This window comes from Hungatella hathewayi WAL-18680 (assembly GCF_000235505.1).
Taxonomy (GTDB): Bacteria; Bacillota; Clostridia; order Lachnospirales; family Lachnospiraceae; genus Hungatella_A; species Hungatella_A hathewayi_A.
In genome coordinates, this window is sequence record NZ_JH379027.1 from 1357181 (window position 1) to 1414165 (window position 56985).

Below are 56985 nucleotides of genomic sequence, written 5' to 3' on the forward strand. Positions count from 1 at the left end.
AATTCTCACCCACGGAACATATTTTCCACATAATTGCGCATCTCGTCCCGGCTTTCCACTTCTCTGGCTCCGTTCACAATCTGCTCCTGCTCTGGTTTCGGAAGCGTGGCGAAGCGGTTTAAAATATCGGAATGCTGGGCCAGTTCCATGGTAAATCCGATGGGAAGTTCATGGTTATCTATCATATTCATCACCTCAATCATAGGGTGCGTGAATGGTCTTATTTTTATACTCTCCAAAATAATCCTTGACATTCCAATTGTAACTGTTATAATTACAGTATTAACTGCAACAAAAATTATTACAGTTGTGTAATAATTCCATTCTCGAAAGGAGAAACCACATGAATACAAAAGAGCATGAAGTCATGAAGATGAGAGGAAGCGCGGACGTTTCTTATCTGAATCATTCCGTGGATGAGATGATATGGGAATTTATGAAGGAGCAGGAGATTCCGGGTATGACGCTCGCCATCGTGCAGGCACCCTATATTCCCAGAGTCGTGGGATACGGTCTTTCTGACGTGGGCCAGCGCCGGCTGGCCACCGCCAACACCATGTGGCCGGTGGGTCCCATCTCCCAGGCATTCACAGCCGTGGCCGTGATACAGCTGTATGAGAGAGGCATGCTGGATTTGGACAAAGCCGCCGGAGACTACGTGCCGTCTCTGCCGGAGTCCTGGAAACCTGTCACCGTAAGGCAGCTACTCCACCACAGCACCGGACTTCCGGACTATCGGAACCAGCCGGACTGGAGCCCGGCCCGTGAATGGACCGTTCAGGAATTAATCGGCCTGGTAAAAGACATCCCAAACCGCTTTGTGCCGGACACCAGTGTGGAACTGAGTGCCACCAACTTTTTAGTTCTGACCGAAGTGATAGAAGCTGTCAGCGGACAGAGCTACCATGCATTTGTGAAGGAACACCAGATTAATTATCTGGGACTCCGCCACACAGCATTTTCCGAGGATTTGGATCAGTTTGATAAAGAAGATGTGAGTCTGACAGAAAATGTCCACCAGCTGTTCAAGAAAGATGGGCGCTACATCGACCCAATCGAGACGGCCGCTGGGGACAGTGAGATACATTCTTCCGCCCTGAAAGGATTTGGCGATATCTGGGCGTCCGCCCAGGATATTTCCTTCTGGGATATCGGATTGGCCGGGGCGGTTCTCATCAAAGAGCCGGAAAACCGGAGTCTGGTGTACGCCCCGTGGAGTCTTCCGGATGGAACTAAAGTGCCCGCCTGTGCCGGCTGGCAGTTCTACCACCACAGAGGACTGATGGATATCAAGGGCTCCGTGCCAGGATTTTCCGCCTTCCTAAGCCGTTTCACTCACCCGGAGGAACTGGTCTGCGTGACCCTCCTTGCCAACAAGGAGGGCGTGGATTTGACAAATCTGGGCCGCCGGATTGCGGGGGCGTTTGGAGATTTGCTCTCCACTAACTATGATGACAACAAGCTGTTTCTGACGGAAGGCCAGTTCCCGGTGAAGGAGAGCGTGGCCCGTCTGGAGAGGGAACTGGCAGAGCGGAACATCCCCCTGTTTGCCAAATTCGACCACGCGAAGAATGCCGAAGAAGTTGGACTCCAATTACGCCCCACTACCGTTCTGGTCTTCGGCTCTCCAAGCGTAGGCACCGGCCTGATGGAAGCGGACCAGAGCGTGTCCCTGGAGCTCCCGCTGAAGATATCCATCTGGGAGGACGAAGCCGGAAGCACCTGGCTGGCATTCCCGCGTCTGGAACGCCTGTTGGATGATTACGACCTGGCCCATCATCCGGCGGTGGAAAAGATGGAGAAACTGATGGAAGCCCTTGTGAGAAAGGCCGCCAATCTTTATTAAGAATCTCATGATACACAGGAGATTCCCTTCGTCATCTCCATCACGCAGATAAATTTAGCTGAAGCTCTTTCCTGGTAGTCACCTGGTACAGACAGGCCATCAAAAGCGCCACCAGAGACAGGGCAGCCAAAACCAGATAAGGCACCAGATAGTTGTGGTAAACCGTCTGTAAGGAGCCAATCAGCGCCGGCACGCTGGACAATATCATAGTACCGATATTGGTCACCGCAAAGTTCATGGAGAAATACCGGTTGCCAAACAGCGCCCGCACGATAATCGGCGCCAGGCTGGAGCTTCCGCCGTAGATAAACAGGATCAGAGCCATCCCGATGACAGAGCCTGCGGAATTTTTAAACAGCAGGGCACCCAGGGAAACGGCCATCCCCGCCACCAGCAGCCCTCCCAGATAGCGGAGCGACCGCGCACCCCCAATTTTATCATAGATGATTCCCCACAGAACCCGTCCAATCCCATTGAACAGGCAGATAAATCCCACCAGCACGGCGCTGACGCTGGCGGACAGCGCAAAATCCTCCTGCAGAATCATGGCGCCGTGATTGATAAAGGACATCCCCACACCGCCGATGGTAATATAGATGGTGAGAAATACAAAATAAGTTTTCGTATGCAGCATGCCGGAGGGCGGCAGTTCCAGACCGCCGCTTCCGGCATCTTCTGATTTGGGAAGATATGGTTCCTGTTCCTTCGTAGGCACGTGAATCATCACGCTCCCCAAAGCCAGAACGATAGCCCCGCAGATCCCCAGCGCCACAAAACAGAATCTCCACCCGTAGGCGGACATCAGAGACTGGCAGGGGGGTCCCAATACCGTGGTGCTCATGGCGTATCCCATCAGCAGTGTGCCGGTGGCAATGCCAATCCTATCGTGGAAATACAGTGGCAGCAGGCTTATCATAATATTGTATGCAATCCCAATGGCATACCCGCAGCAGATGCTGTATGTCACGTAGAGCTGCCACAGCTTCGTCACCCGGGCAGACAGCAGAAAGCCGGCGAATATCATACAGGCGCCGGCCCGCAGCAGATATCTGGGAGGAATTTTCTGTACCATGAATCCGGTCACCAGAGAGCCCAGGGCAAAGCAGATAAAACAGAGTGTAAACACGAAGGAAGTGTCCGCCCGGGTCAGCCCCAAATCCTGCTCAATGGGCACGACAAACAGCGAAAACGCGTAGCCGATCCCCATAAAGAGCAGGACAAGAACAGCCATGGCCAGATACCCCCATCGCTTTTTCAAGACATTCATATTGTTTATTCCCCTCAATTTATTTTAAAATATCGCAGTATCTCACTGAGCCGCTCCGCCTTCAAAATCTGCTCCACCGCCGGCAAATCCTTGGTCAAATCAGCCAGCTGGGAGAAGATAATCTTAAACGCGTCACTGCTCTTCACATCAATCGAAAGCATTAACACAATCTGCACCTTTTCCCCGTTATCCCACGGAATGGGATGCTTCAGCGTCATCAGTCCGATCCCCTGTTTCTTGATATGTCCCATATAGGCGTGGGGAATGGCAAAGGTATACCCGATGGAGGTGGGCGCCAGATTCTCCCGGACGAACACCGATTCCACAAATCCCTCGTCCACGAATCCCTCCCGGTAAAGGCGGCCGCCCAGAAGCTCGATGACCTCCTCCTTGGAACGGCAGTCGCATTTGAGAATGGTAATCCGCTCACTCATCAGCTGGAACAGGTGGTGATAATCCCCGGTTGTCACCGGCGGCGCCGTCTCCGGGGCGGAGTAGCCCTCCTGCTTGATTTTGTGGATGTCATCGTCATTTAACAGCGGCGACACACAGATCACCTTGACCTTCTCGTAGGTCAGTGGCACCGTGGAAATGATAAAGTCAACCGGGCTGTTGTCCATCACCCGCTCCACCTTGGAGACCGGCAGAATTTTGTCGATCACCATATCCGGGAAACAGGATTTGAGCCGCGCCTCCACAAACTGGGAAGTCCCCATGCCGGTGCTGCACACGATAGCAACCCTGGGCCTGGTGACCTGCCGCTGGGCTTTTTCCCGCTCCAGACTGGCCCCCACATAGAGGGCGATATCACACAGCTCATTCTCCCCCAGCGTGACTTGAAACTGCTCCTCAAAAAGTCCGGCCATGTAAGCCGCCACCTCAAACTCATAGGCCAAATCCTTTTTGACCATGGCTTTTAGCGGATTTTCCATGTGAATCTTGTTGCGCAGCCGGTTAAACATGGCGGTCAGATGGACGAAGAGGGCGGTGGTAAACATATTGTCCGCCAGCAGATGCTCCCCATAACGCTCATCCACCTGCCCAATGATGTGCTCCAGAGCCGCCAGTGTCTGAGGCGACGCGTCCTGGCTGTCGTCGAAATCTTTCGGCAGTGTCATGGCCTCCCTCAAAAGCCTGGCCGCCGTCAGATTCATATAAATATAGGTAATGTCGCCGTTGGACAGCTCGATGTCAAAGGCCTCCTGCAGTTTTCTCCCCATAAACTCACAGACAGGCCACTCCTCCTTCCGGCGGTATTCCACCAGATGCTCTTCATCAATGGTGCAGAACTTCTTTCTCCGAAGACGTTTTACAATGATGGAGAGATGAGTCAGCATTTCCGAGTAGGAGGCATCGGTCAGCACGAAATTGAATGTTTCCTCGCTCTCCTGCAGTATCTCGTTGATCCGGTTGACGTCAATCCCGTCAAAAAACGGCTGCAGCCGCTCCGAGGCAGAGCTTCCCTGGGCGGCGATGATGGAGCGCAGCACGTTGGCCTTGGCGATGCGGAGCTGCTTCTCCTCCCCGCGTATCCGGACGCCGTATTTGGCCTTCTTTTCCAGAACCAGCCCCTGCTTTAAAAAGAATTCCTCCAGCCTGGCGATATCGTTCATGACCGTACCCTTGCTCACATACAGAGACAGGGAAATAGATTCCATGGAAATGAAGTCGTCACTGTCCAAAAGCTGGGCCGCGATAAAATATTTCCTGGCCTCCGGGGCGTAGGAACAGGGGCTGTCCGCATGTAACAACAGATTGTTCAAAAAAGCGCGCCCGTCCCTGTCACAGGAAAGCCACAACCCTTTTCCCGTCTTCGTCTCAAGCATACAGCCGGTGTCCTTTAACTCCTCCTTGATTCGGCGCACGTCCGTCTTCACCGTCCGCGGACTGATGTGCAGGGAATTTGCCAGCTCGGCAGTGGTCCATTCACGTTTGCTCTTATATAGTAATTCCAGTATCTTTTTCTCTCTCGGCAGCAACATTGCAAACATCTTCTCCTACTATTTGATTCATCGTCGGTTTAAAACTGATCTAACTCTATCTTACAATGCTTTTTTATAAATAGCTATCAAATCCTGCTTGTCCAGCCGGTGGAACAGGCCGATAACCCCTCCGCCTGTAGCCGCCGCCTTCTCGGCCATCTCGTCAATCTGGGCCTCCGTCGGTGTGAAGCCCAGCAGGTCAGTGATGGTGATGGGCATGCCGATTTTCACGCACCAGTCGTCCCAGGCGTCAATGCCGGTCAGGGCGGTCTCCTCCAAATCATCGTAATTGAGTTCCACCCCGAATACCTCCACAGCAAACCTTGCAAACCGAGCCGGGTTGCTCTTGTATACCGTTCTGGCCCAGCTGCCCCAGGTGGCGGTAAGGCTGGCGCCGTGGGTGGCGTCAAACATGGCGCTCAGCTCGTGCCCCAGCTTGTGAACCGGGAAATCGTTGATTCGGCCGGTTCCCGTCAATCCGTTGTGGGATAAGCTGCCTGCCCACATCAGGTTAGCCCTTGCCTCATAATCCTGTGGATTTTTGAGGACCTTGAAGGCGGCATCCCGCACGGTTATCAGAAGTCCCTCGGAAATGCGGTCGCTTAACTCCACATTTTTGGCCTGGGTGATGTAGCGTTCCATGGTGTGCATCATAATATCGGCGGCCCCGCTGGACGTCTGATAGGTGGGCAGCGTGTAGGTGAGCTCCGGATTCATCACCGCGAAGAGCGGTCTGGCACAGTCGTGGTTGTAGGAACGTTTTAAAATCCCCTGCTCTTTGGTCTCAATGGTGACCACCGTGGAGTTGCTGGTCTCGGAGCCTGTGGCGGCGATGGTGGTGATACAGCCGATGGGGGCAATCTTGTCTGTTTTTACTTTTCCAAGAAAGAGGTCCTCCAAATCGAACTCATTTGCCAGGCCGTAGGCGATGGCTTTGGCGGAATCGATGGCGCTGCCGCCGCCCACGCCTAAAATAAAATCAACCCCTTCTTTTTTACAGAGGGCAACGCCTTCCTTGGCGTGGGACAGTCTTGGGTTGGGAACGACGCCCCCCAAATCCAGATAGGAAAGACCGGCGTCGGTTAAACTCTGATGGATTCTGTCAAGCACCCCGGTTTCCGCCAGGTAGGTGCCTCCAAAATGAACCAGAACCCGGTGGAATCCTCTGGAGGCGATTTCAGCCCCCACCCTGGTTTCCGCGCCTTTTCCGAATAGTACTTTTGTTGGGCTGTGAAATTCAAAATCTTCCATAATGCATTCTCCTTTGCTTGTTAGTTGCTTGTTAGATATCTTTGTTAGCCTTATTATAATTGTTCTTTTACACAAACAAAAAGCATTAAATTGCACTATCCTGGTGCAAGAAGTTGTAAAAAACACAAATAAACATTATATAAATGGCAAAAAGGTGTATAACATGCATAAATACTGAGAATTTCCGAAGGAATACGGAATCAACAGGCAATAAAACAATCATTTCCCCAATTCAGTGCAAGAAAATGATTTGTGATTGGGGACAGTTTCTGATATTCTGGTCACATAAGGCAGACGGACAAGCCAAATTACAGGAAAAACCGGAGGTAATGATAGATGGATTTAAGTACCATGATTGACGAACGGCTGATACGGTTCGGACTGGAAGTCGATTCAAAGGATGACGCTATCTTAAAGGTAGCGAATCTCCTCGATGACGCCGACAGACTCAGCGACAAGGACGCCTACATCCGCGGGGTGTATGAGCGGGAAAAAGAATTTGCGACGGGAATCGGAATGCATATTGCCATTCCCCACTGTAAGAGCAGCGCCGTGAAGCAGGCGGCATTTACCCTGGTTCGATTAAACGGGGAGATAGACTGGGGCTCCTTTGACGGGCTTCCGGTGAACTACATTATCATGCTGGCAGCGCCGGATGACGGCGACAACACCCATCTGACCATGCTGTCAACACTGGCAAGGAACTTAATGGACGACGACTTCAGAACAGGCCTGTTGGAGGCGGAGTCCGTTAATGATATCAAAAAGGTATTTAAGGAGAAAGGGGAATAGGTTATGTTTATTGTATGTGTAACGGCTTGCCCGGTGGGAATCGCCCATACGTATATGGCGGCGGCAAACCTGGAGAAGGCAGTCAAAAAGGCAGGACACGAGGTAAAGGTGGAGACCCAGGGGGCACAGGGGTTGGAAAATGAGATTACCCCGGAGGATTTGGAGCGGGCGGACGCGGCGATTATTGCCAGTGACATCCGCATTAAAAATGGAAACCGGTTTGACGACGTACCGACACTGACCGTAGGCGTGCAGGAAGCGGTGAAGGACCCTGATGGCATTGTAAAAGAATTGATGGAGGCGTTGGAATAATTATGGCAGAACTGAAGAGAAAAAATGCAAAGAAGAAAAGTACGGGTGCGTTTATCAAAGATTCCTTTATGACCGGCATTTCCTATATGATTCCTGTGATTGTGGGCGGCGGAGTCCTGCAGGCGATTGCGAAAATGCTGGGCGGTTACAATATCGGCGCGGAGATGGCCAACATTGACACCTTCGCCAAGGTTATTTATCTGATTGGTTCCAGTTTGTGGCAGTTTACGGTTCCGGCGGTGGCGGCCTTCACGGCTTACGCTATGGCGGACAAGCCGGGTATCGCTCCCGGTCTTGCCATGGGCGCTCTGGCCAACTCTATCAACACCGGGTTTGTCGGCGGATTGATTGGCGGTATTCTGGTGGGCTACGTGGTCCTGGCGTTCAAAAAGATTAATGTGCCGAAGAGCCTTCAGGGCATTATGCCGATTCTGGTGATTCCGGTATTTACGACTCTGATTTGCGGCCTCGTCATGTATTATATTCTGGGACGTCCGATCAGCTGGGGAATGACAACGCTTCAAAACTGGCTGATGGGTCTGAACAACGGCTCCAAATTTGTGCTGGGCGCTGTGATTGGCGCCATGATGTGCTTCGACATGGGCGGTCCTATCGGTAAGGCCGCAGCCATGTTTACAAACGGATTAAATGCGGACGGTTTCTTTATCCCGACCTCCGCCAAAATGTGCTCCGGTATGACTGCTCCCATGGGAATTGCTCTGGCGACGTTCCTGGGCGGAAAAAAGAAATTTGACGCTATCGACAGAGAGAATGCAAAATCGGCCTTTCTGTTGTCCTTCTGCTACATCGAGGAGGCGGTTATCCCCTTCCTGGTCAACGATCCGATTCGAGTCATCGCTTCCTGTATGATTGGAGGCGCTGTGACAGGCGGTCTCTGTATGGTGACCATGCTGGAATCCCCGGCGGTCCACGGCGGCGCCTTTGTCATCGCCATGACGTCCAACCCGCTGCTGTTTGTGGGTCTGTGGATGCTTGGAAGCTGTATCACGGGAGTTCTGTATGCATTACTGAAAAAACCACTGGCAGTCCAGGAAGAAAACGAGTAAGGAGCGATTATGTACGCATCAATGAAGGACATGCTCTGGCATGCACATGAAAATCATTATGCCGTTATGGCAATCAATGTGGTCAATATGGAGCAGGTGAAGGCCTGCATCGAGAGCGCCGAGGAGGAAGCATCCGCCGTGATTCTGAATATATCACCCAGGCAGATGAAGGCCCACGCCTATCCCTATATCATGGCTCCGATGATTAAGAATCTGGCTGAGACGGTACGGGTTCCGGTGGCCTTAAACATTGACCACGGCGTCAATATGGAGGATATCGAGACGGCGATTCACTGCGGTTATTCCAGCGTGATGGTGGATGCCTCCAGCTATGAGCTGGAGGAGAATATCCGCCGCGTGCGGGCCGTGGCAGCTCTGGCCCATGACAGAGGCATTTCCGTGGAAGCAGAACTGGGACATGTGGGCGTGGCCGCCAATGCGGACGGCCAGAATGAGGATTACTACACGAATGTGGCGCAGGCGGAGGAGTTTGTGAAGCGGACCGGGTGCGACTGCCTGGCGGTGGCCATCGGCACAGCCCATGGCAGTTATCCCAAGAACATGATTCCAAAGCTGGATTTTGAGCGGCTGAGGGAGTTGAAAGAGAAGCTGAACATGCCGCTGGTACTCCACGGCGGAAGCGGGGCCGGTGAGGAGAATATAAAGAAAGCTGTGCTCTACGGAATCAATAAAATCAATGTCTGCACGGATTTCATGGATGACACGAAGGCCAGTATGTTAAAAATCCTGGAGGAGCAGCCCGATATCCAGTATATGGAGATGAACGAGGCGCTGGAAGAATCCATGAAGCGGTTTATCAAACATTTCATGCGGATGATTGGCTCCAGCGGGTGGTATGCGTTTGAGAGGGACAACGGGCCGGAACTGGATTAGACCGGATTAACCGCACGATTAGGATAGATACGATTTGGCATCGCGGGATTTTCTGCAGGAGTAAAAATTGACATTCCGCCCCAAATAAGATAGAATGAGAGTAAACACTTGCATGGAGGGCGAAATGGACGAGACAAGCCAGAAAATCATTGACGCGACGATGTCCCTGGTCCGCGATAAGGGTTATGTTGCCACGACGACAAAGGACATCGCCCGTCAGGCCGGTGTCAATGAATGCACCCTGTTTCGGAAATTCAAGAACAAACAGGATATCGTGATAAACGGAGTGTCGCAGGAGAAGTGGCGGGCCAATATCTCCGAGGAGGTCTTTCAGAACGTCCAGTGGGAGCTTCAGCCGGATTTGGAAATGTTTATGCGGGCCTATATGGAGAGAATCACGCCGGATTTTGTGAATCTCTCCATCGGATTGCGGGCGCCGCAGATCTATTCGGAGACAGCTCCCCTGATTATGAAAATCCCCCAGGCATTCCTGACCGCCATGACCGGTTACCTGGAAGAGATGGAGCGGAGGGGGAAAATTGCCGCCGGGAATTATGAGAGCTTCGCGATGACGATCTTTTCCTCGACGTTTGGCTATACGTTTTTGAAGGCATCCTTTCAACAGGAGCTTACAAAGGTGGAGCAGGAGGAGTATATCAAAAACAGTGTCAAAGTATTCATTGAGGGCATTACCCGGAGATAGCACAGACATAAAATGGTACGGAATTTCTGTACCATTTTAAAATCGCATAAATGCATGCAAGTACATGCTATCATATAAAGCATAAGAAGGAGGACAAGGATGATAACAGGAGCACAGTTGTTTGTGAAAGCGCTCAGAGAGGAGCAGGTGGATACCCTGTTTGCCTATCCGGGCGGCCAGGCGATTGATTTATTTGACGCCCTTTATGGCGAGACAGAGATAGAGGTGATTCTGCCGCGGCACGAGCAGGGGCTGGTTCATGCCGCGGACGGCTACGCACGCTCGACCGGGAAGGTGGGGGTGTGTCTTGTCACAAGCGGGCCGGGAGCGACGAATCTGGTGACCGGGATTGCAACGGCCAATTATGACAGTGTCCCGCTGGTATGCTTCACTGGGCAGGTGCCTACCGGCCTTATCGGCAATGATGCGTTTCAGGAGGTCGACATTACCGGCATTACCAGAAGCATTTGCAAATATGCGGTTACCGTGCGCAGACGCGATGAGCTGGCGGCGACGATCAAGAAAGCATTTTACATTGCCAGAACAGGAAAACCGGGCGTTGTGGTGGTGGATTTGCCTAAGGATATTCAGAGGGAATATGGCAGTGGCGAGTACCCGGACAAGGTGGAAATCAGGGGATACAAGCCCAATCTGTCCGTTCACGGTGGACAGATAAAAAAGGCGCTGGAGACATTAAACCAAGCGAAAAAGCCGGTCTTTTTAATCGGCGGCGGCGTAAATATCAGTCATGCCAATGAGGAAATGCAGAAACTTGCGGAGCTTACTGGTGTTCCGGTGGTTACCACCATGATGGGGAAAGGCGCCATTCCCACTACCCACAAGCTCTATGTGGGAAATATCGGAATCCATGGCAGCTATGCGGCGAACACCGCTGTCAGCCGCTGTGACGTTCTCTTTTCCATCGGGACCAGATTTAACGACCGCATTACCGGCAAAATCGGGGAGTTTGCCCCTCATGCGGCCATCATTCATGTCGACATCGACTCCGCCTCCATTTCCAGAAATGTGGTGGTGGACATCCCGATTGTGGCGGATGCCAAAATGACGATTCAGGCGCTGCTTGAAAAAGCAAAACCGCTGGATACGGGAGAATGGATCGAGGAGATTAAAAGCTGGAACACACAGCATCCCCTTGCCATGAAGACAGAGGGAATGACCCCGGAGAAAATCATCCGGGAGATAAACCGCAGCTTTGACGATGCCATCATCGCCACGGATGTGGGGCAGAACCAGCTGTGGGCGTTTCAGTTTTTGGAATTAAACGGGAAGAAGCAGATGCTGACCTCCGGCGGTCTGGGAACTATGGGATATGGATTCCCGGCGGGCATCGGGGCCAAACTTGGCAATCCGTCGAGGGATGTCATCGTCATTACCGGGGACGGCGGTATGCAGATGAACATTCAGGAGATGGCCACCGCCATCGTATATGAACTGCCCCTGATCATCTGCATTTTCAATAATGGTTATCTGGGAAATGTCAGGCAGTGGCAGGAGTTGTTTTTTGACAGGCGGTATGTAAGCACCTGTCTGCGTTTTCGAAAAAGCTGTCTAACTGGCTGTCACACACCGACAAACGGCTGCCCGGAATACACGCCGGATTTTGTCAAGCTGGCGGAAAGCTACGGCGCTAAGGGAATCCGGGTGACGAGGGAGGAGGAGATTGGGGCGGCGCTTGAAACAGCGAAACACACCGCCAAGGTGCCGACGGTTATCGAGTTCATCATTGACCGGGAGGAAAATGTCATGCCCATCGTTCCACCAGGTCACGCAATTGAGGATATGATGTTCTATGGGGAGGAGTAGTGGAATATGAAAAAGAGGTGGATTTGTCTATTTGTTGAAAATGATATCGGTGTGCTGGCCAGAATCGCGGGTCTGTTCTCCGGCAAGTCCTACAATCTGGACAGTTTGACGGTGGGGACAACCGAGGACAGCACCGTTTCCCGCATGACCATCAGCCTGACCAGCGATGACAAGACCTTCGAGCAGGTCAAAAAACAGCTCAACCGCAGTGTGGAGGTCATCAAGGTGGTCGACTATACGGATGTGGCTGTACATAGCAAAGAATTGATGTTTGTGAAAATAAGCAGCTGCTCGGAGCGGGATATGGAGGAAATTTTCCGGATTTCCCAGGTATTTGATGTCACTGTCATTGATTATCTTCCGTCGTCCGTGCTCATCGAGAGCGTGCAGACGGAGGAGTGCAACAACCAATTCCTTGCGCTGTTGGAAAAATGTTATGCCAACCGGTTTGAAATTGTCCGGGGAGGAAGTGTCGCCATGGAGTTTGGCTGATAGTAACCGGATTATCTGCTTGTCAATCATGGAAAGTTGTGATATCTTTTATGAGGATTATGTAAGAGGATACGTGAAAGAAAGACAGGCGGGAAATGTGATGATTGAGATAAATATTGTGTTGATACTGGAGATAATCGGGACGGTGGCGTTTGCATTTTCCGGGTGTATGGTGGCGAATACAAAGAAAATGGATATCTTCGGCGTCTGGGTGCTGGGAACGGTGACGGCGGTGGGCGGCGGGGCCGTCCGGGATGTGCTGTTAGGATTGTTTCCACCCCATATGTTCCGCAACGGCATCTATGTGGCCGTGGCGACTGCGACGGTAGCCGTCTGGATTCTCATGGTGGCGGCCCGGGGCGAGCTGACGGACAAGCTGTTTGCCAAACTGACCCGCATCATGGATTTCTCCGATGCGCTGGGGCTGGGAATCTTCGCCGTGATTGGCTCCCAGACCGCCATCCGCACCGGATATGGGGATAACTGGTTTCTAGTGGTGTTCGTCGGCGTACTCACCGGTGTGGGAGGCGGCCTCTTAAGAGATGTGATGGCGGACTCCACACCGATGATCTTCTGCAAACGGATTTACGCCATCGCGGCGTTGATTGGAAGTTTGATTTATGTGGTATTGTACCAGCGGATACCGGAGACCGCGGCGATCCTATTGGGAACGGCGGCGGTATTCGTGATCCGCCTGCTGGCCGGAAAATACCGCTGGGATTTGCCAGTGTTTGTGCTGGAGAGGGAAGAGAAGTAGAAACCTACACAAACCCATTGGCTAATGGCAGCCAGTCGAGGATCTTTCGAAGCTGGGGGTCCCATAAATCCCAGCCATGCCCACCGTCCTCCTCCACATAAGTGATGGTAAGGCCGGCATTTTTCAAAGCCGTAATTGCCCTGGGAGTCGATTCAGCCGTTATGCCGTCCTGCTTTCCGTTTACTGCATAAAGCATCGGCTGTGTCCGCCCGGTGGCGGCAAAATCATTTGCCATCGTTTCCAAATCATGGATATGGGCGTTGTAATATTCTTCATGCTCTCCAAAAATCGTCTGGTTTACATTCAACTGCCATTTCTCTACGTTTCTCCCAAAATCAGAATCCCTGAATATCAGCCCGCCGGACAGGGAAAATGCCGCCGCATAATTACCGGGATTTCTCAGAGCGGCTGCAAAGGCGCCAAATCCGCCCATGGAGGCGCCGCCGATAAAGTTGTCCTCCCGTTTCTCAGAGAGGGGGAAAACCGCCCGCATGATGCGGGGCAGTTCTTCCGTATAGTAGTCGTAATACTCGCCACCGTGGGGCAGATTGCAGTAGTAGCTGTTTCCCACATTTGGCATGACGACGGCCAGCAGTTTTTTCTGCGCGTATTCCTCGATGCGGGAAAACCGCAAAAACTCATTCTGGTCGCCTGTCCCGCAGTGGAGCAGCCAGAGGGTCTGGTATTTCTGGGCTCCGGCGGGAAGGGTGAGATTGTCCCCGTCCTCCATATTGGAGACGTTTGGCAGGGGCAGAATCACATTTACCTGTGTATTCTGCATCAATTTTTCAGAATAGATGGTGCATTGAAAGATTGCCATAATTCCTCTTTTCTTTCTTTATGAAATATCATTACTTATCAAATCCATTTTCTTTGTAAAAATCAAGGTATTCCTGAACATTCGACTTATCAATACGAACAGGAGTTAGGACGATGTCTTCTACGTAAGAGGCGTCAATCTCACCGCTCTGCAGTTTTTTCACTCTGTCCAGATATACTTCTGCAAATTTCTGGCAGTCATTGTAGCAGGTGGCCCGGATAATTCCTTCTTCCACCGCCTTACATCCCTGATACAGACCGTCAATACCGTAGACATAGACGTCATCGGTGCTCATGGAAGCGGCATTCATCGATTCGATGGCGCCTAAAGCCATCACATCATTTTCACTGATGACACCTGTGATTTCATCGCCGTAGGCCGTAATCCAGTCGTCCATAACGGCCATCGCTTTTGCCTTGTCAAAGGTGGCGTACTGTTCGTCCAGAATGGTGATGTCGTCTCTGGTCTCCAGCACGTCGTGGAAGGCCTTGCCTCGCTCCTCGGAGCCCCAGTAGCCCTGCATTCCGCGAAGCAGTACCACCTTTGCTCCCTGTGGCAGCTCGTTGATGGCGGCCTCGGCGATTAACCGGGCCATCTCATATTCGCTGGAGTTGCAGGTGGAGGCGATGCCCTCGGCCCAGGGATAGGAGCCTACGGCCAGAATCACGTGGGTTCCGTTTTTCTGAAGCTCCTGGATGGTGTCGGTTCTATCGGACTGGGTGCCCATGATGAGTAAATCATAGTCGCCGGCAAGCTGTATCTGCTCCAGCAGGGAACCGATTTCCGCCTCGTCCCAGTTCTTGCAGTCCATGATGGTGATATCCACGTTTTCGGTATTTTTTTCAATATAATCCTTGGAAATGGTGCAGTTTTGATGATGCCAGTTGTCGTTGACACTGCTGATCCATGCCACCTTGAACTTGTCACCGGAAGCGGTTTTTCCGCTTTCACTGCCGGCGGCTGCCTGGCTGGTTCCAGCATTTCCGCTATTGCCGCCATTTCCGGAACAACCGGTGAATACACACATGGCCATTGCTGCCACAGTCATGACGCTTACCCATTTTTTCCAACTATTTGTTCTTTTTCTCATTGCTTACTTCCTCCTTTTATTTTAAATTACATTACAGCTTACGTGATGTATTATCTGGAAACACGACGTGTTCTTGTCAGGGTGTCCAGACCAACCGCGGCTACAATCAACAGTCCGTAGACCACGTTTTGGATATATGACGGAATTCCCAGCAGGTTGAGAATATTATTGATAATTCCCAGTACCAGTGCGCCGATGATAATGCCCCAGGCCGAACCGGTACCGCCGGCAAATCCCACGCCGCCGATGATGGCGGAGGTCAGACCGGTGCTCTCGTAGCCAACGGCGGAGGCAGGCATTCCGGCATTGATTCTGGAGGCGTAAACGACCGCGGCCAGACCGATAAAGCAGCCGGAGAGCACGAAGGAGAGCAGGACGCTCCTGTTAATGTTGATGCCGGAAGCCCTGGCGGCCTCTTTATTGCCGCCGATGGCATAGAAATTGCGCCCCAGCCGGGTCCGCTCCAGCAGCACCCACAATAGGAAGGCACAGAAGAACATGACCAGGATGGAGATGGGCAGTCCAAAGATTTCTCCCTGTCCCAGCACTTTAAAGCCCTTATCAATATCGGTGATGTTGGTCCCCTTTGTGATCAGCAGGGCCAGTCCCCTGACGGCGCTCTGCATACCCAATGTTGCGATAAATCCCGGAATCCGGAAATAAACGGTGAACAGTCCGGATACAAAGTTTACCAGCGCGCCCAGAAGAATGGCGGCTATGATGGAGAGCAGAAGAGAGCCGCTCCAAAGGTACACATAGACCGCCGCGCAGCTGACAAACGCTACCGTCGAGCCGGCGGCTAAATCAATGTTGCCGGAAATGAGCAGAATACTCTCGCCAAACGCGAGGAGGGCGTACACACAAATCTGCCGCAGGATATTGGTCATATTGGTCTGCGTCAGGAATTTGGGGTTTAAAAAGCTGCAAATAATGATCATCAACAGCATAATGAAGTAGATGCTGTATTTTGCCATAAATTCAATTACTCTGTCTTTTGTGAGAATTCGTTTTTCCATGATTCTTTTCCTCCCGTAGCCAACATCATAATGTTCTCCTGTGTCATGTCCTGTTTCTCCACCAGTCCTGCCATACGGCCTTCACTGATAACGTAAATGCGGTCGCACATGCCGATCAGCTCCGGCAGTTCGGAAGAAATCATCACAACCGCGATGCCATGTTCGGCCATCTCGTTCATCAGTTCGTAAATCTCATATTTGGCGCCCACGTCGATTCCCCTGGTGGGCTCGTCCAGCAGAAACACGGAGGAATCGGTCAGCAGCCATTTGGCCAGTACCACCTTCTGCTGATTCCCGCCGGAAAGCTTCTCCACTTCCATATTGATGGAGTTCGCCTTGATGCGGAGCCGGTCGAAGTAGTAGAGCACTTTCTCCTTTTCCTGTTTCAGATTTAGAAAGAGACCTGGCGACAGTTTCTTTAAGTTCGGCAGCGCAATATTTTCCCGGATTCCCCGGATGCCCACAAACCCCAGTTTCCGGCGGTCCTCCGTTGCCATCACAATCCCAGCGTCAATGGCGGCCCGCACGGAATTGGGTTTATAGGTTTTGCCGTTGACTAAAACTTCCCCACTTGAGTAGGCGTCCAGCCCCCACACGGCCCGCATAATCTCGGTCCGTCCAGCGCCTACCAGACCCGCAATTCCAATCACTTCCCCGGCCCTCGCTTCCAGGCTGATGTTCTCGAACACGCCTTTCTGAGTCAGGTTTTTCACTTCAAATATCGTCTTGCCTGGTTTTGCGCTGCGGGTGGGATAAATGTTATCCACCTTCCGGCCCACCATCATGGCCACGATGTCTTCCTCCGTGAACTCATCGATGGGCGCCGTCTTGATGGACTGGCCATCTCTCATGATGGTGATATAGTCACTGAGTTGAAATATCTCCTCCATCTTATGGGAAATGTAAATGATGGTGCAGCCCTGCTCCCGCAGCTGACGAATCTTTGTAAACAGCCGCTCTGACTCCTTGAGCGTCAGCGAGGAAGTGGGTTCATCCATAATAAAGATAGACGCATGTTCGGTTGTGGCCTTCACAATCTCAATCATCTGGGCATCGGACAGCCGGATTTCCCGCATGGTTGTCTTGGGATTGATGGAGATGTTCTCCTCATCCATGATTTTCCTGGCGGCCGCATACATGCTTCTGGGGTCAACCAGACCCAGCCGGTTGACAGGCTGCCGCCCCAGACACAGGTTTTCCGCGATTGAGATATCCGGCACGTAGACAAGCTCCTGATAAATCATGCTGATTCCCAGTTCTCTGGCCTGAATCGGAGAAGTGACAGACTCTTTTTTATGATTGATGTATATTTCGCCCTCGTCAGGCCGGTACACTCCGTTTAATATCTTCATCAGAGTGGATTTGCCCGCGCCATTTTCCCCCACCAGCGCGTGGACAGTGCCTTTTCGTACATCGAAACTGACCTGACTTAGAGCTTTCACTCCGGGAAAACTTTTGGAAATGTTTTTGACCTGCAATGCAAACTCCTCCACCATAAGTACCTCCTTTTCTGCTATGTTGTCTAAAATTATATAATTTGGAATCTTAGTTTGTCAATATAGTTTGCATACAATATTAACTAATTATTTTCGTCATATTTCACAATTGATTCGTGTAAGATTACGTGATATTCTATAAAAAGAAAACATTGTTTACAAACATAAAATATGATTGCTATCCTGAGTGAACAATTAAAAATGATAGGAGTAACATACTTATGGACAAAAATTCAACCGGTTTTAAGCCAAAGAATTTGCGGACGAATAATTCAAAACTGATTATTGATTTATTTCGGAAGCAGGAGGAATTGTCTATCCAGGATTTGACCAATGCGGTAGGTTTGAGTAAGACTTCCATTATAAAAATCGTGCATCAGCTGATGGATGACGGGATTGTCATCTCGGCTGGCAAGGGCTCGTCCACGGAGGAGGGAGGGAAGCGTCCCAATATCTATCGGCTGAATCCTTCCTACCTGTACTGCATCAGCGTCCTGTTTACGGATTATGAGTATACGGGGAAAATCATTGATTTAAAATTACAGACAATTCATACGATTACGCTGAGCTACGACTGTCCGCACAGCTATGAGGAAGTGGTGGATAATATTGTGAAAATCATTCAGGAACTTATGAAGATGGGAAATCTCCTTCCGGAGCAGCTCTGTGGCATTACCATCGGGATGCCAGGGGTTATCAACGCGAAGAAGGGAGTCATTGTGCGCCCGACGAGAGAATTTTCCTGTGAGCAGAATGCGCCGCTTAGGCAGAATGTGGCGGACAGACTGCCGTTCGAGACCAATATTTATTTTGACAATGCCTGCCGTTTTGGCGGATATTATGAGTTGCTGGACAATGAAGAGAGGCAGAGCCGCTCTGTTGTCGTGATAGAAACGTTTGAAAAATCCGTAGGCGGCTGTCTCATCCAGCAGGGGGAGTTGATACAGGGGGATAATGGTTTTGTCGGCGAGTTCGGCCACATCAAGACAGACTACAAAACTTCCCGGAGATGTGCTTCCTGCGGGAACACCGGTTGCTTTGAGGCGACGGTTTGCTCTGATGGACTGGTGGCGGATGCGGGGAGCCGGGATTACACCGGGTCGGCGCTGGAGCCTTTCCTGGAGAGTCATACACTAAATGCCGATATCATTTTCCAGGAAGCGAACCGGGGGGATGAACTGGCACAGAAGGTGGTGGATTATGCGGTCAATCAGTTTTGGGCGCTGATTCAGAATATCCGGTTTGTCTGCGACCCGTCGGAGATTATTATCCAGGGACTGTATTCGGCGGCCGGGGAATATTTCCACGATAATCTGTTGAAGGAACTGGTGTCTATGACCTACTATGACAGCTCCAACGTGCCGACGATTACCTTTTCCGATGTGGATTCCATGCTTTCCCTTCACAGCGGTGCGGCGCTGTACTGTATTGACCAGTATTTTGGATTGAATCCGGATTAATCCGGATGAGATAGAAATATAACCAGGAGGAAATAGAAATGTCAAAAGAAACAGATGCGTTAGCTTTAGCGATTGTAAACCACCATGGGGACGCCATGCCGTCCAAGGACCCTGACTATATCGTGCAGGATTACGCCGAAGACGCCGTGGTGATTACAAACCTGGCAGACAAACCCGCCCGCGGCCACGATGAAATCCGGGCGTTGATTCAGGACTGTTTACAGTATGAGGTCCTCATGAGTGACGAAGTCCCAACCAGAATCATCCGCCAGGAATGCGCTGATGGCTGCGTCCTGCACGTATTTGAAAAACCGGGCGCGGATGTGTTCGGGGCGGAGACTTATGTGATTGAAAATGATAAGATTGTGTTGGAGACGGCTTATATCCAGTTTGGGAGTACGCCGCAGTAAACGAGTCGAGGGATGCCCGTGGGGCATCCCTCTTGTTTTGGTTTGTTTTGTATTAGAATGAAAGATGTCAGGTACTGTTATCGCAGTTACATTTTTACAAATACATCTTTGCCCAGACCACAGATTGGGCATACCCAATCGTCCGGGATGTCCTCGAATGCGGTTCCGGGTGCGATACCGCCATCCGGGTCACCTACCTCCGGGTCGTACTCATAGCCACATGGCTCACATAAATATTTATCCATGACCAATTACCTCCTTGTATAAGAATTTATTTTCATTTTTTTATTCACTATATATTTGATACATTTATAGTATACAGACTGTCCTGGAAAAAGACTGTTGCATTTGCAACAAAAATGTTATAAAATGAAAAAATGTTTTTATAGAACAGGTGACAGAAGGCGGGGAGGAAGATGGCGAGAAAACTTCAGATTAGTAAAGTATTAAAAATAGCGGCCGGCAGTATGGCGGCCATTGTGATAGCGGGATGGCTGCAGCTCTCCTATGTGACATCGGCGGGGGTGATTACGCTTCTCAGCATTCAGAATACGAAGCGGGAGACTGTGTTCGTCATGCTGAAGCGGGTAGCGGCGTTCGTGATAGCATTGTTGATTGCATATACGGTTTTCTCCGTCCTGGGATTTTGCCCTCTGGCTCTTGGCGTATTTCTGGCATTCTTTGTGGGTATTTGCCATCTTTGCTCATTTCAGGATGCCATCGCCATGAACACGGTCCTGGTGACCCATTTTTATGCGGAGCAGTCCATGAGCTGGATGTGGATTCAAAATGAAGCTCTGCTGCTGCTGGTCGGCGCCGGAATCGGAGTTCTCATGAATCTCTACATTCCGGATAACAGCAGGACAATCCGCAAAGCCCAGATGGAGATTGACGGAGCCATAAAGGGAATTCTCGGCCGGATGTCCTCCACGGTTTTGCAGGAATCCAAAGCCCATTACGATGGAAAATGCTTTCTGGAGCTGGAGGAACTGCTGCATCATGCCTACGGGGAAGCGGTGGCTAACCGCGACAACCGGCTGCTCACCGACACCCGGTATTATCTAAACTACATGAACATGCGCACGGCGCAGTCCCACATTTTAAAGCGGATTTATGAAAATATCTGCCTGCTGAATGCCGTTCCCTCCCAGACCTATGCGGTGTCAGCATTTATCGGAAAAATATCCGACAGTTTCCGGGAGTCCAACAATGCGGAGAGTCTGCTAAAGCAGCTGGAGAAGCTGAAACTGGAGATGAAGGAGGAAGCGCTTCCCGTGACCCGTGAGGAATTTGAAAACCGGGCGGTCCTGTACCGGATTCTGTATGATTTGGAAGAATTCCTGATGGAGAAGCGGCGGTTCGTGGAGGCGTTGACCGAAAAAGAAAAACAGTTGTACTGGGAGAATTGACATCAAGGGCCCCAACGCTGTCCGTATGAAACCACCTTCCCCAATCCATACTATCAAAAAAAGGCAGGTGATAGTCAATGGATAAAGACAAGCAGGAAAAATGGAACCAGAAGAAATCCAATGAGATGTTCAACAGCATTACCGAGAAGGTAAAACCGGAAAACCAGAACCAGACCCACAATTCCAGACGGGAAGGCATGGGGCCCAACACCAAACGCAAACCAGATTAGAATCAGCGCCCAGGAGGGCGCTCTTTCGCTTTTATCACCTAAAAAAGGCAATATCTAGCGCTCTATGACATACAAATAACAAAATATAGCAATTTCTAGCAAATTAGAACTTGCGTTACCCTCCACCCTGGGTTAAAATGGACATAACCAAATGAGTTTTACAGGAGGAAAAAGTCGTGAAATGCCCATATTGTAATGAAGACGATACGAAGGTAATTGATTCCAGACCAGCCGACGACAACAGCTCTATCCGCAGACGGCGTCAGTGCGAGCGGTGCGGGAAGCGTTTTACCACGTATGAGAAACTGGAGACCATGCCTTTGATGGTGATCAAGAAGGACAACTCCAGGGAAACGTATGACAGAGCCAAGATTGAGGCCGGTATCGTGCATTCCTGTCACAAGAGACCGGTATCCATCCAGCAGATTAACAGTATGATTGACGAGATTGAGAACCAGATATTCAATATGGAGGAGAAAGAGGTGGAGACCTCCATCATCGGAGAACTGGTGATGACGAAGTTAAAAGAGGTGGATGAGGTGGCCTACGTGAGATTTGCTTCCGTGTACCGGGAATTCAAGGACGTGAATACCTTCATGGAAGAGATAGGAAAATTATTAAAGAAGTAGGTCGAAATGATGTTAGAGCGATTTTATCCCAAAAAGCAGGTCGATTCTGCTTACGAGATACCCTATAAGGAGTTATATGAGCGGGGCATCAGAGGCGTTATCTTTGACGTGGATAACACTCTGGTGCCCCATGGGGCGCCGGCAGATGAGCGGGCGCTTGCGTTATTTCAAGAGTTTCATCAGATGGGCATGAAGACGTGTCTTCTCTCCAACAACAAGGAGCCGAGGGTGGCATCCTTTGCCGGCCAGGTGGATTCTCCCTACATTTACAAGGGGGGAAAACCAGGTATTGGGGGGTATGAGAAGGCCATGGAGAAGATGGGAACGGAGCGGGAAACCACGGTTTTTGTGGGCGACCAGCTGTTTACCGATGTGTACGGGGCCAACCGGACGGGAATATACAGTTACCTGGTGAAACCCATTCATCCGAAAGAGGAGATACAGATTGTGATAAAACGATGGTTTGAGGCCATCGTCTTATATTTTTACCATCGGAAATGTGAGAGGGAGAGCAGAGAGTCATGATAAGTGCAAAAGGCAGAGTGTGCGGAGTTATAGCAAATCCGGTGGAGCATTCCATGTCGCCATTGATGCAGAATTTTTATGGGCAGGAGACCGGCGTGGACTTTGCTTACGTGCCGTTTAAGGTGCTGGAGGAAGATGTGGAGGCGGCTGTGGCCGGTGCCTATGCACTGAATATATGGGGACTGAATGTGACGGTGCCCCATAAGCAGCGGGTAATGCCATATTTGAAGGAGATTGACGAGGACGCGAAGGCGATCGGAGCCGTCAATACGCTGGTGCGGATGGACGGTGGTTACAAGGGATATAATACGGATGCGGCCGGGCTTCTCAGAGCCATGCAGGAAGAGGACATCGAGATAGCCGGGCAGGACTGCATTCTCATCGGGGCAGGCGGTGCGGCCAAAGCGGCGGCCTATGTGCTGGCGAAGGAAGGTGCCAGGATTGTCTATATTCTGAACCGGAATGTGGGGCGGGCGGAGGAACTGGCCCGTGAGATGAATGAGCGGTTTGGCAGGACGGTGATGCATGCCATGGCGCTGGAGGAGTACAACAAGCTGCCCTATGTGAAAAATGGCTATCTTGCGGTGCAGGCCACCAGCGTGGGGATGCACGGGGCGTCGGTCAGCGGCAGTCAGGAAGGACAGGCGCCAATCGAGGACACCTATTTTTATTCCATGATACATACTGGAGTTGACATCATTTACACGCCCATGAAGACAGCGTTTATGTCCTATGTGGAGGCGGCCGGCGGCCGGACCATGAACGGGCTGACCATGCTGCTGTATCAGGGAATCGAGGCGTTTGAAACATGGAATCCGGAGGTGAAGGTATCGAAGGAAACCGTGGAGAAAGCGAAGGAACTGGTGATGGCCAGACTGAGAGGATAAGAGGTTGGAAATGGACAGGCAGAACATGATCTTAATTGGTTTTATGGGAGCGGGAAAGACCAGCGTGGGCGAAGAACTGGCGGGACGCTTCGGAAAAACGCTGATTGACACAGACCGGATGATCGAAGAACGGGCCGGCATGAGCATCTCGGACATCTTTGCGGTACAGGGCGAGGAAGCGTTTCGCCGTCTGGAGACAGAGGTGCTGGAGCAGTTGATATCTGAGGCCAGCGGTGAGATGATATCCGTAGGTGGCGGCCTTCCTCTCCGGGAAGAGAACCGAAAACTGTTAAAAAAACTTGGAACTGTCATCTACCTGCGCGTGCGGCCAGAGACAGTGCTGGCACGGCTGAAGGGAGATACCACGAGACCGCTTCTTCAGGGAGACGATGTGGAAGAAAAGGTGAACAGCCTGCTGTCAAAGCGTGGTCCCATCTATGAGATGGCGGCGGACAGAATCATATCTGTGGATGGACGGAGCGTGGAGCAGATTGCGGACGCTATTATGGCGGAAAGATAGAACAGAATGGCATTATGATATGATAGATGTAAAGGAGGTTTACATATTATATGAAACTGCTGGTACTAAACGGACCAAACATCAACTTTGTAGGAATCCGTGAAAAAGGCATTTACGGAACGGAAGACTATGCGTCCCTGGTGACCGCGCTGGAGACAAAAGCCCAGTCCGAGGGTCACGATATTGAAGTATTCCAGAGCAACTACGAGGGCGCCCTCATCGACAAAATCCAGGAGGCCTATCACACCGGAGTGGAAGGCATCATCATCAACCCCGGCGCCTTCACCCATTACAGCTACGCGCTAAGAGATGCACTAGCCTCCCTGGAGATTCCCAAGGTCGAGGTCCACATCTCCAACGTCCACAAGCGGGAAGAATTCCGCCACACCTCCGTCACCGCCCCCGTCTGCACCGGCCAGGTCGTAGGCCTGGGCCTGAAAGGTTACGCGCTGGCTATGGATTTTCTGACTGGGAAATAAGATATAAAAAGCACCCGAATTTTTCTTCGAAGAATTTTCTTGAAGGAATTCAGGTGCTTTTTTGAGAGATTATCTGGCAGGCGTCGCCTCTCCTGCATTTCTTTTGACCCAGAGGGTGCGTGGTTGCAACGAAATTTACCACCTCAGATAATCTCTTACTATCATTTATACCTCTATTATAACGTGGCTATTCTTTTTTGTAAAGATAAGTTTTGTTCCTCAAATAGTTTTGGAGTCTTTTATGACTGATTTTCCAGCAGGAAATAATAGAATTTTTGAAATCGGGTTCTTCTTCGGAAGTACAGAGGCGGAGAACAATCTGGACATATTCATCTGAATCAGGAAGTTTTTTTATCAGGAGGGCGGAATTTCTATTTCTGTCCTTAAAAATATAATCAGGCGATGTAACCGCACTTTCCAAGGATTGAATGGCATCTTCAAAGGAGTCAGGATGACGTTCCAATATATGTTTCATTTGATTCTCGGTTATAATCACTTCATCCGTGACGATATCATCCGTAATGCATGTAAATAAATTTTTATTTAGTTTTCCTACGGTATACACAGGTGGCACCTCATTTGTATGTAAAAAGATATATCAAACATGGGTAAAAAAGATGAGACTGATTTCGTGATGAGAAATTAAAACAACGGTTTCTCAAGATAATTGACTCATGATTCGTTAGATAGCTAGATTATACCATCAGGTCAGTCTCTTTACAAGTATTATATTTTACACCCAGGAAAATCCGCCCAACGAGAATAAATGCGGCCGTTTGAGCAGATAATTGTAAAAAAAGGTTGAAAATGCAAGGCGTATAGTATAGAATATAAAGGATTAAGAGAATTTCGAGAATTTCAAGGAGGAATATCAGTTTATGATATCAGCGGGCGATTTTAGGAACGGTATAACATTGGAGATTGAGGGTAACGTATATCAGATTATGGAATTCCAGCATGTAAAACCTGGTAAGGGTGCTGCTTTCGTTAGAACAAAGATTAAGAACGTGATGAGTGGCGGCGTAGTGGAGAGAACTTTCAGACCAACTGAGAAGTTCCCGGCAGCCAGAATTGACAGAGTGGACATGCAGTATCTGTACTCTGACGGCGATTTATTCCATTTCATGGATGTAAATACCTACGAGCAGGTTGCACTGAATCAGGAAGCAATCGGCGATGCATTAAAGTTTGTGAAAGAGAATGAGATGGTGAAGATTTGCTCCTACAACGGCAACGTATTCTCCGTAGAGCCACCATTATTTGTAGAACTGGAAATCACAGATACGGAGCCTGGCTTCAAGGGCGATACCGCTCAGGGAGCTACCAAACCGGCTGTTGTTGAGACAGGCGCTACCGTTTACGTACCACTGTTCGTAGACCAGGGCGACAAGATTAAGATTGACACACGTACTGGTGAGTATTTATCCAGAGTATAAGAACATTGAGAATAGAACCCGGGACGTATGGCGCGGCCTCTCCTGGGTTCTTTTTTTACATACAATGCAAGAAAAGCAGGGAAACTAAAAAATGGAAGATAAAAATACGCAGTCAGTCCGGGAAAATAAGATGACTGTGCAGATGTTTGGCGGCTTTTCGATGGAGTATCAGGGAAATCCAATCACGTTTGCGAGAAGCAGCAGTACAAAATTTATTCAGCTGCTGCAGATTCTGCTTCTGAACTATCCCCAGGGGATTGCGAAGGAGCAGTTGATTGATGCCTTATATGACAGGGAATCCGGCGTCAATAACAACAAGAATTTGAATAACGTGATTTATCGGGCCAAAAAGCAGTTTGCAGGGGCTGGGCTTCCCGAAGAAGATTATGTGGTTCTGGAAAATGGAATATGCCGGTGGAACAGCAGCTTCCCGGTGGAGATCGATGTCGTACGCTTTGAAAAAAAAGTGGAGGAGACATTGGCGGCCGAGGGAGTCATGCGCAAGGTTCTCCTGGAGGAAGCGGAGATTTTATACACCGGTGAACTTCTGCCGGCCTTTGCTTCGGAACTCTGGGTGATTGAGAGACAGTTAAAGTACAAGAAGCATTATGAACAGATTGTGCGTGAGCTGGGCGCTTATTTGAAAGAGGACGGGGAGTACAATAGGCTGTTAACACTCTATCGTAAAACTGCGAAGATATACCCTTACGACCAGTGGCAGCAGATGGAGATGGACTGTCTGGTTTCCATCAAAGATTTTAAGGGGGCACATGAGTTGTACCGGAATACGGTCCGCCTGTACTGTGAAGATTTGGGAGGGATTCCGGGACAGGAGATCGTCACATGGTTTCGTGAGATGGAGAGTCAGATGATAAATCCTGTGGCCAGTTTTGAAGAAATCCAGGAGAATTTAAGCAGCGGGGCGACCAGTGAGGGCGCTTACTACTGTCTGTATCCCAGTTTTTTGGACATCTGCTATCTGCTCGCCAGAGAGGAGGAGCGGATTGACAAATCCATTTGCCTGATGTTAATCAATTTAACCGGGATTCGGGGAGAAGAAATCACAAATTTAGAAAAGCTGGAAACGCAGATGGAGTTTTTGAAATCCGTCATCAAAAAAACGTTCCGGCGGGGAGATATGTTTACAACATACAGTAAGAGCCAGTATATTGTTGTGCTGATCGGTATCACTGAGCAAAGCTGCGCCATAGCGTTTGCACGGCTTAGGCAGCGGTGGAAACAGACGGAAGGAACCAGCGGAGAGCTGAGTTTTGCAGTAAAATCCCTGGCCAGAATGCTGGACCAGGAAGGATGTGGCGTCAGAAGATAAGAATCGTGTTTGAGAAAAAAGCTGTTGCAGAGAAATCTGCAGCAGCTTTTTTGATGTAAAAAATTATAAAACCGCTACAAAACCGTCATAAAACTGGGAAAAAATGGCTGGCGAGGTATTTCGCGAGATAGCGCATTTGTTAGAATTATGATAACAAAGTTGTAATTATGGAATCATGGACCATTTGATGATAAGGATAGATGAGGGAGATAGAGATGGCGAAGATGTGGAAGCGGAATATACAGGATGGAAAACTTAAGAGGAGACTGGCGGCCTTGATGGGATTTGTCATTGCCATCCAGCTTGTGCTTGGCGGTGTGGGACCTATGAGTTCCTATGCAGATGATACACTGTATTATACAATCACCGTAAAAGCATCCGAGCTGTTAAAAGGTGTAAGAAAAGTGGCGGACGCCGGGCCGGAAGAGATACCGGAGATTAAGGATGACTGCCTTCCGTTTGCGAGTGAAACGTTGAGGGAGGAAGCCAGAAGCCAGCTGACCCAGTATCTGATGGGCACGGCCATTGTAAAGCAGTATCCGTCTCTCGGGGAGCATTGTTCTGCAATTGTCGCGGTCAGCGGAACCGAAGATAATTTCTTTGATTCCGATGATGCGGAACTGGATTACCTGATCGAGAACGTTGTATTTATCGGTTTGAACGGCAATCAGGAGAAATCATGTGAATTTACGCTGCAGATAACGGATGCCGACGATATGGTGATTCGTTCCATGACCGTGGTTGGATATGCCCAGGTGGGAACTACCTCCAAAAAACAGGATGACAGCGCCATCGCTACCAGCTCCAACGCAGAGGAAGAGACAGTCATTGCTACCAGCGCCGATGCAGCAGAAGAAGAAACCAGCGCTGCCATCCCCGATGAATCCGAAGAGGAAGAGAGCGGGGAAGTTGAAGAAATTGAAGAAATCGAAAAAACCATCCCCAACTCAGAGGCACCGGAGGAGATTATCATCGCCACCAATTTCGATGCGTTACCTGAGGTGGAGACAGCCACCGGTTCCGATGCAAAGGAGCCGATAGAGGAAAATGATATCATTACATACACAGGAGAAACCTTTGAAGAATTCTTCCGGGATGAACTGGGAGAGAAAGAGCTGGGCGGCCTGCTGAAGCAGAAAGGGAAAATTGCCACGCCGGGAGAAGCAATCAATGACCTGGATGAGACAAGGGCAGAAGGACCGGCCATGTTGATTCCGGCCGGCGGATTTGGAGTGGCAGTTGCGTCTAACGGCCGAAATACCGGTGGAAAAGTGGCACAGGTTAATGTGTTTACGGAGGTAGAGAGCGTACCGTCCGGGGACATTGCCATCATCTATGCCGCGGCAGATTACAGCGTTATCGATGACCAGCTTCCGCCAAGCGCATATTTTACAATCAAGTTTGACATCAAAGATAACAAAGGCCAGGACTATGAAGGAATCACCGGGCCGGAGAGTTCCAGCACCGCGGTGAAGGTAGAGCGGCTGGAGAACGACAGGAAAGAGGAATGGGAGGAGATTCGGAGTTTACTGGAATCAAGCGAGAATCCGGGAGCGGCCGGTCAGGAAGACTGGGTGATGGTTACAGAAGGAACCAACGTGTTCTACTACTCACCATCGGAAAAACTGGCGGTGTTCGGAATTAAAAATGGTGGTACCGCCATCACAAACCTGCCCATGCCATTCCGTTTTCACAACGGAATCACTCCCGACGGTTCGACGATTACGGCGACTCCTGGGATTTTAAATAAACAGGCGCTGGAGGATGGCTACAAAGGCAGCGGCCCTGGGGATGATTCTGTTTTAATCGAGGGCGAACCGATTACCGTGACCAGCACGGCAGAGTTTTACTGGAAGAATGTTACCAAAAACAGTTCTTCCAGCATGGGCAATCTGGCGGCAGGCACCGGAGTGAGTGATGAGATCGTCTATCAACTGTCCAGTCAGAAGAATTACTCAAAAGACACAGGACTGCTCTATACAAAAGAATACACGATGCATGATGTGATGAGGTTTGACGGCTTCTATCTGGATGTGAACGGGTATGAACTGAAAGAGCAGCAGGAGAAAAACGGCAATTATTTGAAGGGAGAATGGTTCTTAGCAAAGAACGGGAAGACGGTTACGAAAGTGCTGGGCCTTAGAATTCCGGGCGCTAAAAATGATACGGGTATTGCAGTGCCAGTCTATTTAAACAATGACCCATCCACCAACCAGGTAATCGGATTTGATGTGACCTATACGGTTCAAAACGATTCATTAAATGGACTGGAAGCCAGGGATATGGCAGATATTGCAGCAGATACCTTAAATGTATATTTGGGACTGGGCAATATGATAAAAAATGCGAAGGACGTCATTGTCTGTGAAGAATCAGACAATCCACCTTCCATCAAAAACAGAGTGGAATTCGATGCCTACTCCATCATGCACGAGGAAGGCGCACAGGAGGAACCCAATGACGGTTTAACCAATCACCACAGCACGGCGCAGAAAAACCTGACCACAAAGGCAGAGTACTCCCTCCAGAAGTCAGCCTTTACGGATGAGGAGTGCAAGACAGCGGCCACTGGCGACAATAAGGTGTTTGAACCGGGTTCCTGGGTTTATTATAAACTGACGGCCAAAAACAGCGGTTATATCAGTGAGAAGTTCCGCATTACGGATACCCTGCCAGATGGCCTGGATACCGACAGTGTCGAGACCATCAAAGTGACTGTCAATGGGACGGAGCTTGGCAGCGAAAGCTATACGGATGTGAAGGCAGAAAATAACACCAAGACATGGGATGAAATCTTAATACCGTCAGGCGGGCAGGCCACAATTATATTCAAAGCCCAGGTGAAGGAGAAAGAAAATTTCCTGAATGGTGCGATTGGAACCACGCTATTAAACAAAGCGGAGCTGTTCCGAAGCGGAACTACCGGCAATCGGCTGGCATTTGGAGATGCTACGGTATTTGTAAACTTAAACACCCTGCGGGCGGAGGACTTAAAGTTCGATAAAGACGTAGAAAGCTCAGATGGTAAAACACCGGCCATGGGTGGTGGTCTGGTTTATACATTGAATGCTTCCCTGGCAGATGGCGTGGGAAATTCCCATTGGATTACCTTAAAGGATGAGTGGCCATCAGAGGTTACTCTGACAAAGATAACAGAAATCCCTTCCCAGGCGACGATAACTATAACGGACAGGGATGGCAAAGTACTGAAGACATATGAAAATAAGGATTCCAAACCTGGAACCCTTGAGGTGTCTAATATCAATCAGAAAAACGGTATTATCGTGACAGCCCGGGTTCTCTTGTCACCCAATAACCGCAGCACGGCCATGAAATTGAGCGGCACGGTCAATACGGACGGCGAGATTAAAAACCATGCGGAGGCAAGCGGCGGTGACAAGGACTCAGAATGGACCCAGCCGTCGGATGCGGAAACATATGCCATAGGCGTTTCCATTGAGAAAAAAGCCTATTATATCAACCGATCCCAGGGGGCGATCACGGAGGACAACAGTCTGCTGCATCCGGTGAGCCAGAGCGTATCATTCCGGGCCGGTGATGTGGTGTGCTACAATATCAAACTTACCAACAATGGAAAGCATGCTTTTACAGCAAATCTGACTGATGATGTGGCCAACTTATTCGGAACAGCCAGCGTGCAGTATGCAACGGCTACCCTGAATCATCAGGAGGGCTCCGTATTCAAGAAACTGCCAGGCGGAAATTGGGAGATGATTGGTATCTCAGCGGATAAAATGGCCCTTGATTTACCGGTAGAGTTAAATGCGGCGGAGGCAGCAGATTTCCGCATCTATCTGGTGATTCCCGATGACGCGAAGAATCAGTTTGTGGAGAACAAAGCCCAGGCCGTGCTGAACCATGGGGATAAGGAGTATACGGTTACGGCGTCGGCTTCCATCGCAATCAATCATGATGTGCAGAAGGCATCGATTGAGAAAGAAGTGTATGCGGTAGCCAGAGAGTTCGAGACGAAGAACAACCAGAGCTATTTAAAGAAAGCCAAATGGAACAATCCGGTTCTCGGCACGGAATCTTCCGGTTATGTCCCGGATGAAGTTCCGCTGAAGGTGGGAACAGGCGATTATGTATTCTATCGAATCACGATTCACAATGAAGGGGATGAGCCTTTAAGAATCTATGAGATTGAGGACTGGCTGCCGGAGGGAATGACATTCAGACAATTCTACGCATTTAATGGAGCGGGTAATGTGTCAAATCCGAGAGTGCCTGGAGTGATGGATGAGACGGATACGTTGAATTTAGGTCCGTATGCCAAAACTTTAAACAGTGGAAATACCAGCTGGCTGTTCTATGATGATGCAACCGGTTCCGGATGGAATAACAATGCGGTGGCATCGGTAAAACACGGAAACGGTGGCAATTTAGTCAGCAATACGGTATACAGAGCCAGACTTTATACACAAAATCTGGGTGATGGCATCGCCGATATTGTGGAGATTGGAGCGGGTAAGAGTGCGGTGTACGGCATCATTGCACAGGTAACCGGTAATTTTGACAGTGGAGTTATCCTGACCAACAAAACCGGAGTTATTGTAGATCAGGCGGCCATTACGGACATCGAAACGGAGAAGCCGGTGAGCGACTTAACCAAGGTCGTAGGCGGCAGAAGTTATTCCGACGAACAGCATAAGATTATCACGGCGACGGCAGACGTTGTCACAACAGGCATCTACACACCGGGTATTGAGAAGAAATTGACACAGTACGAGGCCTTAGGGAAATGGTATGACTATGTGGAAGGTGGAAACAATGTCGGTATTGCTCCTAATCATGAGCTGCGCTGGAACATGACCCTCCATAATGGAACCAACTCCTATATCACAAAGGGACCAATCGAAAATTACACGATTAAAGATATCCTTCCTCTGGACTTATGCTATAATGAAGGTGATACCGCCAGCAACTATATAGCCAATGCTTCAGGTGCAAAAGTCTCCCTCCCATTACCGATGACGGAGACCGGAGCCGACGGAAGACAAATTGTCAGCTGGAAGGTGGAGAAGCAGAGCGATGGCCAGTACCTGATTACGGGAGCGGAAGGGGAGCCCCAGCAGACATCAGTGAACCTGTCCATCCCGGTGAAAGGGAAGATGACGGTACAGGTTGGAACGAAAGGTGGCCAGGATGGCGCCAAATACGGAACCTATGTCAATCAGGCAGAGTTAATCCCTCATGGCGCCGCCTTTGAGGAAGCATGCGCCGGAACACTGGTCAAAGACGAGGATGGCTATGCTTATGCAGTACATGCGGAAGCCTCGGTAGACATTTTCCTGAACGACAGGCAGACGGAAGCCTGGAAAGAAATCACAGGTACCTTCAACGACCATACGCAGACCGCTTCCGGAAAAGACCAGGGAAACAATACGGTGATAGCCGACGCGGGAAGCGAAGTGAAGTATACGCTGAACGTGAAGAGCCAGGTAACCGGTGGAATCAAGGATATGGTGATTGTAGACCGGCTTCCGGCCATCAATGATACCGGTGTCGTAAACAACATGAAGAGAAATTCTGATTTCGCGGTTCGCTTTGCCGATACTCCTGATGTAACAGTCAGCGTGAAAAAAGCAGACGGAACGAGGAAAGAGATAAGCAAAGACAATATTCTGGTGACTTATACCGATTGGAGCAAGAACTTTGGTAAGGGTTCGGCCCTTCCACAGTCTGATTGGGAGCCAGGGTACACGGATGGCTGGCGTGCAACGCCGGAAGGCGCCGACAGTCTGCGGGTGGAAATCTCTGATGAAGCGATGAATGAAGTAAAGGTGGGCGACACAATTGTGTTGACATTTATGGCCAAACTTCCTGAGGCGAAGGATTTAAATCTGGATACGCAGTTGATTGCGTGGAATACCTTCGGATATGCCTACAAAGCGAAGGACTCTGCCAATAGTGCTACGATTACGGTGGAACCGCTCAAAGTAGGAGTTGAGATTCCCACAGCGAAGCTTTCTGTCACGAAAAAGGTGGAGAGCAAACTGGATTCAGACAAGGAAGCTGGGAACCAGTTCACATTCAGCATTGAGGAATATGTGTCCGGGAAGTGGCAGAATGTGTCCGGAATGTCATTTAATCGGATAACGGAAGATGGCCAAGCGACAGCCGAATCCAGTGACGAAGACGGAAGATTCACCCTGTCTCATGGGCAGACGGCAGAATTCACAGTTTTAGCTGGCCACGGTTACCGCATAAAAGAAGTCAAAGCAGATGGCTATTACGTTACGGTTACCGATTTTGACGGCAAGGTGAACAGCGGAAACGGTAAGGACAGCATCTTGTTCAATCCGGAGAATCCGCCACAGGCTTTCGTGGAGACGACAAAAAAGGGCATCCATTATTACTGCACATTTACCAATGCCAGAAGCAGTTTCTTTTTACCGGAGACGGGCGGCATCGGTACGGGAATCTTCCACAGAGGTGGAGCGGCGCTTATGATCATGTCACTGCTTTTGATGGCTGGCGTCTGCATGGGGACCGTATGGGAAGCATCAAAGAAAAAGAAACGAATCAGTAACAAATAGAATGACAGTAAGGAAACTCTTATGAAGAAAAAAGGAATTTTGATTCTTGCCCTCCTGCTGCTGATAGCGGGAGGGGGAATCTTTGCCTATCCGTCGATCAGCGACGCGGTTCATCAGATTCAGTCAGCCTCCTCCATCAAAGGATACCAGAAACAGGTGAAGGAGACCGATGAGACGGCTATGAATGCCATGATAGCCGAGGCGGAGGCATTTAACAAAACATTGTCCGATACGCTTTCCACCGACCCATTTCAAACCGGTACCGTGGAACCCTATCTGGATGATATGGAATATAACAGCCTGTTGAATGTGAATGGCCTGATGGGTTATATTGACATTCCGGTGATCGATGTTTACCTTCCTGTTTACCATGGAACCTCAGCTGCGACCCTGAAAAAAGGCGCCGGTCATCTGTATGGCTCGGCTCTGCCGGTGGGAGGGGAGGGAACCCACAGTGTGATTTCAGCTCACCGGGGACTGCCTTCGGCCAAGATGTTTACCGATTTGGACCAGGTTCAGATGGGAGATGTGTTTTACTTCCATGTGTTGAACCGGATACTGGCATATCAGGTGGATAAGATTGAGGTGGTGGAACCCACGGAGCTTTCCTCACTGGACCCGGTGCCGGGAGAGGAGTACATGACGCTGTTTACCTGTACCCCTTACGGAATTAACAGCCACCGGCTGTTAGTGAGAGGCGTGAGAATCCCCTACGAAGTGACAACCGCCGAGGAAGCCGCTAAGAGCGCGGACGAGAACGCGCCAAAGTTAAACGCGGCTGTGTCATCCGCGACGATGATGACTGTTGTGGGTGCGGGAATTGTTGTGCTGGCGGCGTTCGTTGTGTTGGCGCTCCTGGCAGTGACTGTTGTTACAAGGACATGGAAACGTCATAGAAGAAAGAAAAAAGGGAGGCGGAAATAATATGAAACGATTGGCAGTAAAACGGAAAGCCATCAGCGCTTTGGGGATAGCAGTTTTATTGGCAGCTCTCTCCGTACAGACTGCTGTGGCGGCGCCGGAGCAGGAAGCAAAGCCGTCCCTGACGATTCAGACACATCATGAGAATAAGGGGTTACCGGGACTGGAATGGAGCGCTTATCAGGTGGCGGAAATGCCCCGCGATGGCGAGTATACCTTGACAGCAGCATTTGCCGCTTCCGGGCTGGATGTGGAAAGTCTGGATGGCAGTACGGCAGATGAAATGCAAAAGAGCGCGGCCAGGGTGGTGGCTTTTGTGAAGGCAAACCAAATCGACGCGGACCGCACGGCAGAGACTGATGAAAATGGAACTGCCAAACTGGAAGACATGGATAAGGGATTGTATTTGATTGTTCAGAGCAGCAATAAGAATCCCGATTACACGGTAAAGTCACAGCCGTTTTTTGTGGCGCTGCCGATGATGAAATATATAGATGGAGTGCTTAGCTGGAAATATGATGTGACAGCTGTTCCAAAGCTGGAGGTCACCGTGCCTGAGACGGAGCCGACAACAAGTGAGACGACAACAAGTGAGCCGACGGAGAGTCAGCCATCGGAGAGTCAGCCGACGGAGAGTCAGCCGACAGAAACCCAGCCAACAGAAACCCAGCCGACAGAGTCCCTGCCGCCGGAGACCGTACCCCCCACGTACAACCCCGGCAATTCAGGAGGTTCAGGCGGGCCGGGTGGTCCGGGCGGGAATTCCAGCGGAGGTCCGGGAGAAGGAGAAACCGTCACGATCGTCGATACACCGCCGCCTTTAGCCAGCTTTTTACCCCCACCTGATGAAACGGGACTGATTGAAATCATAGATGACCCGATTCCGCTGGCTGGCTTTCCGTTCGTGCCTAAAATGGGAGACATGGGAGCCGGTGGTTATGCGGCCGGCATGATTCTTTCACTTTTGGTAGGCGGAGGCGCTTTCATCCGCCGGAAAAAGTACACCGGAGAGGAAGAAAGGACAGATGAGTAATCAGATAAAACGGTGGCTCTGTACGATTTTGGCAGCGCTTGGCGCCATTTTCTTCGTCTATTTTGCGGTATCCTTTGTGGCGACGCAGAACGCGTACCGGCACAGTGAGAGCGATTTGCAGAATGTGATGGCAATCCGCGGAGAGATGCCCCACACTCTCTCCAAAGAGGTGAAAAGCCAGATGGATGAAGCGTCCGTGAGAGCGGCGGAGTACGAGGAACATCTGGCCAGAAGAGAAGGCTACCAACGCCTGATGGTGGAAAATCCGGATATGATAGGATGGATTCGAATCGAGGGAACGCCGGTGGATTATCCGGTTATGCAGACTCTTGATGAGCCGGATTATTATTACCGGAGAGGGTTTGACAGAGAGTATTCGGCCTACGGCATGATTTATATGGATGCCGTCTGCACGATTACGGAGGAGGAAACGGTTTCCCCCAATTACATTCTGTACGGTCATCATATGAAAAATGGCTCCATGTTTGCATCCCTGGAGCAATACGGCTCTGAGGAATACTATAAGGAGCACCCCTTTGTTGAATTTGATACGGAAAATGAATTTGGAAGTTACGAGATTATAGGCGCCGTCCGTCTTCCGGCGGCCCAGTTAAACGGTGAATTTACCGCCACCCTGGCAGCCAGAACGGAGGAAGACTATGAGAATCTGGTTCGCTACGTGAAGGAACACACCTTCTATGAAACCGGGGTTGATGCACAGTGGCCGGAGCAGTTACTGACGCTTACCACCTGCGAATATACCCAGAAAGACGGGCGTCTGCTGGTGGTGGCCAGGAAGAAACAGGGATAGCGTCATCTGGTTCTCATGACTCATCGCCAGTCCAGACGGGCAGATGGTTGTCGATGGCATAGTCCACACTGTTGTAAACGTAGTAGGCGTTTACGGAGGCATTGCTTCCATCCAGTTCGATATGCAGGGACTGACCGGCGGACATGGGAATCTCGCAGATGAGCTGCCCTTCCTCCCCCTCCGAGGAGAGAGAACCCTCAGGCAGAATGGATAATGCCTGGGCGGCGGCCTCGGAAGCGGTGGAGCCGTCTTTCAACGCGGCCGCCACCTGGCCGATGTAAGCCTGTCCCAGCGCGTCGGTCTGATAAAATGCGCTCACCGAATCCGCCCGGCGTTTGGCAAATACCTGGGCGCCCCTGGCATCGCTGAGACCCAGCAGTGCAAAGACGGACAGACAGAGTATGATAAAAATCAAAATAATGGAAGCGGTTCCGATATTGATTTTCTGTTTCATGGTTTACCCTTTCTAAATCGTTTCTTTCTTCTTAACATCTTTCTCAAGAAAGGGGCACATAGTGAGCCCCTTTCAACGTATAAATCGGTTCCCCAGAGATACTGAATACTTCGGCAGTGACCTCCAAAAGATTGCCGTTTGGCTGTGATGTGACGATGATGGAAAATGCAGCGTCTTCCGGCACAGATTTGGCATTGGAAGAGGTGTCCTCCGTGACGTGCCAGTTCCGGTCATAATAGATGGTTTTTGTATCCACGTCTTTGATACCGGCCATGGACTGGTCATGGTTATGATATCCGGCAAAGGTATCTTCCAGCGCGGTTTCGGCGGCGGTCACCGCCTGATTTAAATTTCTGGCTCCGCGGCTCATGGTATCGGCTTTGACAAATGCCATGACAAAGATACAGGAGGCCAGAGCGAAAAAGCCGCATACCCACAGCATTTCCAGCAGGAAGGCAGAGGAGGCAGGTCTTCGGTTCATGATTCAACGCCTCCTTTCGGCTCACTTCGAAGCAGCAGGCGGGCCGTGATGTCGGATGGCTCGGTCTCTAAATGGATGGTGAGCTGATTGGTGGTTTCCTGAAGCGTAAAATCCAGGGAGGTACATTCCATGATATCCAGCCCATCCTCCACGGTCAGTCCGCTGTCCTTTTCTGCATACAGCTCCTTCAAGACGCCGTTTAAGGTGTAAATCCAGGTTTCACATTGAAGCCCATTGGTAGAGGAGGAGAGCACCAGGACACTGCATCCGTCGATCTCCCGGACTTCCACACTGCCAGCCCTGTCGGCCTGCCGTACTTTGTTGGTGACATAGCTGACGGCCGTGTCAGAATAGAAGGAGGCATTGTTGTTGGCGCGGATATTTTCGTATACGCGGCTTCCAATCAGGATGGTAAACATGCTGCACAGAAGGAACACAAGGAGGAGAAGCAGGGAAAAAAGAACATCATAAGAATTGGATTTTTTCATCACTGCCTCCCTTTCCCTTCCTGCTTTTCGGCCGGAAGAATGGTGATATCAGGCATGACATTGCTGGCCCATCCGTCATAAAACACGTGGTAACGGCTGTGGTCGATGACAACGCCGTAATGCTCCTCTAAATACTCCACGCTGGGGGGATAACGCCCCTCGATGGCATAGCATTCCACGCTGGCCCGTTTCACGGTATCTGACAGCGCGTGCAGCCGGTCTTCGTCCGTCCGCGCGGCAATAGCCCTGACACCGTACAAGAACAGGAGCAGGAGAAGCAGGAATAATAAAATTGACAGCAGATACCCCCAGACAGGGTTTCTGCGTTTGGGAACTTCAACATGCAGCATAAATATTCTCCTTATCCGATGGTGGATAAAATACCGGCTAACGGAAGCATCACCGATAGAAGCACCAGCCCCACAGCCGCGGCGAGGATGGATACGATGGTTGGTTCCAGGCGGGCTATCATGGATTCAATGGCCTCGGAAGCCTTTCTGTCATATTCCTTTTCCAGTTCCCCCATGACGATCTCCAGCTGTCCGGCCCGGCTTCCCACACGCACCAGCTGCAGCTCGAAGCCGGAGAAAAGACCGGCGTCCTTGACGGAGTCAAAAAAACTGCTGCCACTGGACAGGGCTTCCTTGCAGATACGGATACCGTCCTCCACCTGTTTGTTGTCCACAAGCGTTTCCGCCATGGCAAGGCCGTCGGAGGTGTCGAGACCGCAGCCAAAGGTCATGGCCATGACGCTGCAGAGCCTTCGGTCAGCGGAGGCGCGGGCAATTTTGGAGCGGGATTTGATTTTTTCCATCAGGGAACGGGTGAAGGCGGACTGTCTGCCATTTTTCCCGAATATCCAGCTGATAAAGACGAATATCAGGAGAAGGCCGGCCACAAGGAGCGCGAACCCGCTTAAGATACCGCCAAAATGGATGGCAGCCGCGGCCGCGGGAGGAATCGTTGTCCCCATCTGCTCATAGACGTCCGAGAAGACCGGCATTACCCTGGTAAACAGGACGAATAAGATGATGAGGAGCATGAGAATCATCATGGCAGGATAGGTGATGGCTTTTCTGATATTTTCAGCCATATAATATTCTTTTTCATAATAAGAAGAAAGCCGTTCCAGCGTGATATCCAGAGTGCCGGTCCGCTCTCCCAGTTGAATCATATGTAAGACGTAGGCAGGAAATGCGCTTGATTCGGTGACGGCCTGGCCGAAGGGAAATCCGATTTGGACTTTGTCAGCCATATCGGAAAGAATTGCTTTTTCTTCTTCCCGGTCTGAATCTTCCGCCATAACCTGCAGTCCCTCATAGAGAGGAACGGCAGATTTCAGCAGGATGGAAACCTGCATACAGAAACCGGCCAATTTCAGACCGGTAAATGGTGATGTTTCTTTTTTCATGGATAGACCTCCACACTTAGTAGGTAAATTTGGCGGTGTAATGGGCCGGATTGCTGACATAATCAAGAGCCTCCTGGCTCTTTTTCCCGCTGGAGACAAAGGTGGGGTCCATAAACTTCCAGGAAGTCCCGTCAAAATAAATCACGTTGTCAATCCATCCCTGGCTCTGAATATAGATGCTCACCCAGGCGTGGTAGACATCGTCCGCATAACCGATGACCAGTTTGGTGGGAATATTCTGGGAGCGGAGCATGGAAGTCATCAACGAGGCATAATCGAAGCAGATGCCGGATTTCTGACTGAGCGTGGTATCGGGGTTCGGTAAATAATCGCTCTGAACCGTTTTCGCCTTTTCGTTGTCATAGGTAATAGTATCCACGGTGTAATTGTAAATGGCGGCTACCTTATCAAGCGGCTCACTGATGCCGGAGGTGATAGCGTCCGCCTGTGACACCACGGCGGAATTGGCATTAAAATTACAGAACTGGTTCGGGTACAGAAACGGTTTGGTATCGGAGGAAAGCGTCACAGGAACCGATTCGCTTGCCACCTGCATATATTGAGTGCCGGATACCAGTTCAAACACCTTCACGCTATAAGTACCACTGCCCTCCGTGAGAGGAAATGTCTCATACTGGCCAGAGGAATTTAAGATATAAGTGTACGTTGTGTCTTTAGCGATCCGAAGCCGGATAGTTGGATTACTCCCGGTGTATTTAATCATGAGATAACCCTCAGAGGCATGGGAGGCGTCAATCACCGCCTTATTGTTCCCGTAAGTGACAGTACCGCTGGCCTCCGGCGTATAAACTGTGGCAGCCATGGAATGAAAGCTGCATAATAAACATAAAAAAGCTGCAAATATAGTTGAAAAAACAGTAGTTTTCATAGCGTTTGCTCCTTATTCGGAAGATAGTAATGTCTTCATCTATTATACAAAAAATATCAAACAGTTACAAGTGACAAATACCCCTGTTTCTCGCACAAATGCCCCGGATTATCCGAAGCTGCGCTTAGGGACGGCTGTTTTGGGATGGCCTCTTGATATTTTTGCTGTTTTCCGTTATCCTTAGAAGTATCAGAATAAGAGTTAGGGCGGCGGCCTTTATTTAATAGCAGGATAAGGAGATTATTTCATGACGGAGACCATACCGAAACTTAAAACTAATTTGGATACGGATTTTCTAAAGCTGGTTGCCATAATATCAATGCTGCTTGACCATGTAGGAGGAGCATTTTTCCCTCAGTATCCTATATTTCGCTGGCTGGGGCGTCTTGCATTTCCAATCTTTTGCTACTGTTTAACCGTAGGGCTTTTGTATACACATGACATCAAACGATATTTCGGAAGACTTGCGCTTTTTTGCCGTTATTTCCCAGCCGTTTTATGCATTGAAAGTGGACCCTTCCGCATTTGTAGAAAATTTAAATAATTTCAACATATTTTTTACTTTAATTTTAAGCCTGCTTTTTATGTGGGGGATTACACAGCGCAGGTGGTACGGCATCTGTACCTCAATTCTTGCATTGGCGGTACTTGGAATTTGGAATTTTGATTATTCCTTTACCGGAGTTATCCTGATGCTTATTTTCTATTTCTGCCGCAGAAAACCAGCGCTGGGATGTGCCCTCTACTGTTTGTCCTATCTGCCCGCTTTGTGGGGGAGTCTCGAAGACCCTCTTGCGATGGTGATAGGCGGCTGGGCAGTTGACTGGACAATTTTTTCCCTGCTTGCGGCTCCGCTGATTTTTTATCCAACACACACCGGTATCAAGATAAATAAATGGTTTTTTTACATATTCTATCCTGCGCATCTGGCGGTTATTGTGTTGATAAAAGCATTTTTAGCTATTTAAATAAAAAATAATACGGGAGGGATTGAGATGCGAAGAAAACAGTTTTGGATGGGGATAGCGGCAGCTATCATTTCCATATCCGCGAGTTTCACGGCTTTTGCGGGAGAATGGAAGCAGGATAATGCGGGATGGTGGTATGATTTTGGGGATACAACCTATGCGAAGGGTGGATGGCAGTGGGTGGACGGGAAATGTTATTATTTTACGCCGGAGGGCTACTGTCTGCTGAATACCACGACGCCGGACGGGTATACCGTGGACGCCAGCGGGGCATGGACTGTTGATGGAGTGGTGCAGGTGCAGGCGGGCGGTACGGATAACCAGGAGGCTGCGGGAGAGGTTTATCAGCTGGGGAATATGACCTTTACGAAGCCTGCTGATTACAGGTTTGAAACCGTTCAGGATACGATCTGGCAATTATCCAAAGAGGACGATTCACAGATATTGATGATTTCCAGTTCTGAATCAGAGATTTCAGATGGAATGCTATCGGAAGAAGAATTGGGGAAGCGGAATGATAATTTTATGCTTCGAAATTCAGGCACCTGGGACTCCAAGGAAATCGTGGAGTTGACGTCAGGGAAGTGGTTTGCCTATGTGTACTCAGCAGAAACAACAAGAAATGGTTACCACGATAAAAGATATTTGCGGTTAAAAAATAATCGCGTGGAAATGATTATTCTTGGCAGCAGAGACGCCAATATGGATAAGGACGGATTCTTGAATCAATATGTTCGTTAGGAAAGAATTCTCATTGCAGGGAGTTTGAAAGGAGAAGCTGAAATGTTAAAACGGCTTTTGATTGGCACGGCGGCGGCCATTATTTCCATATCTGCGAGTTTCACGGCCTTTGCGGGGGAGTGGAAGCAGGATAATGCGGGATGGTGGTATGATTTTGGGGATACGGGCTATGCGAAGGACGGCTGGCATTGGGTGGACGGGAAATGTTATTATTTTACGCCGGATGGCTACTGTCTGCTGAATACTACGACGCCGGACGGGTATACGGTGGACGCCAGCGGGGCGTGGACCGTGGACGGTGTGGTTCAGGTGCAGGCGGGCGGGATGGAGAGTCAGGAGGTCCAGGGAGAAGTATACTGGGTTGGAAATATGAGACTTACTCTGCCGGAGGATTTGAAACTGCTGGAACTGAATAGCGCCGTCTGGTCCTTTGCCAATAGCGACAAGTCGAAATTGCTGCTGGTTACCAGTGTATTGACGGACATTACGGATGAGCAGGAGAATGATGAGGAGTATGTGAACGCGAAAATCGATGCGAATGTTTTGAGTGTTATGGGCGTCTGGGACTCCAGGAAAACGGTGGAACTGGCATCAGGGAAATGGCGGACCTATGAGTATCCGAATGATGATGGTTATTCAAGTAAATTGTACGCCAGGTTTAAGAATCATTCCTTTGAGACGTTTATATTTGACAGTCTGGACGCCAGTATCGATAAGGACGGCTTTGTGAATCGGGTGCTCCGTTAACGCAACACACAATATGGCATAGAAATACCCCTAAGAGAATGAAAATTCTCCTAGGGGTGTTTTTTATACAATATAGGAATACAACAGATACCCAAGCGTCAGGCACAGCCCCACGCATACCAGCATCAGTCCGAAGGACATGCTGCTTCCAATCAGCCGGTTGGTGGTGACGATCCGCTCCTCTAGCTCCATCAAACGCGGTATGGTGGAGGTCTCAATCGGACGTTTTCTCCTTACCGTCTTATTCATGATGAGGATACAGTCATCACAGAGCAATCCCAGCGCATAGGCGATGCGGTCGTTGACAACGCGTCTTTTGGAGGCGGTGGTCTGTCTGTGGGTGGTCTTTCTGGCGAGGACGATGATGCTGTCCACCAGATGATCCATACACCGGCAGACCACGCTGGAGATGGCCAGGAACACCTTGACGAATCCATTCAGCAGATACCGGTCCAGGATCTGGCAGAGGAATCCGCAGACGCCCGGCAGGAGGCCGAGAAGCACCGGCCGGTAAATCAGATTCTCCAAATCCAGCCATGCTGGCCAGCGGTTTACATAAGTCGAATCCTTCATCATCCACAGTCTCACCACGCCAAAGTACAGTACCAGTCCAATCCCAATCGAGATGACCGCCCCCGTCAGGTTGGTGAGAGAGAAGTAATGCACGGCATGCTCCGGCGCCATTCCGTGGAAGAAGGACTGTCCCAAATCCGCAATCCCATCCATCACGATACCCGGCAGGAAGCCCATCACCGGCAGCACCACTGCGGAACCAATCAGTGCAAAGGAGCTCTGTCCATTCATATACCGGGTCATACCATCGTACTTTGCCTGAAGCTGGCTGTCCCCGTTCTTCTCCACAAACAGCGCGATAAACAGCTTTAACATGTAAGCCACCGTAATCCCACCGCTCAACAGAAACGTCCATTCCACGGCCTTCCACAGCCCCACGGAGCCGCCTGCGGCCGCCACAACATGGGTGTACTCCACAATACTCTCGTGAAGCAATGTCTTGCTCACATATCCGTTCCACAGCGGAATCCCGGCGATGCCCAGGGCTCCCATCAAAAAGCAGAAGCACAGGGCCGGTTTCTTTCTTCCAAATCCCCGGATGTCATTCAAATTCAGCTTGTGCAGATTCTGGAACACCACACCGGCCGCCATGAACAGCACCAGCTTAATCAGGGAGTGGTTCACCATGTGAAGCAGGGTTCCCCGGACAGCGAGGGCATTTTCCTCACCGAGAATTCCCTGCATTCCCATGCCCACCAGGATAAATCCAATCTGTGACATAGAAGAGCAGGCCAGCGTCCGCTTCAAATCCACGGAGAACAGGGCCAGCAGGGCGCCGCCAAACATGGTCACCACGCCCAGCATCAGAATCAGTCCGCCCCAGGACGCGTCGTGCAGGAAGATGTTGCAGCTGACAACCGCAATCCCAAACACGCCAACCTTGGTCAGAATACCCGACAGCAGGGCGCTGGCCGGGGCCGGGGCCACCGGATGGGCTTTTGGCAGCCAGATATGAAGCGGAAACATACCGGCCTTCGCGCCGAACCCAAACAGAATCAAAGCGCCGGCGATAAACAACTGCAGATACACCTGATGGTCATATGGCCGTGCGTCCATGGCCTTTCGACAGGCATCCAGCAGCATATCCATATTGAGAGTCCCCACCGTATGGTACAGCAGGAACAGTCCCATCAGCATCACCAGTCCGCCGATGACTGCCACACCAAGATAGGTGGCCGCCGCCCGCATGGACTCCGCCTTCTCATCATGTGCCACCCACACGTAGGAGGTAAAGGACATGATTTCAAAGAAAATGAAGGTGGTATAAAGGTCCGCCGACAGGAATACCCCCACCGTGGCCCCCAGCGTCACAAGTAAGAACAGGTAATACCGGTTCCTGTTCCGGTAGTGGGCGAAATACTCTTTGGAGAAAATGGTGGTCATCATCCACATCCACGCCGCAATCAACCCGTACAGCGCCCGGAATCCGTCCAGCTTCAGTACCAGGCCCAGCCCGCAGAAATCCTCCCACACAAAGTCATAAGTTCTGCCGCCGATGACCTGAAGCAGCAGAAATACCAGCACGCCAAACTCCACAATGGTCACGCCGTCCGCCGCCAGACTCCGAAGCTCCTTGTTCCGCCGCCCAATCAGATAACAGACGAGGGCGCCGGCCATGGGCCAGAGTGCGAGAAACAGTAAAATTCCATCACCCATCATTTTATCATCCCTCCCGCAAGCAGCTCAAAATAATGTACCAACGGCCGGGAACACAGTCCCAGCAGAATAATCGCGCTGGCGAACACAATCAGCGGCAGCTTCATTTTCCAGCCTGGGTCCGACACGCTCGCGCCGCCATGCCCGGTTCCGGATGCGCCAGTTCTGCCAGCCGCGTCCGCCCTGCTGGTTCCATCGGTCCCGCCAGATGTACCGGAAGCGCCAGCCAGCCCATGCCCGTCATCGTTTCCATCCACCGTCAACGTCTTCGGGAAATACGCCCGCACCACGACCGTCAGCATATATACCGCCGTCATAAGCGCCGAGTACAGCAGCACGCCCACCGCCGCATAGGCCATCGGCGCCCCGCAGTCCACCGCCGACTGGGCGATATTCCACTTACTGATAAACCCTGCAAACGGTGGAATCCCAATCAGCGACAGCGAGGCGATGGTAAAGCAGGCAAAGGTCACCGGCATTTTGTACCCCAGCCCATCCAGCTCATACACATATTCCTTCCCCGTCCGGTGCATCACCGCCCCAGCGCAGAAGAATCCGCAGATTTTCATAAACGCATGGAACACCAGATGGGAGAGGGCCGCCACCATACCGAGAGGACTCATCATCGTCGCCCCCAGCAGGATGTAAGATAAATTGCTGATGGTAGAGTAAGCCAGCCGCCTCTTAAAATGGATCTCCTTCACCGCCATGGTAGACCCGTACACAATGGTCACCATAGCCGCGCCCATCACCACCCACTGCGCCCAGGTCCCCTTTAAGAACCCGGCGCCATAGCTGTAATAAGTCAGCCTGATGATGGCAAATGCTCCCGATTTCACCACCGCCACCGCATGCAGCAGGGCCGTCACCGGCGTGGGAGCCACCGAAGCGCTTGGCAGCCACCCGTGGAACGGGAAAATCGCCGCTTTGACGCCAAATCCAAAGAACGCAAACACATACATCGCCAGCAGAATATCCGCATGCCCCTGTGCCGCCTCCCTATTTAACACACCGCCCAGCACAAACTCCGTAGAGCCGCCGTAGGTCATGATAAACACCAGACTGAAAAATGCAAACGCCGCGCCGCCTAACGAGTAGTAGAGATATTTCCGGCTGGCCCGGATCGCTTCCTTCGTCATGGTAAACATCACCAGCGGGAAGGTCACCAGCGTCATCAATTCATAGAACAGATACAGTGTCACCAGATTCCCCGCAAACGCAATCCCCACGGTAATCCCGTAAGTCATCACATAGTAGGCAAAAAAGGTGTGTGTCTTCGTCTCATGCTCCATATACTCAAAGGCATACAGCGTTGCAAGGGGCCACAGAATCGCCACCAGCCCTGCAAAAATCCGCCCCATCCCGTCAATCCGGAATTCCAGCTTCAACTCCCCAAACAGGCGGAACAGCACCATGCTGTCCCCCAGATGGGTGGCCACAAGCCACAGCACCAGCAGGCTGTTGAGAATCACCAGCCCCTCCGTCAGCCATTGGTTCACCCGCTGTTTGTGGCGGTAGGGGGAGAACAGGATGGCCGCGCCGCCGATGATAGGGAGCAGGACCGGTAAAACCAAACTCAGATGTTTCATACGATATCCTCCCTACATCACCGCAGACGCGATCGTTTCGATAAAATGAATCAGTGGCGCCGGGAACATGCCAAACACCACGGCCCCCGCTGTCATAAGCAGCATGGGAACCAGCATCCACAGCGACGGCTCCAGCTCCTTCACATTTCCATAGTCATAATCCGCTCCCGGGAAGAACCCGTGGATGGTCACAGGCAGCAGGTAGCCGGCCGTCAGCAGGGCGCTTATCAGCAGCACCACAGGGCCAATCCAGGAAAATGCTCCCACATCCGCCGCCAACGCTCCCGTGGCCAGATACCACTTGCTCACAAACCCGCTGGTCGGCGGAATGCCCACCAGGGTCAGGGACACCAGCGTAAAGCACCAGATGGTAATGGGCATCTGCTTTCCAATTCCCCGAAGCTCGCTGACCTTTTTAAGACCGGTCTTGTAAATGATGGCGCCAGCCCCAAGGAACAGCGTGTTCTTCACCAGGGAGTGGAACACCACATGGGAGAGCGCTCCCACCATGCCAAGAGGTGTCAGTAAAGACAGACCAAACATCATGTAGGACACCTGGCTCACCGTGGAGTAGGCCAGACGCTTCTTCATCACCGGCTCCTTGTAAGCCAGCATGGATCCCATGAACACGGTCAGCAGCGCCAGAACCATCCACGCCGTCTGCACCCAGGTCCCCCGAATCAAATCAGGACCCACCATAAAGAAAATTACCCGCACAATGCCCAGGATACCAGCCTTCGTGATAAGACCGGACAGCACCGCGCTGGCCGGGGCCGGAGCCACCGGATGGGCGGTAGGCAGCCACCCGTGCATGGGAAACATACCCGCCTTGGTGCCAAATCCCACAATCATACAGAAGACTACCACAAGCAGCAGTCCCTCATGTCCGGCCAATGCCGTTCCGTCCAGCACGCCGCCCGGAGTAAAGGTCAGCGTCGTCGCATAGTGGGCAATCACAAATATCCCAAACAATGCCAGGAACGCGCCTGCGACGGAATAGTACAGGTATTTTAATCCCGCCATCACCGCTTCTTTCGTCAGCTCGTGAAGCACCAGCGGAAGGGAGGTCAGGGTCATCATCTCATAGAACACGTAAAACGTAACCAGGTTGGCGGCGTAGTCAAGGCCAATCAGCACGCCCAGCACAATCAAGTAAAAGCCAAAGAACCGGAATTCATCCCGCTCATGCTTCATATATTCCACCGAAAACATTCCCGCCATCAGCCACACAAAACAGGTCAGCAGCGAGAACAGCCGTGACACGTTGTCCACGTGGAAGGCGATGGTGATGGTATCCGTCAGCTGCCATAAATCAAGTCCGCCATCCGGCTGGAAAGCGATGGCGGTGCAGACGGCCAGAACCGCCAGCAGCGCAGCCAGTGAGATGCCCAGCATCAGCTTTCGCTCCCCGCGGATACGCTTGACGGTGAGCACCAGAACGCCCGCCACAATCGGCAGGAGAACCGGAATCAGTAACAATAAATTCTGTCTCATAGGTATATCCCCCATATTCTTTAATCAAACATCTGAAGTCCGACTTCAATGGCGCGGACAATTGGCTGTGAACACACGCCCAGCACAATATTCAGGATGATAAAACTGATAACGGCAATCCTGAAGTTCCAGGAGCTGGCCCCCAGCTTGGCGGTGGAAGCACTGCCCTCCGGCATTTTCTCCGCCGGTGAATAGAGTGTAATCACCAGCCGCAGGAAATACACCGCGTTCAGCAAGGTACTGATGCCGAGACCCAGGATGGTCGGAATCATTTTCCCGGGACTTAAGGTGGCGGCGGAGGCGAACAGCAGCTTCGAGATAAATCCCGACAGCATGGGAAGTCCCACCATGGACAGCGCCCCGATGGCAAATCCGATGCCGGCCAGCCGGTTCCGGTACCCGGCTCCCCGCAGACTCAAGTAATCCTTCTTGTTGCCGGACACCTCATAGAGTCCCACCGAGCTGACAAACAGCAGCGCTTTGGTGGCCGCGTGCCCGAATAAATGGAACAGGGCTGCCGTCATTCCCGCCTGGGTTCCCAGTCCGATACCCAGGTAAATGTATCCGATTTGGGCCACCGAGGAGTAGGCAATCATCCGCCTGGTATCCGTCTCACTGATGGCATGGACCGAACCCATGATCATTCCGCAGAGTCCGAACACAAACAGCACGTTCACAATGTGGCTGGCGATGATGTGCTGTTCTCCCAGCACCCGGTAAAACAGTTTAATCAGCAAAAAGATATAACCCTTGGACACCAGCCCCGACAGAATCGCGCTGGCCGCCGGCGTCGCCGACGAGTAGGCATCTGGAATCCAGGAATGAAACGGATACAGACCGCTCTTAATCGCCAGACCGACGGAAATCACGCTGATAATCACCAGCATCGGCACCGCGTAGGAGCCATTTGCCATAATCTGGGTGATGGCCTCCTTCGCGTTGGACATCAGCAGATGTCCGGTCACGTCGTAGAGCAGGCTGAGTCCGATGAGAAACAGACCGGAGCCTAGCTGGCTCATCACCATATACCGGATGGCCGCCGTGAAGGCTTTGCCCTTCTGCCGCATCATAATCAGTCCGCAGCCGGCAATGGTGTTAATCTCGATAAACACATAGGCCGTAAACAAGTCGTTGGTATAAATCAGGGCCAGTAACGAGCTGAGAATCAAATCCACCAGCACAAAAAACAGATTGATTTTCGTGGACTCCACATCCACAAAGATGTGGTCCATTCCACCGATGATGGATAACAGCATCACGATGCAGAAGAGAAACGCCGTCAGCGCCTCCAGCACCCCTGCCCGTATCTCATTGCCCCATGGGGCGGGGAAATGCCCCATCATGTAAGTATAGCTCTCCCCACTCTGCCACAGAAATGCCAGCACCATGCCCGACATCACCGTGATGATGGAGATAACCGCCAAGTTCACCCACTTGGCCTTCCTCCCGCTTAAGATGGAGGAGATGATACCGGCAAACATGGCCAGTATAATGGAGAAAAACGGAAAGTTTTGTACCAGTGCCATGTTATGGCTCCTCCTTCTGTGCTTCTATAATAATCTTATCCAAATCCAGAGAGCCGTACCGCTGGTACAGCCGCATGGTCAGCGCCAGCATGAGAGCCGTCACACTGACCGACACCACGATACCTGTCAGCACAAGGCCGCTGGGAATGGGGTTAATGTAGTCCGCCGGGTCCTGGCTTCCATTTACCATAATCGGCACCATGCGCCCCTCGATATATCCCTTGGCGGCCAGAAACAGATACACCGCCGTATCCATGATATTCATCCCCATGATTTTCTTAATCAGGTTCCGTTGAAGCAGAAGAATGGTAAATCCGATGCCAAACAGCACGATGGCGGCTGTTTCTTCCATATTCATATAAAGATGCTGAAGCATCACATGCCCCCCTTTCTGAACAGACTGTAAAATGCATACATGGTGCATGCCACCACCAGCCCGACGCAGATATTTAAGGGCAGAATCAGTCCGCTGCTTAAAATCGCTCCCGGTGTTCCTAAAGGAATGCCGCTGGCCAGGTGGTTGGCGCCCGTAAAGAAGGAATAGCTTTTCGCAATACAGTAGAAGGACAGCGCCCCCAGCGTGATACAGCGGAAGGTTTTCTCCGTGAAGAACTTGGAAGTCTTCTCAAACCCGAAGGCATTTAAGTAGAGAATCAACCCGGAGCCGGTGACAGCCCCGCCGGAGAATCCGCCGCCCGGCGACAGATGCCCGTTCAGGATAATGTAAATGCCGAAAATCAGAATCAGCGGCACCAGCACACAGGCCACCTTCTGGAGAATGATATCATTTTTCGGCTCATACAGACGGTCGTTGGCCTCCGCCATTCGTTTCTTCTGTGCCTCGCTGTCGCTGCTCTTGTCGATCCGCAGCAGAATCATCACACAGCAGGAGGCGATAAATAGCACGCAGGACTCCCCGAAGGTGTCAAAGGCGCGGTAGTCCAGAATCATGCCGGTGACCATGTTGATGGCGCCGGTTTCCTGGAGGCCCCGGCTGATATAGCGGGCTGACACCTCATTGTTGTCCGGATTGCCGGCATTTCCAAATACGGGGAGGTAGGAGACCGTCCACATCAGCACCCCGATGATGCCCAGACACAGCAGGATGGACATGATTTTATAAAAGGTCCGGTAATGCTTCACTTCCCGGTTGTGGTCAATATCAAAGGCTTCGTTATGTATTTTTTTGTAATCCACGGTGACCGTCTCGTCCGTCAGGCTGGAAGGGGGCGGCGGTACAATCTCCATCCGTCCTTCCAGGGGGTCAATCTCCCCGTTTACCCACCGCTCAAACCGGCCAAAGCGGGTATTTTCATAATTATTTTTCTGTCTGCTCATCGTCGTCCTCCTTCTGAATGGCCCGAATCTTTTTCAGGGTGACAAAGAACAGCACGCTGGTGACTCCCGCACCGACAGCTGCCTCGGTGATTGCCAGGTCCGGCGACTGTAACAGCACCCAGATGATGGCCATGCTCAAGCTGTATGACATGAAGATAATGATGGAGGTCAGCAGGTCCTTGGTAAAACTCACTGCCAGCGCACAGACGATGAGGCAGAGCAGCAGGAATGCTTCAAAAAGTTTCATTCCGATTCCTCCTTTTTTTCCGGCTGTTCGTCCGCGTCGATGACGGGGAGGTCAGTCAGATTCTCGTTGGTTGTCACTTCCAGACGGCTTATCATATGTCCGGATACGGGGCTGGCCACCCAGAAGAACAGGATGAGCAGCAGCAGTTTTAAGCTGTCCATGGAAAAACCGCGGATCACCATCAGTCCCACGATGACAAACAAGATTCCAAGGGTATCCCCCATAGCGGCGGCGTGCATCCGGTTTAAGGCCCGGTCAAACCGGTTGACCCCGAAGACAGCCACCCCCATGATGAGGATGCCGGTGATTAGAAAAAATGCCGAAAGGGCGAATTTACACCATTCAAATGCCATGTCAGTCCTCCTTTTCTTCCTGTTGTTCTTTTCGCTCCCGATAGACGCCGATGTAGACCTTGCACAGCACGATGACGGCGAGGAAACTGATCATGGCGTAGATAAGGCTCACGTCCACCAGATAATTTTCATCCAGATAGACGGAGAGTATTGCAATGATGATGATGGTCATGGTTCCCACCATATTAACTGCGATGACACGGTCTGCAATCCGCGGTCCAAGGACGGAGCGGATGATGCTGCAAATGATGAAGATGCCCAGCACGACGACACAGATGGTCAGCAGGATTCGATAAGCGCTTTCCAGTTCAATCACGATGTGATGCCCCCCTTTGCTTCCATTTCCTTTAATATAGGTATAAAGACGGATTCCTCAATGCCCGCCGCCAGTTCTTCATCCAGACAGTGCACCAGGAATTCATTGCCCTCCACGGACACAGTGATGGTGCCGGGGGTCAGGGTGATGGAATTGGCCAGCATGACTTTAGAAAGACCCGATGTCAAATCCGTGGTGAAATGCACCAGGCACGGCTCCGGCTGGAGTCTCGGAGAGAGAATCAGCTTCAGCACACAGAGGTTGGCTTTGACAATCTCCGTCACCAGAAGCCAGAAATAGCGGATAAACAGCGGCGCCAGCTGAAACAGCAGTCGTTCTTTTCTTATACTGTAATCCATGAATTTGCAGATAAACGCAAACAGGCAGGTGGAAATAGCGAGTCCGAACAGACAGATTTCCAGAGTGATTTTTCCGTTTAGAATCACCCATACCAGAAAAAATAACAAATACATATACAGCCCCTCCATTCGAAAGATAAATTTTACATTTACCTCATCCCATCATTATACCTTTTCAGGTATATTTGTACAAGTCCTTGACAGGTTTTGATAAATTTTCCAGTTATATTGCTTGCTATTTTCCGGGTTTCGATTTAAAGTAGAAGAAGTAAATAATCTTACGATGATGAGGGAGGATTTTTTTTATCATGGACGAGCGCAAAAATGTGAAACTGTCGGATGAAATGCTGGCGGAGTACCGGGAATATCTGGAAAATGAGGAGAAGAGCGGCGCTACGATTGAGAAATATATGAGGGATGTGAGAGCATTTCAGGGGTATCTGGGAGAAGGGATGTTGTTGGACAGGGAGAAGATACGCATGTATAAACAGAAGCTGGTAGAGCGGTACAAGATAGCCAGCGCCAATTCCATGCTGGCGGCGGTGAATAGTTTTCTGGTGTTTGCGGGGTGCGGGGAGTGGAAGGTGAAACTGTTTAAGATACAGAAAGTGCAGTACAGCCGGCCGGAGCGGGAGATTAGTGGGAAGGAGTATGAGCGGCTGGTACATACGGCACGGAAGCAGGGGGATGAGCAGATGAGTATGCTGTTGCAGACCATTGGGAGTACGGGGATTCGAATCAGTGAACTGAAGTTTATTACGGTGGAAGCGCTGGGGGATGGAAGGGCAGAGATTTATAATAAGGGGAAATGCCGGGTGGTGCTGCTTCCGGAGGAGCTGACCAGGCTGCTGAAGAAATATTGTAAGAAGGCCGGGATTGAGGCGGGGAGTGTATTTATTTCAAGGCGGGGGAATCCGGTGGACCGGAGCAATGTGAGTAAGAAGATGAAACAACTGGGGCGGGAAGCAGGAGTGGATACGGCGAAAATATTTCCCCATAATCTGCGGCATCTGTTTGCGAGAACTTTTTACAGTATTGAGAAGGATGTGGTGCGGCTGATGGATTTGCTGGGGCATTCCAGCATTAACACGACACGGATATACACGATGACGACGGAAGAACAGCCGAGGAGGCAGATGTCACGGATGAAGCTGGTGCTTGGATAGGCTGGTATTACGGCAAAAAAATAACACCCCATAATGTAAATTATGCGGTGAAAAAAATCTGAACAGAAGGAAAATCCCTTCTTGATATAGTCTATTATACCCATTTTCGTAAAATTTGCAAGGTTTGAGATGTAAAAAAATGGAAAAGCAGTTTTGTGGGTACGTAGATTTATGCAAAATGGGGTCTGACAGGAATGGCGGTTGTGTTTTTGAAATGAAAAAAACAGGATGGCCAGCTTTGCTATGTCCAAAAATAAATGGAAGTATCTTAAATTTCTAATTGTCTCTGGCGGGAGCGGCGAAAATGGCCGGAATCAGGCCGCCGGAGGGTGGCAGTTCTGTTTTTTCTGAAATTATCATCAATAGTTCACTCTATAATTTACATTAGAGGGTAAAGCCCGGAGAGAGGTGCAAACCGTGGAAGCGGCCGCAGGAAAAGGGGAGTCCCGGAAGAAAAGGCGGAGAGAGCCGCAGAAAAAAGAAAAGAAGCAGTCGCATTTCCACCGGGTCCACCGGGGAGGATATGATGAGTCACAGATCATCTGTTATCTGTGGGATATCGTGAAATCGCTGGAGGCAGGGAGGAAGACGGGACAGCTGGAGTACGAGGCGCTGGAGAAGCGGCTCCGGTGCCGGATTCGTGTGGAGATGAGACGATATTTTACGGTCAGGAAGAACCGGAACTTAAAGTATCTGTTCGGGGCGCTGGGGCTTGTGGCTGGAGTGATTCTCCTGTTTGGATTTGTGATAGGAATTGACCGGGTGTCCGGGAATTCCATGTATCCGTATCTGAATCATGGGGACTGGATTGTCTATTACCGTCTTTCCGGAGAAATACGTCGGGATGAAGTGATAGCCTTTGAGAAGGATGGAGAGAGTGTGGTCAAACGTGTGGCAGGACTGCCGGGTGACGAGGTGGAGATAAGCGCGTCGGGAGGCCGTGTGGTGGTGAACGGAGTGCAGGTGAGAGAGACTTATGTGACGCTGCCGGATACGTCGAAGGAGGCGTCCGGAGATGAGATGGGAGGACCGCTGACGGTGATGGACGGGCAGTATTTTATGCTTGGAGATAACCGGGGAGTGTCCATAGACAGCCGGGACCGGACCATGGGAACGGTGCCGGCGGAGGATGTACTTGGAAGAGTGGTCCTGGTAGTCCGGGCCGGAGGGTGAGCGAATGACCGGGGCGGGATTACCTGGAATACAAATAAGAGAGATAAAGCAACAAAAAGATAGAGGATAAACCAATGGAGGGGTACAGATATGAGCCATTTTAGACTGCATACGAGAACAAACGGGAAGGACCGGCTGAAATATGTGATAGCGGGAATCGCCTGCATTCTGGCAGTGGGAGCGGCGGGATACGCGTTGCACAGCATCGGAACAGCCCGTGCAAAGAGCCGGGAGACCGTGGAGTTACATACGGGCGAGGAGCTGGAGCAGTATCTGCTGGACAGCGAAAGCGAGGATTATAACTTAAACGGAAGCTACCGTCTGGAAGAAGACCTGGAGTTGGGATGGCTGTACCAGTCAATCGGAAACAACGTGGAGCCGTTCACCGGGAAATTCGATGGAAACGGCCATGTGATAAGCGGCCTGGAGCGGCCATTATTCGGCGTTGTGAAGAAAGCGGAGATAGAGAACCTGTTTTTCAGCGGAGCGCTAATCACGGAGCCATTTACGTATTATGACGGCGAACATTACGTGGACGGATACAGTGCGCTGGCGGCATACGCAGTGGACAGTAAAATCCGAAACTGCGGAATGGATGGAGAGATCTACACAGCCAGCCCATCGGAAGCCGAGTACCAGGTAGCCAAAGCCAGCCCGGCAGACGCAGAAGAACGGAAGAAACCGTCAGAGACAGAGTCGTCAGAAGCGCCGGAGAGCAGCATGGACGTCGGCGATAACGGAGTTGGGAATGGAGCGGCAGGCGGAAATGGAGCCGGTGGAAGCGGAGACGCCGCCGGTGTAGTCGATGAAAGTGATGTAATTGATGAAACAGAAGAAGATACGGTAAATGGAACAGATACTGGAAATGAAAATGAAACAGGTGATATAGAAAACAACACACCTGATATAGAAGTGAGTATTCCGGATGATACCAATCAGGAAACAGACAGCCAGACAGAAAACAATACGGAGAATCCAGGAAATGAAGGCACTCAGGAATCAGAAGACCATACCGACATATCCGAAGTGGAAGCGCCGGAACAAGGTGAGGAGCCAGAAGTGGACATCCCTCAGGAAGAAAATGCAGACCAGCCGGAAGCCCCGGCAGAGAACACCGCATCCGTCCACCCAGTAAACAGACAGTATTTAATGCTGAAGATATCAGAACTGCCGGACGCAGAGGCAGAAGCCGCAGCCAAGGCCACTCCCTCAGATGCAGACCAGGCAGATGGAGAGACGACCGATAACAGCCAGCCAGACAAAGAGCTGCCAGAACCAGCCAGCCCTTCAGATGCCAAAGACACAGAAACTGATAAAGAAGAAATCGAATACATAGGAAACCCATTTGGCGACGTCTACATCCTTGTGACCGCAGACCGTGTAACTGCCGGAGGCCTGGTAGCCGAGACAGCCGGTGAAACCCTGATATCAGACAGCTTTGTTCTGGTAAGCCTCTCCTCCGAACTGGACGGAGTGGAAACCTACGCCGGAGGATTAGCCGGAATCCTGGGAGCCCATACAAGGACCGAGAACAGCTATGCGTCAGGAGTCCTGTCCTGCGATGATATTGCTGGAGGATTTGCCGCCATCAACGACGGCCGTATAGAAAACAGCTATTCCAGCATGGTGCTGGGAGAAGCAGGAACCATCCGCGGAGGATTCACAGCTCTGGGAACCGGAAAGTTCAAAGGCTGTGTCTACGACAAACAGATGGCCTGCGCCAAAGACAGGAATGAAGATACCGAATTGGAAGAGACAGAGCAGGAAGAAACCCTGACAGAGAACCAGCCATCAGGATTCCCGGAACAGCTGCCACCAGACGAATCCCAGACCGAAACAGAAGAAGACCACACCGGAATGATACAGGTCGGCCCAGGAGAGTGGATAGAAGCACCTGTGGAGCAGCCAGGAGCAGACGAACTGTTCGAAAATCCGGAGCAGCCAGACCCAATAATAGCTCAGGAACCAGCCACCCCCACACAGGTCCGCGAACTGCCGGAATTCACCTTAAAGGGTTTGCCGACTTCCCAGATGGTGGGACTTGACGCACAGATACCTGGAACCTGGTATTACAGCGAGAATGCCTATCCCCAGCTGGAATCTTTTGCATACAGCAGCCAGGAAGGCGTCGCGGACAGCTCCAAAGCCTCCGCCATCGCCCTGGTACTGCCGGACGAATACACGCTATTTGATGTTCTTGAAGATGGAGAACTGATACTTCCGTCTGAAATTGACGGCCAGGAGATACAATGGGAAGCCGAAGGAAACGTCATCATCGATGAAAACAACCGTGTGTATTCCGACAAGGGAGAACAGAGAGAACCAGAGAAAGAACCAGAGACAGTCACACTCTCCGACCATGAAGCGCCAGAGGTGGGAAGCCCCATAGAGACCTCAGCACCGGAAGAGAATGTATCTGCGGATGAGTTACCTGAAACTGAAATCACAGCGGAGCCAACAGAGACCGCGCAGGAGACAATTACGGAAGAAGCATCCACAAGCCCGGAGGAAACCACTATTGAGCGAAACGAAGAGACCGCCGGAGATATTCTCCTGAAAGGAACCGTGGGAGCATCAGCAAAATCATTTTCCGTCCCAGGGCTTAAAAGCGTAGCTTCATATGCAGTGACAGGAACCTGGCAGAATATTGCAGAGAAGGTAGAATCCGGCGAACTGCCGGATATGAAGCCGGTGCAGAATGCCACCGATGGCTATTATGAAATCTACACCCCGGAGGCCCTGGCCTGGTTTGCCTACAAGGTCAACA

58 protein-coding genes (1 of these 58 running past the window's edge) are annotated in these 56985 nt (G+C 50.9%); 32 read left to right on the forward strand and 26 right to left on the reverse strand.

Annotated features, from left to right (window positions below):
* Positions 1-5: 5 nt before the first annotated feature.
* Complete coding sequence (locus HMPREF9473_RS06180; protein ID WP_034858851.1) at positions 6-185, reverse strand: hypothetical protein; 180 nt, start codon at positions 183-185, stop codon at positions 6-8.
* 158 nt (positions 186-343) lie between these two features.
* Here HMPREF9473_RS06180 and HMPREF9473_RS06185 point away from each other — a divergent pair, with 158 nt between their 5' ends.
* Positions 344-1846 carry a serine hydrolase gene (locus HMPREF9473_RS06185; RefSeq protein WP_006779213.1) on the forward strand — a complete coding sequence of 501 codons (1503 nt, stop codon included), beginning with the start codon at positions 344-346 and terminating at the stop codon, positions 1844-1846.
* 40 nt (positions 1847-1886) lie between these two features.
* Here HMPREF9473_RS06185 and HMPREF9473_RS06190 read toward each other — a convergent pair whose 3' ends face one another.
* From HMPREF9473_RS06190 to HMPREF9473_RS06200, 3 genes are read right to left on the reverse strand one after another with little or no spacing between them, the layout of a single operon-like run.
* On the reverse strand, positions 1887-3113 hold the full coding sequence (locus HMPREF9473_RS06190) for an MFS transporter (protein ID WP_006779214.1): 1227 nt from the start codon (positions 3111-3113) through the stop codon (positions 1887-1889).
* Between the two features lie 14 nt (positions 3114-3127).
* Positions 3128-5104, reverse strand: a complete 1977-nt coding sequence (locus HMPREF9473_RS06195) for a BglG family transcription antiterminator (protein ID WP_006779215.1) — start codon at positions 5102-5104, stop codon at positions 3128-3130.
* 51 nt (positions 5105-5155) lie between these two features.
* On the reverse strand, positions 5156-6346 hold the full coding sequence (locus tag HMPREF9473_RS06200) for an iron-containing alcohol dehydrogenase (protein ID WP_006779216.1): 1191 nt from the start codon (positions 6344-6346) through the stop codon (positions 5156-5158).
* A gap of 336 nt (positions 6347-6682) precedes the next feature.
* Between HMPREF9473_RS06200 and HMPREF9473_RS06205 the strand changes: the two genes are divergently transcribed.
* The 8 genes from HMPREF9473_RS06205 (at position 6683) to HMPREF9473_RS06240 (ending at position 13187) form a co-directional block, all read left to right on the forward strand.
* The gene (locus tag HMPREF9473_RS06205) at positions 6683-7138 is read left to right on the forward strand and encodes a PTS sugar transporter subunit IIA (protein WP_006779217.1); all 456 of its coding nucleotides are present in this window, start codon (positions 6683-6685) and stop codon (positions 7136-7138) included.
* Between the two features lie 3 nt (positions 7139-7141).
* On the forward strand, positions 7142-7450 hold the full coding sequence (locus tag HMPREF9473_RS06210; protein ID WP_006779218.1) for a PTS fructose transporter subunit IIB: 309 nt from the start codon (positions 7142-7144) through the stop codon (positions 7448-7450).
* Positions 7451-7452: 2 nt separating this feature from the next.
* The gene (locus tag HMPREF9473_RS06215; protein WP_006779219.1) at positions 7453-8517 is read left to right on the forward strand and encodes a PTS fructose transporter subunit IIC; all 1065 of its coding nucleotides are present in this window, start codon (positions 7453-7455) and stop codon (positions 8515-8517) included.
* A 9-nt stretch (positions 8518-8526) separates the two neighbouring features.
* Positions 8527-9411, forward strand: coding sequence for a class II fructose-bisphosphate aldolase (locus HMPREF9473_RS06220; protein WP_006779220.1), 885 nt, complete (start codon positions 8527-8529; stop codon positions 9409-9411).
* Between the two features lie 124 nt (positions 9412-9535).
* The gene (locus HMPREF9473_RS06225) at positions 9536-10114 is read left to right on the forward strand and encodes a TetR/AcrR family transcriptional regulator (RefSeq protein WP_006779221.1); all 579 of its coding nucleotides are present in this window, start codon (positions 9536-9538) and stop codon (positions 10112-10114) included.
* A 99-nt stretch (positions 10115-10213) separates the two neighbouring features.
* Positions 10214-11938: a biosynthetic-type acetolactate synthase large subunit gene (gene ilvB, locus HMPREF9473_RS06230; RefSeq protein ID WP_006779222.1), complete on the forward strand. Its 1725-nt coding sequence runs from the start codon at positions 10214-10216 to the stop codon at positions 11936-11938.
* Positions 11939-11944: 6 nt separating this feature from the next.
* Positions 11945-12430 (forward strand): acetolactate synthase small subunit, encoded by a 486-nt coding sequence (gene ilvN / locus HMPREF9473_RS06235; RefSeq protein WP_006779223.1) that lies wholly within the window; start codon positions 11945-11947, stop codon positions 12428-12430.
* A 73-nt stretch (positions 12431-12503) separates the two neighbouring features.
* Positions 12504-13187, forward strand: coding sequence for a trimeric intracellular cation channel family protein (locus HMPREF9473_RS06240; protein ID WP_242830782.1), 684 nt, complete (start codon positions 12504-12506; stop codon positions 13185-13187).
* Between the two features lie 4 nt (positions 13188-13191).
* Here HMPREF9473_RS06240 and HMPREF9473_RS06245 read toward each other — a convergent pair whose 3' ends face one another.
* Both HMPREF9473_RS06245 and HMPREF9473_RS06250 read right to left on the reverse strand, forming a co-directional pair.
* Complete coding sequence (locus tag HMPREF9473_RS06245; RefSeq protein ID WP_006779225.1) at positions 13192-14007, reverse strand: alpha/beta hydrolase; 816 nt, start codon at positions 14005-14007, stop codon at positions 13192-13194.
* 31 nt (positions 14008-14038) lie between these two features.
* Positions 14039-15055 carry a sugar ABC transporter substrate-binding protein gene (locus HMPREF9473_RS06250; RefSeq protein WP_434059271.1) on the reverse strand — a complete coding sequence of 339 codons (1017 nt, stop codon included), beginning with the start codon at positions 15053-15055 and terminating at the stop codon, positions 14039-14041.
* Between HMPREF9473_RS06250 and HMPREF9473_RS28700 the strand changes: the two genes are divergently transcribed.
* Complete coding sequence (locus tag HMPREF9473_RS28700; protein ID WP_434059272.1) at positions 15021-15122, forward strand: hypothetical protein; 102 nt, start codon at positions 15021-15023, stop codon at positions 15120-15122. The two genes, HMPREF9473_RS06250 and HMPREF9473_RS28700, sit on opposite strands and share 35 nt — an antisense overlap.
* Before the next feature lie 25 nt (positions 15123-15147).
* Here the strand turns inward: HMPREF9473_RS28700 and HMPREF9473_RS06255 are convergent, their stop codons facing one another.
* Complete coding sequence (locus HMPREF9473_RS06255; RefSeq protein WP_006779227.1) at positions 15148-16113, reverse strand: ABC transporter permease; 966 nt, start codon at positions 16111-16113, stop codon at positions 15148-15150.
* Positions 16080-17609: a sugar ABC transporter ATP-binding protein gene (locus HMPREF9473_RS06260; protein ID WP_006779228.1), complete on the reverse strand. Its 1530-nt coding sequence runs from the start codon at positions 17607-17609 to the stop codon at positions 16080-16082. The genes HMPREF9473_RS06255 and HMPREF9473_RS06260 overlap by 34 nt, the downstream gene beginning before the upstream one ends.
* 221 nt (positions 17610-17830) lie before the next feature.
* Between HMPREF9473_RS06260 and HMPREF9473_RS06265 the strand changes: the two genes are divergently transcribed.
* Positions 17831-19069: an ROK family transcriptional regulator gene (locus tag HMPREF9473_RS06265; RefSeq protein WP_006779229.1), complete on the forward strand. Its 1239-nt coding sequence runs from the start codon at positions 17831-17833 to the stop codon at positions 19067-19069.
* A gap of 38 nt (positions 19070-19107) precedes the next feature.
* Positions 19108-19479, forward strand: coding sequence for a hypothetical protein (locus tag HMPREF9473_RS06270; protein WP_006779230.1), 372 nt, complete (start codon positions 19108-19110; stop codon positions 19477-19479).
* An 86-nt stretch (positions 19480-19565) separates the two neighbouring features.
* Here the strand turns inward: HMPREF9473_RS06270 and rd are convergent, their stop codons facing one another.
* Positions 19566-19724: a rubredoxin gene (rd, locus tag HMPREF9473_RS06275; RefSeq protein WP_006779231.1), complete on the reverse strand. Its 159-nt coding sequence runs from the start codon at positions 19722-19724 to the stop codon at positions 19566-19568.
* A gap of 171 nt (positions 19725-19895) precedes the next feature.
* Here rd and HMPREF9473_RS06280 point away from each other — a divergent pair, with 171 nt between their 5' ends.
* The 7 genes from HMPREF9473_RS06280 (at position 19896) to aroQ (ending at position 24158) form a co-directional block, all read left to right on the forward strand.
* A complete protein-coding gene (locus HMPREF9473_RS06280; RefSeq protein WP_006779232.1) occupies positions 19896-20888 on the forward strand; it encodes an aromatic acid exporter family protein in 993 nt (330 codons plus the stop codon).
* A 77-nt stretch (positions 20889-20965) separates the two neighbouring features.
* Positions 20966-21118, forward strand: a complete 153-nt coding sequence (locus tag HMPREF9473_RS27550) for a hypothetical protein (protein ID WP_006779233.1) — start codon at positions 20966-20968, stop codon at positions 21116-21118.
* Positions 21119-21294: 176 nt separating this feature from the next.
* Positions 21295-21747, forward strand: a complete 453-nt coding sequence (gene nrdR / locus HMPREF9473_RS06285) for a transcriptional regulator NrdR (RefSeq protein WP_006779234.1) — start codon at positions 21295-21297, stop codon at positions 21745-21747.
* Positions 21748-21756: 9 nt separating this feature from the next.
* The gene (locus tag HMPREF9473_RS06290; protein WP_006779235.1) at positions 21757-22272 is read left to right on the forward strand and encodes a YqeG family HAD IIIA-type phosphatase; all 516 of its coding nucleotides are present in this window, start codon (positions 21757-21759) and stop codon (positions 22270-22272) included.
* A complete protein-coding gene (gene aroE / locus HMPREF9473_RS28080; protein WP_006779236.1) occupies positions 22269-23159 on the forward strand; it encodes a shikimate dehydrogenase in 891 nt (296 codons plus the stop codon). Before HMPREF9473_RS06290 ends, aroE begins: the two co-directional genes overlap by 4 nt.
* Positions 23160-23169: 10 nt before the next feature.
* Complete coding sequence (locus tag HMPREF9473_RS28085) at positions 23170-23679, forward strand: shikimate kinase (protein WP_006779237.1); 510 nt, start codon at positions 23170-23172, stop codon at positions 23677-23679.
* 50 nt (positions 23680-23729) lie between these two features.
* A complete protein-coding gene (gene aroQ / locus HMPREF9473_RS06305) occupies positions 23730-24158 on the forward strand; it encodes a type II 3-dehydroquinate dehydratase (RefSeq protein WP_006779238.1) in 429 nt (142 codons plus the stop codon).
* Positions 24159-24345: 187 nt separating this feature from the next.
* On the opposite strand, the gene HMPREF9473_RS06310 is transcribed toward aroQ, so the two are convergent.
* The gene (locus HMPREF9473_RS06310; RefSeq protein ID WP_034858044.1) at positions 24346-24723 is read right to left on the reverse strand and encodes a PBECR2 nuclease fold domain-containing protein; all 378 of its coding nucleotides are present in this window, start codon (positions 24721-24723) and stop codon (positions 24346-24348) included.
* A gap of 313 nt (positions 24724-25036) precedes the next feature.
* Between HMPREF9473_RS06310 and efp the strand changes: the two genes are divergently transcribed.
* The 6 genes from efp (at position 25037) to HMPREF9473_RS06340 (ending at position 36249) form a co-directional block, all read left to right on the forward strand.
* On the forward strand, positions 25037-25594 hold the full coding sequence (efp, locus tag HMPREF9473_RS06315; RefSeq protein WP_006779239.1) for an elongation factor P: 558 nt from the start codon (positions 25037-25039) through the stop codon (positions 25592-25594).
* Positions 25595-25685: 91 nt separating this feature from the next.
* The gene (locus tag HMPREF9473_RS06320; RefSeq protein WP_006779240.1) at positions 25686-26924 is read left to right on the forward strand and encodes a bacterial transcriptional activator domain-containing protein; all 1239 of its coding nucleotides are present in this window, start codon (positions 25686-25688) and stop codon (positions 26922-26924) included.
* Between the two features lie 215 nt (positions 26925-27139).
* Positions 27140-33484: an isopeptide-forming domain-containing fimbrial protein gene (locus HMPREF9473_RS06325; protein WP_006779241.1), complete on the forward strand. Its 6345-nt coding sequence runs from the start codon at positions 27140-27142 to the stop codon at positions 33482-33484.
* Between the two features lie 21 nt (positions 33485-33505).
* Positions 33506-34408 carry a class C sortase gene (locus HMPREF9473_RS06330; protein ID WP_006779242.1) on the forward strand — a complete coding sequence of 301 codons (903 nt, stop codon included), beginning with the start codon at positions 33506-33508 and terminating at the stop codon, positions 34406-34408.
* A 1-nt stretch (position 34409) separates the two neighbouring features.
* Entirely contained in the window at positions 34410-35438 is a 1029-nt protein-coding gene (locus HMPREF9473_RS27110) for a pilin N-terminal domain-containing protein (RefSeq protein ID WP_006779243.1), read from the forward strand.
* Complete coding sequence (locus HMPREF9473_RS06340; protein ID WP_006779244.1) at positions 35431-36249, forward strand: class B sortase; 819 nt, start codon at positions 35431-35433, stop codon at positions 36247-36249. The genes HMPREF9473_RS27110 and HMPREF9473_RS06340 overlap by 8 nt, the downstream gene beginning before the upstream one ends.
* Before the next feature lie 13 nt (positions 36250-36262).
* Here HMPREF9473_RS06340 and HMPREF9473_RS06345 read toward each other — a convergent pair whose 3' ends face one another.
* The 6 genes from HMPREF9473_RS06345 to HMPREF9473_RS06370 are packed head-to-tail and all read right to left on the reverse strand — an operon-like array spanning position 36263 to position 39906.
* Positions 36263-36703 carry a hypothetical protein gene (locus HMPREF9473_RS06345; RefSeq protein WP_006779245.1) on the reverse strand — a complete coding sequence of 147 codons (441 nt, stop codon included), beginning with the start codon at positions 36701-36703 and terminating at the stop codon, positions 36263-36265.
* Between the two features lie 43 nt (positions 36704-36746).
* Positions 36747-37184: a hypothetical protein gene (locus tag HMPREF9473_RS06350; RefSeq protein WP_006779246.1), complete on the reverse strand. Its 438-nt coding sequence runs from the start codon at positions 37182-37184 to the stop codon at positions 36747-36749.
* A complete protein-coding gene (locus tag HMPREF9473_RS06355) occupies positions 37181-37672 on the reverse strand; it encodes a DUF4860 domain-containing protein (protein ID WP_006779247.1) in 492 nt (163 codons plus the stop codon). The genes HMPREF9473_RS06350 and HMPREF9473_RS06355 overlap by 4 nt, the downstream gene beginning before the upstream one ends.
* Positions 37672-38022: a hypothetical protein gene (locus HMPREF9473_RS06360; protein ID WP_006779248.1), complete on the reverse strand. Its 351-nt coding sequence runs from the start codon at positions 38020-38022 to the stop codon at positions 37672-37674. Before HMPREF9473_RS06360 ends, HMPREF9473_RS06355 begins: the two co-directional genes overlap by 1 nt.
* 11 nt (positions 38023-38033) lie before the next feature.
* Positions 38034-39083: a type II secretion system F family protein gene (locus HMPREF9473_RS06365; protein WP_006779249.1), complete on the reverse strand. Its 1050-nt coding sequence runs from the start codon at positions 39081-39083 to the stop codon at positions 38034-38036.
* A gap of 16 nt (positions 39084-39099) precedes the next feature.
* Positions 39100-39906 carry a transglutaminase-like domain-containing protein gene (locus HMPREF9473_RS06370; protein ID WP_242830783.1) on the reverse strand — a complete coding sequence of 269 codons (807 nt, stop codon included), beginning with the start codon at positions 39904-39906 and terminating at the stop codon, positions 39100-39102.
* Positions 39907-40291: 385 nt separating this feature from the next.
* Here HMPREF9473_RS06370 and HMPREF9473_RS28365 point away from each other — a divergent pair, with 385 nt between their 5' ends.
* From HMPREF9473_RS28365 to HMPREF9473_RS26005, 4 genes are read left to right on the forward strand one after another with little or no spacing between them, the layout of a single operon-like run.
* On the forward strand, positions 40292-40516 hold the full coding sequence (locus HMPREF9473_RS28365; protein ID WP_278245531.1) for a TraX family protein: 225 nt from the start codon (positions 40292-40294) through the stop codon (positions 40514-40516).
* The gene (locus tag HMPREF9473_RS06375) at positions 40410-40940 is read left to right on the forward strand and encodes a TraX family protein (protein WP_006779251.1); all 531 of its coding nucleotides are present in this window, start codon (positions 40410-40412) and stop codon (positions 40938-40940) included. The genes HMPREF9473_RS28365 and HMPREF9473_RS06375 overlap by 107 nt, the downstream gene beginning before the upstream one ends.
* A 27-nt stretch (positions 40941-40967) precedes the next feature.
* Complete coding sequence (locus HMPREF9473_RS26000) at positions 40968-41681, forward strand: hypothetical protein (protein ID WP_006779252.1); 714 nt, start codon at positions 40968-40970, stop codon at positions 41679-41681.
* A 42-nt stretch (positions 41682-41723) separates the two neighbouring features.
* Positions 41724-42428, forward strand: a complete 705-nt coding sequence (locus HMPREF9473_RS26005; RefSeq protein ID WP_006779253.1) for a hypothetical protein — start codon at positions 41724-41726, stop codon at positions 42426-42428.
* Positions 42429-42491: 63 nt separating this feature from the next.
* Here the strand turns inward: HMPREF9473_RS26005 and HMPREF9473_RS06390 are convergent, their stop codons facing one another.
* Genes HMPREF9473_RS06390 through HMPREF9473_RS06435 form a run of 10 tightly spaced genes read right to left on the reverse strand, consistent with a single transcriptional unit; the run spans position 42492 to position 51993 of the window.
* Positions 42492-44660: a complex I subunit 5 family protein gene (locus HMPREF9473_RS06390; RefSeq protein WP_006779254.1), complete on the reverse strand. Its 2169-nt coding sequence runs from the start codon at positions 44658-44660 to the stop codon at positions 42492-42494.
* Positions 44657-46246: a complex I subunit 5 family protein gene (locus HMPREF9473_RS06395; protein ID WP_006779255.1), complete on the reverse strand. Its 1590-nt coding sequence runs from the start codon at positions 46244-46246 to the stop codon at positions 44657-44659. Before HMPREF9473_RS06395 ends, HMPREF9473_RS06390 begins: the two co-directional genes overlap by 4 nt.
* Positions 46247-46258: 12 nt before the next feature.
* Complete coding sequence (locus HMPREF9473_RS06400) at positions 46259-47740, reverse strand: complex I subunit 5 family protein (RefSeq protein ID WP_006779256.1); 1482 nt, start codon at positions 47738-47740, stop codon at positions 46259-46261.
* A gap of 20 nt (positions 47741-47760) precedes the next feature.
* Complete coding sequence (locus HMPREF9473_RS06405; RefSeq protein ID WP_006779257.1) at positions 47761-49266, reverse strand: complex I subunit 5 family protein; 1506 nt, start codon at positions 49264-49266, stop codon at positions 47761-47763.
* 1 nt (position 49267) lies between these two features.
* Positions 49268-49642, reverse strand: coding sequence for a sodium:proton antiporter (locus HMPREF9473_RS06410; RefSeq protein ID WP_006779258.1), 375 nt, complete (start codon positions 49640-49642; stop codon positions 49268-49270).
* Positions 49642-50604 (reverse strand): hydrogen gas-evolving membrane-bound hydrogenase subunit E, encoded by a 963-nt coding sequence (gene mbhE, locus HMPREF9473_RS06415; protein ID WP_006779259.1) that lies wholly within the window; start codon positions 50602-50604, stop codon positions 49642-49644. The genes HMPREF9473_RS06410 and mbhE overlap by 1 nt, the downstream gene beginning before the upstream one ends.
* Positions 50585-50851 carry a hydrogenase subunit MbhD domain-containing protein gene (locus HMPREF9473_RS06420; protein ID WP_006779260.1) on the reverse strand — a complete coding sequence of 89 codons (267 nt, stop codon included), beginning with the start codon at positions 50849-50851 and terminating at the stop codon, positions 50585-50587. Before HMPREF9473_RS06420 ends, mbhE begins: the two co-directional genes overlap by 20 nt.
* Complete coding sequence (locus tag HMPREF9473_RS06425; RefSeq protein WP_006779261.1) at positions 50848-51204, reverse strand: cation:proton antiporter; 357 nt, start codon at positions 51202-51204, stop codon at positions 50848-50850. The genes HMPREF9473_RS06420 and HMPREF9473_RS06425 overlap by 4 nt, the downstream gene beginning before the upstream one ends.
* A 1-nt stretch (position 51205) precedes the next feature.
* On the reverse strand, positions 51206-51520 hold the full coding sequence (locus HMPREF9473_RS06430; RefSeq protein WP_006779262.1) for a monovalent cation/H+ antiporter complex subunit F: 315 nt from the start codon (positions 51518-51520) through the stop codon (positions 51206-51208).
* Positions 51517-51993, reverse strand: coding sequence for a Na+/H+ antiporter subunit E (locus HMPREF9473_RS06435; RefSeq protein ID WP_006779263.1), 477 nt, complete (start codon positions 51991-51993; stop codon positions 51517-51519). The genes HMPREF9473_RS06430 and HMPREF9473_RS06435 overlap by 4 nt, the downstream gene beginning before the upstream one ends.
* 194 nt (positions 51994-52187) lie before the next feature.
* On the opposite strand from HMPREF9473_RS06435, the gene HMPREF9473_RS06440 reads away from it, so the two are divergent.
* From HMPREF9473_RS06440 to HMPREF9473_RS06450, 3 genes are all read left to right on the forward strand, one after another.
* Complete coding sequence (locus tag HMPREF9473_RS06440; protein WP_006779264.1) at positions 52188-53045, forward strand: tyrosine-type recombinase/integrase; 858 nt, start codon at positions 52188-52190, stop codon at positions 53043-53045.
* 417 nt (positions 53046-53462) lie between these two features.
* Positions 53463-54218 (forward strand): signal peptidase I, encoded by a 756-nt coding sequence (lepB, locus tag HMPREF9473_RS06445; protein ID WP_006779265.1) that lies wholly within the window; start codon positions 53463-53465, stop codon positions 54216-54218.
* A gap of 90 nt (positions 54219-54308) precedes the next feature.
* Positions 54309-56985 carry the 5' portion of a hypothetical protein gene (locus HMPREF9473_RS06450; RefSeq protein ID WP_006779266.1) on the forward strand. Its footprint extends 8684 nt past the window's final position, so the window shows 2677 of its 11361 coding nt (coding positions 1-2677); its start codon is at positions 54309-54311; its stop codon lies off the right edge, out of view.

Excerpts from the sequence above, each read along its gene's own strand:
- HMPREF9473_RS06180 (WP_034858851.1), bottom strand. The coding sequence starts at position 185 with ATGATAGATAACCATGAACTTCCCATCGGATTTACCATGGAACTGGCC.
- HMPREF9473_RS06185 (WP_006779213.1), top strand. The coding sequence starts at position 344 with ATGAATACAAAAGAGCATGAAGTCATGAAGATGAGAGGAAGCGCGGAC.
- HMPREF9473_RS06190 (WP_006779214.1), bottom strand. The coding sequence starts at position 3,113 with ATGAATGTCTTGAAAAAGCGATGGGGGTATCTGGCCATGGCTGTTCTT.
- HMPREF9473_RS06195 (WP_006779215.1), bottom strand. The coding sequence starts at position 5,104 with ATGTTTGCAATGTTGCTGCCGAGAGAGAAAAAGATACTGGAATTACTA.
- HMPREF9473_RS06200 (WP_006779216.1), bottom strand. The coding sequence starts at position 6,346 with ATGGAAGATTTTGAATTTCACAGCCCAACAAAAGTACTATTCGGAAAA.
- HMPREF9473_RS06205 (WP_006779217.1), top strand. The coding sequence starts at position 6,683 with ATGGATTTAAGTACCATGATTGACGAACGGCTGATACGGTTCGGACTG.
- HMPREF9473_RS06210 (WP_006779218.1), top strand. The coding sequence starts at position 7,142 with ATGTTTATTGTATGTGTAACGGCTTGCCCGGTGGGAATCGCCCATACG.
- HMPREF9473_RS06215 (WP_006779219.1), top strand. The coding sequence starts at position 7,453 with ATGGCAGAACTGAAGAGAAAAAATGCAAAGAAGAAAAGTACGGGTGCG.
- HMPREF9473_RS06220 (WP_006779220.1), top strand. The coding sequence starts at position 8,527 with ATGTACGCATCAATGAAGGACATGCTCTGGCATGCACATGAAAATCAT.
- HMPREF9473_RS06225 (WP_006779221.1), top strand. The coding sequence starts at position 9,536 with ATGGACGAGACAAGCCAGAAAATCATTGACGCGACGATGTCCCTGGTC.
- ilvB (WP_006779222.1), top strand. The coding sequence starts at position 10,214 with ATGATAACAGGAGCACAGTTGTTTGTGAAAGCGCTCAGAGAGGAGCAG.
- ilvN (WP_006779223.1), top strand. The coding sequence starts at position 11,945 with ATGAAAAAGAGGTGGATTTGTCTATTTGTTGAAAATGATATCGGTGTG.
- HMPREF9473_RS06245 (WP_006779225.1), bottom strand. The coding sequence starts at position 14,007 with ATGGCAATCTTTCAATGCACCATCTATTCTGAAAAATTGATGCAGAAT.
- HMPREF9473_RS06250 (WP_434059271.1), bottom strand. The coding sequence starts at position 15,055 with ATGACTGTGGCAGCAATGGCCATGTGTGTATTCACCGGTTGTTCCGGA.
- HMPREF9473_RS06255 (WP_006779227.1), bottom strand. The coding sequence starts at position 16,113 with ATGGAAAAACGAATTCTCACAAAAGACAGAGTAATTGAATTTATGGCA.
- HMPREF9473_RS06260 (WP_006779228.1), bottom strand. The coding sequence starts at position 17,609 with ATGGTGGAGGAGTTTGCATTGCAGGTCAAAAACATTTCCAAAAGTTTT.
- HMPREF9473_RS06265 (WP_006779229.1), top strand. The coding sequence starts at position 17,831 with ATGGACAAAAATTCAACCGGTTTTAAGCCAAAGAATTTGCGGACGAAT.
- HMPREF9473_RS06270 (WP_006779230.1), top strand. The coding sequence starts at position 19,108 with ATGTCAAAAGAAACAGATGCGTTAGCTTTAGCGATTGTAAACCACCAT.
- rd (WP_006779231.1), bottom strand. The coding sequence starts at position 19,724 with ATGGATAAATATTTATGTGAGCCATGTGGCTATGAGTACGACCCGGAG.
- HMPREF9473_RS06280 (WP_006779232.1), top strand. The coding sequence starts at position 19,896 with ATGGCGAGAAAACTTCAGATTAGTAAAGTATTAAAAATAGCGGCCGGC.
- HMPREF9473_RS27550 (WP_006779233.1), top strand. The coding sequence starts at position 20,966 with ATGGATAAAGACAAGCAGGAAAAATGGAACCAGAAGAAATCCAATGAG.
- HMPREF9473_RS06290 (WP_006779235.1), top strand. The coding sequence starts at position 21,757 with ATGTTAGAGCGATTTTATCCCAAAAAGCAGGTCGATTCTGCTTACGAG.
- aroE (WP_006779236.1), top strand. The coding sequence starts at position 22,269 with ATGATAAGTGCAAAAGGCAGAGTGTGCGGAGTTATAGCAAATCCGGTG.
- HMPREF9473_RS28085 (WP_006779237.1), top strand. The coding sequence starts at position 23,170 with ATGGACAGGCAGAACATGATCTTAATTGGTTTTATGGGAGCGGGAAAG.
- aroQ (WP_006779238.1), top strand. The coding sequence starts at position 23,730 with ATGAAACTGCTGGTACTAAACGGACCAAACATCAACTTTGTAGGAATC.
- efp (WP_006779239.1), top strand. The coding sequence starts at position 25,037 with ATGATATCAGCGGGCGATTTTAGGAACGGTATAACATTGGAGATTGAG.
- HMPREF9473_RS06320 (WP_006779240.1), top strand. The coding sequence starts at position 25,686 with ATGGAAGATAAAAATACGCAGTCAGTCCGGGAAAATAAGATGACTGTG.
- HMPREF9473_RS06325 (WP_006779241.1), top strand. The coding sequence starts at position 27,140 with ATGGCGAAGATGTGGAAGCGGAATATACAGGATGGAAAACTTAAGAGG.
- HMPREF9473_RS06330 (WP_006779242.1), top strand. The coding sequence starts at position 33,506 with ATGAAGAAAAAAGGAATTTTGATTCTTGCCCTCCTGCTGCTGATAGCG.
- HMPREF9473_RS27110 (WP_006779243.1), top strand. The coding sequence starts at position 34,410 with ATGAAACGATTGGCAGTAAAACGGAAAGCCATCAGCGCTTTGGGGATA.
- HMPREF9473_RS06340 (WP_006779244.1), top strand. The coding sequence starts at position 35,431 with ATGAGTAATCAGATAAAACGGTGGCTCTGTACGATTTTGGCAGCGCTT.
- HMPREF9473_RS06345 (WP_006779245.1), bottom strand. The coding sequence starts at position 36,703 with ATGAAACAGAAAATCAATATCGGAACCGCTTCCATTATTTTGATTTTT.
- HMPREF9473_RS06350 (WP_006779246.1), bottom strand. The coding sequence starts at position 37,184 with ATGAACCGAAGACCTGCCTCCTCTGCCTTCCTGCTGGAAATGCTGTGG.
- HMPREF9473_RS06355 (WP_006779247.1), bottom strand. The coding sequence starts at position 37,672 with ATGAAAAAATCCAATTCTTATGATGTTCTTTTTTCCCTGCTTCTCCTC.
- HMPREF9473_RS06360 (WP_006779248.1), bottom strand. The coding sequence starts at position 38,022 with ATGCTGCATGTTGAAGTTCCCAAACGCAGAAACCCTGTCTGGGGGTAT.
- HMPREF9473_RS06365 (WP_006779249.1), bottom strand. The coding sequence starts at position 39,083 with ATGAAAAAAGAAACATCACCATTTACCGGTCTGAAATTGGCCGGTTTC.
- HMPREF9473_RS06370 (WP_242830783.1), bottom strand. The coding sequence starts at position 39,906 with ATGGCTGCCACAGTTTATACGCCGGAGGCCAGCGGTACTGTCACTTAC.
- HMPREF9473_RS28365 (WP_278245531.1), top strand. The coding sequence starts at position 40,292 with ATGCTGCTTGACCATGTAGGAGGAGCATTTTTCCCTCAGTATCCTATA.
- HMPREF9473_RS06375 (WP_006779251.1), top strand. The coding sequence starts at position 40,410 with ATGACATCAAACGATATTTCGGAAGACTTGCGCTTTTTTGCCGTTATT.
- HMPREF9473_RS26000 (WP_006779252.1), top strand. The coding sequence starts at position 40,968 with ATGCGAAGAAAACAGTTTTGGATGGGGATAGCGGCAGCTATCATTTCC.
- HMPREF9473_RS26005 (WP_006779253.1), top strand. The coding sequence starts at position 41,724 with ATGTTAAAACGGCTTTTGATTGGCACGGCGGCGGCCATTATTTCCATA.
- HMPREF9473_RS06390 (WP_006779254.1), bottom strand. The coding sequence starts at position 44,660 with ATGATGGGTGATGGAATTTTACTGTTTCTCGCACTCTGGCCCATGGCC.
- HMPREF9473_RS06395 (WP_006779255.1), bottom strand. The coding sequence starts at position 46,246 with ATGAAACATCTGAGTTTGGTTTTACCGGTCCTGCTCCCTATCATCGGC.
- HMPREF9473_RS06400 (WP_006779256.1), bottom strand. The coding sequence starts at position 47,740 with ATGAGACAGAATTTATTGTTACTGATTCCGGTTCTCCTGCCGATTGTG.
- HMPREF9473_RS06405 (WP_006779257.1), bottom strand. The coding sequence starts at position 49,266 with ATGGCACTGGTACAAAACTTTCCGTTTTTCTCCATTATACTGGCCATG.
- HMPREF9473_RS06410 (WP_006779258.1), bottom strand. The coding sequence starts at position 49,642 with ATGCTTCAGCATCTTTATATGAATATGGAAGAAACAGCCGCCATCGTG.
- mbhE (WP_006779259.1), bottom strand. The coding sequence starts at position 50,604 with ATGAGCAGACAGAAAAATAATTATGAAAATACCCGCTTTGGCCGGTTT.
- HMPREF9473_RS06420 (WP_006779260.1), bottom strand. The coding sequence starts at position 50,851 with ATGAAACTTTTTGAAGCATTCCTGCTGCTCTGCCTCATCGTCTGTGCG.
- HMPREF9473_RS06425 (WP_006779261.1), bottom strand. The coding sequence starts at position 51,204 with ATGGCATTTGAATGGTGTAAATTCGCCCTTTCGGCATTTTTTCTAATC.
- HMPREF9473_RS06435 (WP_006779263.1), bottom strand. The coding sequence starts at position 51,993 with ATGTATTTGTTATTTTTTCTGGTATGGGTGATTCTAAACGGAAAAATC.
- HMPREF9473_RS06440 (WP_006779264.1), top strand. The coding sequence starts at position 52,188 with ATGGACGAGCGCAAAAATGTGAAACTGTCGGATGAAATGCTGGCGGAG.